This window comes from Luteimonas sp. RIT-PG2_3, from assembly GCF_054902115.1.
Genome location: NZ_JBUBPF010000014.1, coordinates 1 through 57671 on the forward strand (window position 1 = coordinate 1; position 57671 = coordinate 57671).

Below are 57671 nucleotides of genomic sequence, written 5' to 3' on the forward strand. Positions count from 1 at the left end.
TCGCGACGCCGCGCCGGCCCTGCGCCGCCGCGGCCGCCACCGCCCGGATACCGGGACACGGCGCCGCCACGCAACGGACAGGACCCCGAGATGACCCAAGTCGACGAACTCCCCAAGGCCGCCTCGTCGCAGACCACGCGGGCGCTGCTGGAACTGCGCAACCTGATCCTCAATGGCGAGCTGCAGCCCAACGAGCGCCTGTCGGAACTGGCCGTGGTCGAGCGCCTGGGCGTCTCGCGCACGCCGGTCCGCGCGGCCCTGCTGCGGCTGTCCGAGGAAGGCCTGCTCGACGAGATCCCCGGCGGCGGCTTCGCGGTCAAGGAGTTCACCGAGCGCGACGTGCACGATGCGATCGAACTGCGCGGCACGCTCGAAGGCATGGCCGCGCGGTTCGCCGCCGAGCATGGCGCCAGCCCCGGCCTGCTGGCCGAAGCCCGCGAGGTGGTCGCGTCGATCGACGACATCATCGACAACGTCGGCAGCGATCCGGCCGATTTCACCCGCTACGTGCAGTTGAACGAGCGCTTCCACAACCTGCTGATCACGATGTCGGGCAGCGACCTGCTGGCGCGCGAGTTCGAGCGCATGACGCGGCTGCCGTTCGCATCGCCGAACGGATTCGTGCGCGCACAGGCGCTGGCGCCGGAGTCGAAGCTGATCCTGACCATCGCGCAGGAACAGCACCGCGCGGTGCTCGAGGCGATCGAGTTGCGCCAGAGCGGCCGTGCCGAAGGGCTGATGCGCGAGCACGCGCGGCTGGCGCATCGCAACCTGCGCTACGCGCTCGGCAACCGCGATGCCATCCGCCACGTCCAGGGCGGCACGCTGATCCGCAACAAGCGCGATCGCTGACACGCGACGCACTGTGGCGCAGTCACGGCGCCGCAGTGCCTGACCGGTGTGACGGCCTGATGGCCGGGCTGACAGGCCGAACAGTCTTGACGCGCCGGGCGCGCCCTCGCGCTAGGTGCCCGTCGTCGTACCCGCGCCCGCGTCCTTCGGATCCGCCTGGCGGACATCGCGTGGCAGGTCCTGGCGTGCCAGCAGGCTGCCGGCGTACAACGCCGCCAGCATCAGCGTCAGCCCGCCCCAGAACGTCGAATAGAACGCCAGGTGGGTGTTGAACGGGAACACCGTCACCGCCAGCGCCAGCATGGCCGGCCGTGCCTGCTCGCGTGCCTGCGGGCCGGCGAAGCGCCATGCGCGCCAGGCCAGGGCCGCGCCCGCAAGCCACAGCAGCAGGCCGATGCCGCCGGTCTCGCTGGCGATCTCGAGCACGATCTGGTGGGCGTGGAAGGCCGGGCCTTCGCCCCAGGCCGCGACCTGTCCGTCCTGAGCGTCGCAGGCCGGGAAGGCTTCGCGGAAGCCGCGCGCGCCGACGCCGTTGATCGGATGCTCGCGCGCCATGCACGCGGCCGCCGACCAGATGCGGGCGCGCCCGGACAGCGCACTGTCGACGCCCTGTTCGTCGACGGCCAAGGCATGCGAGGTGCGCACGATGCGCTCGCGCACCTCGGGGACCGTGGTCGCCAGCATCGCGATGGCGATGCCGCCGAACGCGAACACCGCCAGCAGTCGCTTCCAGCCGAGCAGGCGCCAGCCCGAGAACAGCAGCACCAGCGCCAGCGTGATCCACGACGCGCGCGAACCGGCGAACAGGATCGCCATGCCGACGGCGGCCGCGGCGATCGCCCAGCCCGCCGCACCGAAGCGACGCGCGGCCGCATACAGCAGGAAGGGCGACAGGCTGGCCAGCACCACGCCGAGCTTGAGGTTGCACGGACCGAGCACGCCACCGACACGGTCGGCGGCGGCGAGTTCGGCGAACGAGCACATCGGGCGTCCGCTGATCGCCTGTTTCGCCTGGTCCAGGCCCCAGAACAGCGGGCTGGTATCGGTCGCGCCTTCGATCAGCGCATCCACGGTCCACACCAGCACGATGATCGCCAGTCCGGCGAAGGTCAGCCGGCGACCGCGCGTGTCGGCGGCCGCCGCCGCGACCAGCCACAGGAACGGCAGGTAGCGCAGGTCCACCAGCGACTCGCGCAGCGCGCGCCCGGTGTCGACCGAATCGATCGACGAGATCAGCTGCGGCAGCCAGTACGCGCAGAACAGCACGCTGGTCAGCGCCCATGCCGGCGCACTCAGCAGTTCGGCGCTGCCCCGGAAGCGTGCCAGCAGCAGGCGCACGATCGCCGCCAGCGCGCCCAGCACCATGATGCCTTCGGCATAGCCCGGTGCCGGCCACAGTGCGACGAACGCGAGTACCCAGTAAGGCGCCCAGCGCCAGCCGACGGGCGCCTGCAGCGTGCGGGAAGGATCAATCGTCGATGAGTTGGTCATAGATCGCGAGCGTGGCCGCCTGCATGCGCGGGAGCGTGTAGGGCATCGTAACGGGAACCGGCGAGGCCTGCGCAAGCAGGCCCTGCGCACTGCGCAGCAGCGCGGCCGCATCGAACGCAGGCACCGCGCCCTGCGGCTGCAGCTCGCGCAGCAGTTCGCCGACCCCGCCATGCGCCCAGCCCAGCACCGGGCGCCCGATCGACAAGGCCTCGATGACGGTGCGGCCGAAGGCCTCGGGCTTGCGCGACAGCTGCAGCACCAGGTCGCTGGCGGCATAGGCCTCGGCGATGGCGGCGGTCGGCGGGGTGATCGCCAGGGCGTCGGCGAATCCGCCGTGCGCAGCGTCGCGTTCCAGGTCGGCGATGTACGCCTCGCGCCCGGACTCGCGCGCGCCCGGCATCCACAGCCGCGCATCGAGGCCGCCGGCGCGCAGGCCGGCGAGCAGCGCCAGCGCATCGGCATGGCCTTTCAGCCGGGTGCCGCGACCGGGCAGCAGCAGCAGCGGCCCGTCGCCACCCAGTTGCGGATGCAGCGCGGCGATGGCGCGACGTGCCTCGCGATCCGGATGGGCGCGGAACGGGAACGCCGACGGGTCGATGCCGCGCGGCACCACGCGCAGGCGCGCGGCATCCGTGTCGGGATAATGGCGCAGCACGTAGTCGCGCACGGTGTCGGAGACGCAGATCACGCGTTCGCCGCGCGCCATGATCGCGCTGTAGCGCGAAGGCGAGTTCAGCCCGTGCACGGTAGTGACGAAGCGCGGGCGGATCGCGTCCGGCATGCCGCGCACGGCAAGCCAGCCGATCCAGGCCGGCAACCGCGAACGCGCATGCACGATGTCGACGCGTTCGCGCGCGAGCAGGCGGCGCAGCGCACGGACGTGGCGGAAGACCCACAGCGACTTGCGGCCGATCGCCATCGCGACATGCTCGCCGCCCTGTGCCTGCAGCGTCGGCAGCAGTCGGCCGCCGGCCGACACCGTGATCGCACGATGGCCGGCGCGGACCAGCGCCTCGGAGATTTCCAGGGTGGATCGTTCGACGCCGCCGGACGCGAGCGCCGGCAGCAGTTGCACCACGGTCAGTCGACGCGCCATGCGCCCATCATCAACGCGGGCGGCCCGACCCACGACAACGGTCAGTCCACAAGAACGAAATGCGCGCCGCAGTAAGGACAGCTCGACTCCCCGCCTTCGTTCTCGATCGGCAGGTAGACGCGCGGATGCGAGTTCCACAACGCCATCGACGGCAGCGGACAGCTCAACGGCAGGTCGTTGCGGGTGACTTCGTAACGTTGCTGGGCGTTGGCTTGCGTCGGGTGGGCGCTGGCGGTCATGGCATCGGGATCGGGCGGAGGCGGCCCGCGCATTCTACCCCGTCGGGCGGCGACTGGCCCGTGGACAACCCTTGCGGCCTGTTGACGCCATGGCGGTGCGTCGCAGCGGATCACGGCGGTCGTGGCGCTGGCGATGCCGCACGCCTGGCAGGCGGCGCGCGGCCCCGCGTGGGCGGCACGTCGACGCAATCTGGACGGCTGGAGAGGTTCCGGGAAGACCGCGTCACGCCCGGAGGCGTGACGGGAGGTCGCGGACGGACCCGCGACGGACGTACTGGGCATGCCGCGCTGGGCTGGCCGCAAGGCGCGGCCAGGCCCGCGGTTACTGGGCGGCAGGCGCGGCGGCGGCGGTTTCGGCCACGACCGCCTCGGTGGTCAGGCGCAGCTGCACCTCGTCGCTGACGTTCGGGGCATAGGCGCCGACGCCGAAATCGCTGCGCTTGATCGTCGCGACCGCATCGAAGCCGGCGGCAGCGCGCTTGGCCATCGGCTGCAGGCCGAAGTTGTTGATCGTCACGTCCAGCACCACCGGCTTGGTGATGTCCTTGATGGTCAGGTCGCCGGTGACCTTGAGCTTGTTGGTGCCGGCCGCTTCGACCAGGGTGCTCTTGAAAGTCGCGTTCGGGAACTTGGCGGCGTCGAAGAAATCGGCGCTGCGCAGGTGCTCGTCGAACTTGGCGACGTGCGAGCTCAGGCCGGCCAGCGGCAGCGTGACCTGCACCGACGACGCACCGACGTTGTCGGCGTCATAGACGATCTGGCCTTCGGCCTGGCCGAAATGCGCGATCGGGTTGGAGAAGCCGAAATGGCTCCACTGGGCGACGACGTCGGTGTGCGACGGATCGATGATGTAGGTGCCCGACACGCCGGCGATCGGCGCAACGGTCTCGGCGGCAGTATCGGTGGCGACCGCGACGGCGGCGGAGGTATCAGCCGCCGCGGCAGCCGGCGCGGCTTCCTGCTTGGCGCAGGCGGACACGGCCAGGGCGATTGCCAACGGCAGCAGCAGGGTCTTGTTGAAGCTCTTCATGGGTGGATCCTCGTTTGGGGGTGGTGCGGACGGTCAGGACAGCGCCAGCAGAACCGCGGGCCTGCGTGTCGCCGGATGAAAAGACGGGGTTCAGGGCGCGGCGTCGGCCTGGGCCTCGGTGGTGATGCGCAGCTTCACTTCGTCGCTGACCGCGGGTGCGCCGCGCCCCAGGCCGAACTCGCTGCGCAGCACGGTGGCGGTGGCATCGAAACCGATGGTCGGCTTGTTGCTGCGCGGGTGCGTGCCGATCTTGTTGAGCGTGACGTCGAGCACGACCGGCTTGGCCACGCCCTTGATCGTCAGCGTGCCGGCCACCTTGAGGCGGCCTTCGCCGGCGGCGTCGACATGCGTGCTCTTGAAGGTCGCGACCGGGAACTGCGCGCTGTCGAAGAAGTCGGCCTTGCGCAGGTGTTCGTCGAACGCGGCTACGTGCGAATTCAGGCCCGACAGCGGAATGCTGACCTCGACCGAGGACGCCCCGACATTGTCCGCGTCATGGACGATGACGCCCGAGACCTGGCCGAAATGCGCGGTCGGGTTGGAGAAGCCGAGGTGGCTCCACTGCGCGATGACATCGGTATGGGTGGGGTCGATCTTGTACGACACCGGCGCGGCGAACGCATGGCCGGCCAGCAGCAGCAGCGAAGCGGGCAGCACCAGACGACGGAAGGAACGGCTCATGGAGGATCTCGCTTGGACGTGGGTGAGAGAACCGGGGACGTGGGTGAGCGAACGAGGCCACCGGAGACGACGGGCGGGCAGCGGGCGGCCGACGCGCGGCCGGCCCGCCGTCACGCTCAATCGATGCGCGCGACCTCGTCGAACGACAGGCGCGGCGAGCGCGGGAAGATGCTGGCCGGATCGCCCTTGCCCAGGTTGACCAGGAAGTTGGACTTGATCGCGGTCCCGGCGAAGAAGGCCTCGTCGACCAGCGCATTGTTGAAGCCCGACATCGGACCCGCGTCCAGGCCCAGCGCGCGTGCGGCCAGGATCAGGTAGGCGCCCTGCAGGCTGCCGTTGCGGAACGCCGGGATCTGGCGGCCGTCGCGCGGACCTTCGAACCAGCTCTTGGCATCGACATGCGGGAACAGCACCGGCAGCTTGTCGTGGAAGTCCAGGTCGTAGGCCACGATCACCGTCACCGGTGCGGCCAGCGTCTTGGCGCGGTTGCCTTCGTCCAGCGCCGGCGCCAGCTTGTCCTTGGCCTCTTTCGACTTGACGAAGACGAAGCGCGCCGGCGACGAGTTGGCCGACGTCGGGCCGAACTTCAGCAGATCGTAGAGCTCGCGCAGGGTGTCGTCGCTGATGTCGCCGGAGAACGCGTTGTAGGTGCGTGCCTGGCGGAACAGCTGGTCGAGGGTGGAACCATTGAGAGCATCGGGCATCGTGTTTCCTTGGGGCGTTGACAGGTCTGGGCCAGCAGGTGGAATGGCGCGCAGCAGGCCGCAGTGTAGAGTTCCACGGCTGGGGCTTGGGGGGTTCTTCCGGAACGGATGGTCACATTGTTAGAACAAACGGTGCAAACCGCCGGCATTGGCAACGAAATCCTGGCCATCAGCGACGGCCGGGCCGGCAATGCACGCCAGGCCCAGGCGTTGGCCGAGGCGGTGGCCCACCAGACCGGCGGCGTGGCGCGCCCGCTGCAACTGCAGCCGCGGGCGCCGTGGCGCTGGCTCAGCCCGCGCCGCCTGCCCGGCAGCGCCTCGGCGTTCGGCCCGGACTTCGCGGCCGCGCTTGCCAGTCCCCCGGCGCTGGCGATCGGCTGTGGCCGGCAGGCCGCGCTGGCGACACGCCTGCTGCGAGAACGAGGCGCGCGCGCGATCCAGATCCTCGATCCGCGTCTGCCGTCGCGGCACTGGGACCTGCTGGTGCTGCCCGAGCACGACGGTCGGGCCGGCGACGACATCCTGCGCGTGCGCGGCAGCCTGCATCCGGTCGACGAACGCTGGTTGGCCGATGCCCGCGCGAGCTTCCCGCACCTCGGCCAATGGCCGTCACCGCGCACGACCCTGCTGGTCGGCGGCGATACCCACCACGCGCGTTTCGATGTCGCCAGGCTCGATGCCCTGCTGGACACGCTCGACCATTGGCGCGCGCGCGATGGCGGCAGCGTGCTGGCAACGACCTCGCGCCGCACCCCGCCCGCGATCCGCGAGCGCCTGCGCGCGCGCTTGCGTGATCTGCCCGGCATGTTGTGGTCCGGCGCCGATGGCGACGGCGAGAACCCCTATCCCGGCCTGCTGGCCTGGGCCGACCGCATCGTCTGCACACCCGATTCGGTCAATATGCTGTCCGAAGCCTGCGCGACGTCCGTGCCGGTCTTCGTCTCCGATCCGGCGACGTTGGGCGGACGGCCACGGCGCTTCGTCGACGGCCTGCTGGCGGATGCGCAGTTGCAGGTCGCGACCGCCGATGCCGTCGCGACCGCGCGCACGCCGCTCGGGGAAACCGCACGCCTTGCGGCGCTGGTCTGCGAACGGCTGGGGCTGACGAGCGGCCGCAGCGCCTGATCAGGCGCCGGGCGCGTTCGCGTCCACCGGCGTGGCGTGCAGGCGCACTTCCACGCGACGGTTGGGGATCAGGCACTCGCGCAACGCCGCCTGCGGCTTGACATTGTCGCATTGCTGCACCTGCTCGGTGTCGCCCTTGAACGTATAGACCAGGGTGTCGGCGACGATGCCGCGTTCCAGCAGCAGCCCACGCACGGTCTGCGCGCGACGTTCGGACAAGGCCTGGTTGTAGTCGTGGCCCCGTCCTTGCAGGCGGTCGGCATGACCGACCAGCTCGACGCTGGCCAGCGCCAGTCCTTCTTCGCGCAGGCGCGCCAGTTCGCGGTCGAGGCTCTGCAGCGAATAGGCGCGGATATCGCCGCGACCGGCACGGTCGAACTCGAACAGCACGTTGACGGTCAGGACATGGGCCGCCGGCACGCTGGCGCCCGGCAACGCGGCACCGCACTGGCGCGACAACGCCTCGGCATCGCTGACCAGGTCCTCGGCCATCTGGATGTAGGGCTTGGCATGGCGCCATTGCTGCTGGTTGAACTCGTTGCCGGCATGCACCAGTTCCACTTCACCGCAGGCCACGGCCTGCTGCGCGCAGGCGAAGCCCGGCGTGCCATGGATGCCGCGCAGACGCTGCCACAGGTCCTCGCGCAGGCGCGCAGCGTTGTTGACCAGCGGGGTATCGGTCGGCAGCGGCGACACACCCTGCTCCATGCCGGCGATCAGCTTTTCCGACTCCGTCAACGCCGCCTGCGGGAAGTCGCTGCGGTCGTTGCGGCTGTACTCGTGGAAGGACACGTCGAGCCAGCACTGCGCCTTGGACAGGTGGTAGTCGCGGACCGGGCGGCCGCCATCGTTGAGCGCCTGGATGCGACCCTGGGTGTGCTCGTAGCCGGACAGGTCGGCATGGATCGCCTCGTCGGTGATCCGCTCCTGCTGTGCGTTGAGGCGGGTCTGCTGGGCATGGGCGCGCACGCCCAGCGAGGCGAGGATGGCGGCGGCGAGAAGGGTGGATTGGAGATGGGTCATGTCGATGGTCCTCAGCGCACCGGATCGCGGTAGCGGGCGTCTTCCCTACGGAAGAGGTCTTCGTCGAACTTGAATCGCAGGCGGATGAAGGCGCCCTGCTGCGTGTACTCGTAACCGGAGAGGTCGTCGTCGCCGCGGAAGCCGGTGGCGTTGTAACCCACCGACAACCACAGGTTCTGCCGCAGCAGGCGGCCGACCTCGACGCCGAGCGCGTACTGGTTGGCGCCGTCCTGGCCACGGAACGTGGAGGCCAGCACGCCGATGTCCCACTGCTCGGTGATGTCGTAGACCACGCGGCCGGACAGCAGCACGGCGTGGAAGTCGTCGTCGACGCGACCGGTGTCGGTGTAGAAGAAGCTGTCGCGCTGCCATTTCGCCGCGACGCGCCCGGTCAGCCACCACGGCCGCGACGGATGCCAGTCGGCATGGGCCGAGACGATGTGCGCGCTGGTGCGGATGTCCTGCCCGGTATCGGAGCCGAAGCCCGAACCATCCATGCCGCTCTCGTCCTTCTCCAGCTTGTACTCGTAGCGGGCCAGCGCGTTGACGCGGTTGGTGTCGGTATCGCGATAGGCCGCGCCGATCTGGAAGCGATCCTGCAGGACGTTGCCGCGCGCCTCGTACTCGGTACGCAATAGGTAGTTGCGCGCCAGCAGGGTCCAGTCGCGGCTGAGCTTGCGCGCCGCCAGGAACTGCAACAGGGTCGTGTTGTAGGCCTCGTTGGTCGGCGTGCCGGCGACGTCGTCGGAGATGCGGTGTTCCAGGCGGATGTTGCCGCGCCACAGCGGATTGGCGCTGTAGTCGAGCGCGACGCCGACGCCGGTGGAATCGCCGACATTGCCCGAGATCACGTTGGTGTGCTCCAGCGACGTATCCAGGCGCAGGCCTTCGCGCAGGTCCCAGCGGTTGCGCAGGCCCGAAGCCGCCTGGACATCGCGGCCGGCGATGGCATCGCGCAAGCGGTACTCCGAGAACAGCTGCGTGTCCTTGAGGAAGCTGGTGTCCACGCCCACGGCCATGGTGTCGGACTCGCGACCGTCCTGGGTCAGTCCGTTGACGCCGCTGATGCCGGTCTGCCGCTCGTAGCGGCCATAGACGCGGCTGCGTTCGCGCAACTGGTAGTCCATGCCCAGCGCGACGCGGTTGCGGTCTTCGCCATGAATGTCCTGCTCCACTTCGCCGCCCAGGCTGAAGCGGTCGCTGGCGCGGTAGCCCAGGCCGATGCGCAGCATGTCCGACGACAGCTCGGTGCCCACGGGCAGGCCGCTGGCGACATCATTGGGATTGCCGTTGCTGATGATCGGCAGGCCGGTCAACGGATCCAGCGGTTGCTGTCCATAGCCCAACGCACCGCCGCCGGCGCCGGTGGCATAGCCGCCCGACAGTCCACCGATGTTGCCGTAGCCGCTGTTGGTGGCCCAGGTGTAATAGGCGCCGACGGTCTCGCGGATCGCGCGATAGCCGAAGTCCAGCGTCAGCTTGTCGGTCGCCTTGATCCGCGTGCCCGCGCTGGCGGCATTGCGCTCGCCACCATCGGGATTGCGATCCTCGCTGCGCAGCGCTTCGGCGTACAGCTCGAGGCGTTCGCCGATCCGGTAGCGCGAGGCGAGGTTGTATTCACCGCGACCGCCGTACAGCGGCGAGGCCGGATTGTTGAAGGCCGGATCGGACTGGCCTGCGAACAGCTTGACGTCCAGGTCCTTTCCAGCGTGGCCGAGCTCGACGCGCCAGGCGTCGCCCTCGACCAGACCGCTCAGGCCCTGCAGTGCCGGCGTGCCGTACTGGTTGACGCTGTTGGTGTTGACCTCGCTGCGCGTGCGCGCGACTTCGGCGACCAGCCAGGTGTTGGCCCCCAGCCGGTAACCGAGGTTGGCACTGCCCATCTCGAACGCGGCGAACGGGTTGCGGTCGTCGACATAGGAACCGCCGATCTCGCCGCGCTCGCCGATGCGCAACTGCGCGTCGCCGCCCAGCACCAGGAAGGTCTCGGTGCCCTGGTCGAGTTCGTAGGTGATGCGCAACGAGACCGGATTGAGGTCGCTGTCGAACGAGGGCAGGAAGCTGTTGAGCAGGATCCGGCCGGAGAACGGCTCGAAGCTGTAGTCGATCAAGCGGCCGAGCGGACGCACCGAGACGATGCGCGACGGTTGGTTGCGGTCGCGGACCACCACTTCGACGCGTTCGCTGCCTTCCAGCACCGCGTTGTTGCGCAGCCCATAGGGACCGCTGCCGGCAGCCGTCAGTTCCTCGATGACCTGCCGCAGCGAGTCCTCGATGGCGAAGACGTTGCCGCGCACGCGCGCGTTCTCGAAGTGCCAGCCCAGTCCGGTCGCGGTGCGGTTGTAAGTGCCCAGCACCCGCGGTGCGCCCTGGCTGGCGACATCGACACCGCTCTGGGTGGCGATGTTGTTGCCGGTCTGGAAATCGCCGTACAGCAGGTAGCTGCGGTCCTTGTCCACGCGTACATACAGGCGCTCGGCCGAGCGTGCATCGAAGCCGCGCAGCGAGGCATCGCCGTAGACGGGATAGAACTCCTCGGGCTGGATGTCGCGCAGCAGGCGCGCACGCACCTCCTTGTCCGAATCGTAGGCCGCGGTCAGCAGGTACTCGCCCTTGACCGTGCCCTTGACGAAGAACGCCGCACGCGCCGCACCATTGGCCTTGCCGTTGTTGAACTGCTTTTCCCACCGCCGGATGTCGCGCTCGAAACCATCGCCGCGCTGGGCGCCGTTGATCAGGCTCTCGCCCCTGCGGCGGAAGTTGATGACGCCTTCGATCAGACCGGTGGCGATCAGCTCGCGCATTTCCGGCACGAAGCCGACCACGCCCTCGGCACTGTGCGCACCCGAGGTCACCCGCAGCAGCACATCCTGCGGATCATGCGGCGCCAGGAGTTCGAATTCGGCCTTGCCGCCATGCACCGCCAGCTGCACGCCGGGCGTGACCTCGTCGGCATCCAGCCGCCCGGGGCCCAGCTCATCGGTGCGCCCGTCTGCCAGCTTGATGCGGCCACCGGAGTGTTCGATGGTGGCGAAGGCATCGCCGGCCATCGGCTTGCCGTCGGCATCGTACAGATGCACGACCACCTTGACCGGCGACTGGCCATCGGCCGGCACGCCATCGCGGTCGACCTCGACCACGACGCGGTCGACGCCGGCATTGACGCTGTAGTCGACATTGCCCGGCTGCGCGTACAACGGCTGCGGCGCGCGGTCGCGGGTTTCCGGGCTCTGCGGATACAGCGCCGTCGCCTGTCCCAGCGCGGGCGTGAAGCGCTGGTCGCCGGACACGGTCTGGGCCGCGGACAACACCGGCACCATCGCCAATGCGAGCGCCAGCGTCAGCGGATGCAGGGGATGACGCGAGGCGCGCATGGGCATGGCTTCCAACATTGGCGACGGGCGGGATGCGGCGCGGTTCATGGCTGCACCTCCGGGCCGGCGTCGGCATCGCGAGCGGTCGGCCTCGGCGCGGTGGGCCGGGGGTCGACGATCGGCCGCTGGTTCGCGGTGTCCGTGCCCTGCTGTGGCGTGCGCGCCGGCTTGCTCTCGAAGCGCAGCGGCTGCTGGCCACGTTCGCTTTCCGGTGCGCGCACCTCACCCTGCGTGCGCCGCGCCTTGACCTGTTCGATGACCAGGTTGGAGCAGCTGCCCTCGATGAAGTCGGCGCGATGCAGCTCACCGTTCTTGAGGTCGATGAACAGGCTGTCGGCATCGCCGAGATTGCGGTTGCTGCTGGTGACCAGGCGCGAGCCGACCGGCAGCGTCGACGGATCCACCTTCAGGGTGTGGCTCTTCGGCGGCAGGCCGCAATAGCTGTACTTGCCTTCCGAATCGCTGATCATCCAGGTGCCATCCTCGAAGTACAGGCGTACGCCGGGGATGCCGAGTTCCTCCCTGTCCTGCACCTGGTTGAGGTTGCAGTCCATGAAGATCTTGCCGAGCACGCAGCCTTCGTCGGCGAACACGCCGCCGCTGATGATCACGCGATACTCGGCCGGGTTGGACGGCACCACGCCACCATTCGGATACGGCGCCAGCGTGTTGGGATCGACGCAGCCGCCGTCGATCGAACAACCGTACGCGCGGGCGCGGTTGATGCCGTCGCCCTGCTGGCTGCCGACACCGACGCGCACGCGGTAGCTCAGCGTCCGTTGCGCACCCACGGCCAGCGAACCGACATCGAACACCAGCAGCGGACCGGGCTTGCCGAGTGGGTTGGCGATGCCGGCGCCATCCACGCGCGCGGTGCCGTCGATGAAGGTGAAGCCATGCGGCAGGCGGTCGATGACGTTGACCGTGGCCATTGCCGCACCCGCGGTCTGGCGGATGCTGATGGTGTAGAGCAGGCTGTCGCCCACTTCCACCGTCTTGCGGTCGCCGGTCTTGGTGATGACCAGGCCCGGCGCGATCTGCGGGTCGAGCGGGATGTGGTTGTGCACCGGCACGGCCACGCCGGAACCCAGCGTCACTTCCAGGTAGTACGTGGTGCCGGTCCCGACCGGCGCCGTCGGCGCGGTCGCATTGGTCTGCACCGGATAGCCGACGCCGGGCGTCGACGGCGGCGACAACGGCGAGGTTTCCGCCGGGATCATCGACGACTCGAACGCATAGCCGGCCGGCGGCGTGACCGCGAGCTGGAAGCGGCACGATGCCGGGGCGTCGGGACCGAGCAGGAACTGGTAGAAGCCTTCCGCACCGACCGTCATCGACACCGATGTGCCCTGGATCGTGTAGCCACCCAGGCTGGCGTTGAGCACGTGCTGTTCCGGCGCGTAACCGGCGCAGGTGCCGACCGGCGTCAGCGTCACCCGCGAACCGGGCACCGGGCTGCGCGTGGTGGCGTCATAGATGACGCCGCCCGGGTTCAGCGGCAGGCTCTGCTGCGGCAGGTTCGCACCCGGCGCCAGCACCACCGAAAGGTGCGTGTTGCCGCCGCCACTGCTGCGGCACGAGCTGGCGCTGCCGTTGGCGATGGCGGTCGTGGCGTCGCAGCTCACCGGCGGACCGGCGGCGGTGTCACCACTGACCGGCAAGCCCCAGACCACGCCGGTCGAGGGATCGCGGAAGCGGATGTCCAGCGGCACGCCGGGAACCTGGTCGGGGATCGAGTACGAACCGTCCGCCGCGGTCGTGGCGGTGCCGACGATCTGGCCGTTGCCGTCGACCACTTCCACCAGCCAGCCCGACAGGCGGCGGTCACCGCCGTCGACGATGCCGAAGTCGCTGCCCTGGTCGAACCACACCGTGCCCGACACCGAGGCCGACAACTGCACCGCGGTCGGCAGGCGGCATGCGTTCTGGGTGATCGCCGGATCGCAGACCGGCAGATCACCGGGATCGCCTTCGAAATCGGCGCGCTCGTCCACGCTCGGCGTGCGGAACTCGTTCTCGCCGCCGCCTTCGACCAGCACGGCATTGTTGACCGGCGAGCCGGTGGCCGCACTGGCATCGACACGGACGCGTGCCACGATCGTGTCCAGCGCGGTGGCGCCGGCCGCGATCGCCGTCGTGCTGGCGCAACGGAAGCGGTTGTCGCCTTCGCTGCCGCTGCAGGTCCAGCCGTTGCCGGTCGGCACGGCCGCCAGGGTCAGGCCGGCCGGCAGGCGGTCCTCGACCACGTACTCGCCGACACTCGGCCGCTGGCCGATATTGCGCACGCGGATGGTGTAGCTGCCGACGTTGTTGACGGTGAACGTCACCGGCGTGGCGGTCTTGCTGACCACCAGGTCGGGCGAATCGCCGACCTCGCCGAAGTTGTTGTCGATCGACTGCCCGCCCGGCGGCAGCACGATGCCGCTGATGGCCGACGGCGTGGTGCTGACCGGCGTCGCGCTGCCGATGCTGCTGCCGTCGATGGTGCCGGCGGTGGTGATGCCGTTGAGGGTCTCGGCCGGCTGCGTCGGTTCGGTCACCGTATAGGTGCCCGGACGCAGGTCGTCGAAGCGGTAGCGGCCTTCGCTGTCGGTGGTCAGCGTGACGCTGATGGTTTCGCCGAGGTCGTTGCTGCCGGTCAGCACCACGCTGACGTTGGCATAGCCGCCTTCGCCGGCATCGATGACGCCATTGTTGTTGCCGTCGTTGTAGACGCGGCCGGAGATCGATCCGGCGGGGATTTCGCCGAAGTTGTTGTCGCCGACCTGCTCGCCGACGCCCAGCGTGATGCCACTGATCACCGATGGCGTGCTGGTCGGCGGCGTCGCAGTGCCGCCACCGCTGCCGGCGACCGTGGTGCCATTGAGCGTGCCGGCCGGCTGTTCGGGTTCGGTGATCGTGTAGGTGCCCGGCGGCAACTCGGTGAAGGCGTAACTGCCGTCCGGCTGCGTGGTGACCTCACGGGTGATGGTGTTGCCGGCCAGGTCGGTGCCGGTCAGGCGCACGACGACGTTGCCGATGCCGGTTTCCGATGCATCGATCAGGCCGTCGTTGTTGGCATCGCTCCAGACCCGGCCGCTGATCGAACTGTTCAGCGGAATCTCGCCGAACAGGTTGTCGACCGAACTGCTGCCCGGCGTCGTCAGGTCGATGCCGGCGATCGCGCTGGGCACGGTCGCGATCGGCGTGGCGCTTCCCGACACGGTACCCCCCACGTTGCCGGCGATAGTCTGGCCATTGCTGGTGCCGGCCGGTTGCGTCGGCTCGGTCACCGTGTAGGTCCCCGGGCGCAGGCCGTCGAAACGGTAGTCGCCGTTGGCGTCGGTGGTGGTGGTCAGCGACACCGTGGCGCCGCTGTCGTCGGTGCCGGTCAGCTGGAGGGTGACGCCCTCGATGCCGGTTTCGGCGGCGCCGGACTGGATGCCGTCGTTGTTGGCGTCGAAGAACACGCGCCCCGACAGCGAGACCGGCAGGGTCTCGCCGAAGTTGTTCTGCACCGAGTCGGCGCCGGCAGGCAGCGCGATGCCCACGACCGCGCTGGGCACGGTCGCGACCGCTGTCGCGGTCCCGCTGCTGGTGCCGCCGATGTTGCCTGCGAGCGTGATGCCGTTGAGCGTGGTCACGCCGCCGACGACCGGCTGCTGCACCTGCTGCGTCACGGTGTAGGTGCCGGCCAGCAGATCATCGAAGCGATAGTCGCCGTTGGCGTCGGTCACCGCCGCGGCCACCGTGTTGCCGAGCGCATCGACCGTGCCCGCAGGCAGGCTCACGCTGACGCCAACGATACCGTTCTCGCCGGCATCGCGCACGCCGTTGTTGTTGGCATCCAGCCACACCTGTCCGGACAGCGACGCGGCCAGTTCGCCGAAGTCGTTGCCGCTGGAGCCGGTCGCCGGCAGGTTGGTGATCGTGACGGTGTTGCTGCCGTTCTGCTGACCGTCGGCCAGACCAGTCGGTTGCGTCTCGACGATGCGGTAGTTCTGCCCGGCGATCGCGCCGCCATAGCTGTAGTCGCCGTTGGCGTCTGTGGTTAGCCTGACCGGTGGCAGATCGTCCGCAGTGCCGAAGATGCCATCGGGGCCTGCACCTTCGATGACCACGGTGACGCCCGGAATGCCGGGCTCGCCGCTGTCGCGGCCGCCATTGTCGTTGCGGTCCAGGTAGACCGTGCCGCTGATGACAGCGTTGGCCAGCTCACCGAACAGGTAGCCGGTGGCCTCCTGCCCTTCTCCGATCACGATGCCGTCGATGACGTTCGGCGTGGTGGCGTTGCCGCTCGTGGTCGCGTTGCCGGGCGTGTGCTTGCCGTCGATATAGCCGGCAGGCTGGGTCTGGGTGATCGTGTACGTGCTGCCGGCCTGTGGCGGCAGCAGGTCGGCGAAGACATACGCGCCGTCCGCACCGGTCTGCACGCTGATGTTGACGGTATTGCCGAGCACGTCGATGCCGGTCAGGACCAGGGTGACGTTGGCGATCGGGTTCTCGCCGGTATCGAAGCTGCCGTTGTTGTTGTTGGCGGCCGTCGTCGAGAAATCCTCGAACACCGCGCCGGCCAGCGAGCCCAGGCGCTCGCCGAAGTCGTGCCCGGCCGAACCCGCAGCGGGCAGGCTGGCGATCTCGATGACGTTGCCGGGGTTCTCGATACCGTTGGCATAGCCATCGGGTTGGGTCTGGGTCACGCGGTAGTTCTGGCCGACCACGAGGTCGGTGAACTGGTAGGCGCCAGTGTCACTGGTCTGCACGATGACCGGGGCGGGATCGTCGCCGTTGCCGAAGATACCGTCGGCGCCGGCGCCGGTCAGGGTGATCGTCACACCCTCCAGACCACCATTGGGAAGCGAGTTGCGCTCGCCCGCGTCGCCGTCGTCGAAGTTGCCGTTACCGTTGCGATCCAGGTAGACGCTGCCGGAAATCCCGGCAATGGCGTCCTCGCCAAAGTTGAACAGCGTGCCGTCGGTACCGGCCGACAGGTCGATCGCACTGATGCGGTCGGTGGTCGCGGCGTCACCGGACAGGCCGGTCCCCGGCGTGCAGCCGCTGCTGCAGGGCAAGCCACCGATCTGGCCGGGGTTCACCGCCGTCGGGCGGTTGCGGTAGGTGCCGGTCGGCAGCACCTGGCGCAGCGTGTATTCAACGAACGGATCCAGGTCGCTGAAGGTATACGCGCCAGCACTGTTGGTCTGCGCCGTGGTGATCACCGCGCCGGTGGCCGCGTTCAACAGTTCGACCGTGGCATCGGCGATCGCGGCATCGCTGCCGTCGCGCACGTTGTTGAAGTTGCCGTCGATGTAGACGAAACCCGACAGCGACGGACGCCGCACTTCCGGGAAGTTGTAGCGTAGGCCTGCCTCGCTGGCGCCCACGGCGATGGCGCTGATCGAAGAGTTCGGCGAACCGGCGGCGTAGTTACCGCCCAGCGAGGGTTCGCTGCCACCGCTGGTCGGCAGAGCGACCGGGCCGTTGACGAAGCCGGCCGGCTGGGTCTGCGTCAGTGTGTAGCCGCTGGCATCGGCCGGCGACAGGTCGCTGAAGCTGTAGCTGCCATCGGCGGCGGTGACGGTGGCGAGCTCCACCGCGTTGCCATAGGCATCGGTGCCGGTCAGCGTGATGGTCACACCCTGGATGCCCGGTTCGCTGCCGACGCCCTGGTGCGTGCCGCCATTGGCGCCTGCACGGTCGCGATCCTGGAACACCACGCCGGCCAGCGACGAGCGCGTGACCAGGATGTCTTCGGTGCTGGTGTTGTTGCCCTGGTTGCCGTCCACCTGCTCGGTGGTGATGCTGGCGGTGTTGATCTGCGCAGCCGCGCCGGGATAGGTCGTCCAACGCACCGGGATGATGACGCGCACCTTGCCGGACACGGTGACGTCGCCCAGTTGGCAGGTCAGCACCAGCGCCGCCGCGGCGCAGGTGCCGGTTCCGTTGGGCACCTCATCGCCACCCGGCGATGGGCCCTTCTTCTGCCAGCTGGCGGACCCAAAGATCTCCAGGCCGGCAGGCAAGGTATCGGTGATGACCGTGCCGGTCCCGTTGAGCGGACTGTCGCCGGCGCGGTCGCGCGACAGACTCGCGCCCGGACCATTGTTGACGCCCTCGATGACCCAGTAGAACGGCTGGCGCAGTGCCACCGATGTCGCCGGGGCAGCGGGCAACGCAGCATCCGGATCGCTGTCCGGCAGCGTGGTGAAGACATGCTTGCTGACGCCGACGTCGGCGCGCACGCGGATCGAGGTCTGCTCGACCACGCTGTTGTCGGCGGGGTTCGGGTCGGTCTCGGCGTGCAGGACTTCGACGTAGTTGCGGGCGGTGTCGCCACTGGCGCCAGGCGGCGATTCGTAGCGGTACTGGATGAACACGTAGCTGGTCGCGTTGACGCCGAGGATGCCGGTCGCGTCGCTGCTGCCGAAGCCTGCGCCGGGTACGTCGCATTCGATGCTCAGGCCGTTGTCGGTGGGCGTGATGCCTGTACCGATGAACGGATTGGCGCTGGTCACCGTGCAGCCCACGGTGCTGAATGCCGCCGTGGCACCGCCGACGTCCCCCCGCGCAATGCCCATGAAGCGGACTTCCCGCCCGGCAGGCACGCGATAGGTGTCGTGGATGCGCACGCTGCTGGCCACCGAAGGGCCGATGTTGCGCACGGAGATCCGGTACGTGATCAGGTTGGCCGCCGGATTGAGGGCGTCGTAACCCAGCGGGTCCACGCCACCGGTGAATCCCAGGTCGGTCTTGTTGACGATCAGGTCGGCCTCGCCCTGCTGGAACGTCAGCGAGGCGCTCTTTGTGTCGTCGGCGTCACTGATGTCGGTGTTGTAGTTGAACGGACCGTCGGCATCGCTGCCGGTCGCGCCGCCGTTGATGACGAAGCTGGCGACGTTGTCGAACTGGCGACCCGCAGGATTGTTGCCGCTGTTGACGTTCGGGCGGATGGTCACCCGCAGGTCTTCGCTCTGCCGGTGCGCCATCGCCAGCGCCGGGCATGCGATGACCAGTGGCAGCGCGCCGCCGGTCGGGTTGGCATAGGACATGCCACCGGCCGTCGTCGTGGAGGTGATGCCCGCGGAGGGCGTTGCGGTGCAGGCCACGTTGCCGGGCGTACGCACCGCCGAGACCAGTACGAACCCGTCGTCGTTGGCGGGTAGCATGAACGTGTCGCGGAAGACCACGCCGGGCACCGCCGATGCACCCTCATTGAGGTAGGACATCACGTACAGGCTGTTGACGCCCGCCCGACCGACGTTGCCGGTGGTGATGTTCTTGGCCGTGGTACGGATGTTGGCCCGGCGCTCGATGCGCACCCAGTCGCTGGCCTGGTTGTTGGTGCCGTTGATCTCGCCGACCGAATCGGGCACCGACGGATCCACTGCCACGCCGGCGGTGTTGCAGAACGCGCCGCTGGCGGGCGCACCGACACCGCAGATGCCGGGGCTCTGGCCGATGCTGTCGAACAGCGGACCGCTGACGGTGATGACAATGTCGACGGACTGGCCGGGATCCAGCGGCGTGGTCCCGGACCGGCAGACCACCGACGCGCCATTGACGGGGCAGCTCCAGCCGGTCGGCTCGGCGACGACAATGGTGGTGCCCGGCAGGCCTGCCGATGCCGGCACATAGCCGGGAATGGTGTCGTCGACGACGATGCCGGTCGCCGCGACCGCATCGGTGATCGGCAGGTTGGTGACGCGCAGCGTATAGGTGAAGCTGTTGGCGCTCAGGGCAATCGTGTTGTCCGCTGCGGCCGGCGTATTGGTCCACTTCTCGATCTGCAGGTCGACGCGATCGTTGGTGGTGCGCGTGCCGTCGCCCGCGCAGTCGTTGAGGGTGTTGCGGTCCTCATCGATGTTGCCGGTGAGCGGTTCCAGCGAGCCGCCCGAACCACCGGTACAGGCATTGTTGGTCAGCGCCAGGTCGGCCGAGCGTGCGCGGGTGATGATGCGCAGCTCGGGCGCGGACGTGTCCCTGGCCAAGGGATAGCGGCCTGGGTCCAGGTCGCAGGTGACCACCTGCGTCGGCCCGGCCACGTTCCATGTCGGCGGTGCCACCGAGCAGGACCAGTCGCCTGCATTGCCGCCGCTGACGAACTCCTCGCCCGGCGCCAGCGTGTCCACCACGCGGACATTGCCCGTGGCGGCGCGCGGCCCGTAGTTGTGGACCGAGATGGTGGAGGTCATCCGGCTGTCGGCGTCGTCGCCACTGCCCGGCCAGATCGCGACCAGCGCGGGTGTCTTGCGCTTGGCAAGCCCCAGGTCGGCACCGTCGGGGATCACGCTGAACGTGGCGCTGGAACTGTTGTTCGACGGAACGGCATCGGGGGTCTGCGATGTCACCGTCGCGGTGTTGGTGACGTCGCCACTGCTGTTGGGGCCGTTCGAAGGCACCATTGCCTGGATGGTGAAATTGACGATGGCGCCCACGGCCAGGTCGCCCGCAAGCGAACAGCCGCGCGTCGCGTCGCCGTTGCTGGTCGTGCAGGTCCAGCCCGCGGGCTGGTTGCCGCCGGTGACGGTAAAGCCCTGCGGCAGTGCGTCGGTCCAAGAAGGATTGGTCGCCGCACTGGGCCCCAGGTTGCGGACCTGCACATTGAACGTGACCGGCTCGCCAGCGATGGCGGGCGACGGGTTGGCACTCTTGCTGATCGTCAGGTCCGCACCCGGCGTGACCGGCGTGGTCACGTCGGCGGTGTTGTTGCCGACGTTCGGGTCGGGCGTGGCGCCTGCATTGACCACGGCGGAATTGGTGATGTTGCCGCTGCCGACATTCACCTTTCCGCGGAAGCTGAAGGACGCGCTTGCGCCATTGGCCAGCGTGCCGGCATGGGTCGCGGTCATCGCGCCCGTATTGAAGCTCCAGCCTGCACCGGCAAAACTGTCCGGAACAAAACTGATGCCGGCAGGCAGCGTGTCGACGACGTTGAAGCCCGCCGACGCATTGGGACCGTCGTTGAAGACCTCCAGCGTGTAGGTGACCTCGTCGCCGCCGATCACAGGCGACGGCGACGCCGACTTGACCAGGCGCAGGTCGCCCGACTGGATCAGCGTGGTGCCCTGGCTCAGGTGATTGTTGTCGGTATCGCTGTCGCCGGCGTAGAACGGATGTGCGGGCGGCAATGCGTTCAGCGCTTCCGCCGCAGCCGGCAGATTGCCGGCGAATCCGACCGCGCCGTGGACCTGCACGGTGCCCGCGGCCATGCCAACGGTGTTCATCTCGATGTCGAAGGCGACTGCCGAGGCGTCCTGCGTCAGCGTCGGTATGTCGCAACGGATCCGCACCGGCGCGCCGCCCTGGCTTGTGCAGAACGCAGGCAGGGTGCCCGCGGTGGCGCCGGTCGGCAGGTCGAACAAGGCAACGGCGTTGGACACGGTATCGGTGTCGCCGTTTTCAACGACGACGCGATAGACCACCGTGCCGCCGACCGGGGTCGGGTCGTAACCGGTATCGGAGAGATTGCTGATCTGGAGGTCGGCCGCCCAGGCTGCCGGCGAGATCGCGCACAACAGCGCGAAGGCCCAGCGCTTGAACGGTGTCGCCCCGGTCCGTGCAGGGTCCGGCGGCCGGAGCCTGGAGTGTCGAAGGTCGGGCGCACGCTGTTCGAGACGAACGCGTGCAATGGCTTCGCCGAAGGCGATCCGGTCAGATTGATGAGTCACGCACTTTCCCCTGAAACCCGGCCCGCCAGAAACCGGCAAACCTTCTTCTCTCGAGCGGACGCACACGACTGCTCCCTGTGCAGGCATGCGCGAAGATGCCTGGACGGAGAACACACCCGCGCGATCCGGCAGGTGCACGCCCTGTCCAAGCACCGCGCAATGTAGAAGAGGCTCCAGGATGCCTCGCTATCGCTACATCACCTCAGAACGGTCCATGACTTCAATAAATTGATATGTAACGCAATAAATGGATATGAAATGCGATACGCATGAATATTTCGTCATGCTGTGCATATCCGATTTGCGCGCATCTGCAGCGTCACAGCGTGCAGCCAAGTGTCGGAGGCGACGACCTCCCCTCCTGCAACATGGGGCAATGTCTCAGGCATGCGCACGACGCGCTCGCTGGGAACGACGAAAGAGTACGGAGAGGGGATGGAGATTCCAGATGCTCTGGCACACATCGCCACGTCGCATCACGCGCCGCGCAGGCCCGATCATTCGCGAACGTATGCGCGACGGCGGGCAAGCGATCCGCGATCGCGCGGGTCGAGGCGACCGGACTAGCTGGCCGGCTTCGCGGAAGTATCCAACCTGAGCATGTAGCCGACCTTGCGTACGACCGTCAGTGGCAGCTCTGCGCCGGACCTTGACGAGACCTTGCGGCGCAGGCGGTAGACCAGCATCTCCAGCCGGCAGGGATCGAAGTCGCTTTCGGCCTCGATCAGGGCCGTGACCAGCGTTTCCCTCGCGACCGGCGCATGCGGGGAGGCTTCCAGTCGCGTCACCAGCACGCGCTCGAGCCCGGTCAGCGCGACGGCCTGCCCGGCCGGCGACAGCAGCCGCCAGCCATCGGCTTCGACGCGCCAGCCATCCCGCGCGTCCGCCAACGCCGGGATCGTCGGCCCAGGCGGTGCAGCTGCGCCCTCGTTGCCGACGGCGGTGCTGGACAGGCGTCGCGACAGGCTGCGCAGGCTGGCCGCCAGCACATCGACCGCGATCGGTTTGGTCAGGTACAGGTCGGCGCCTTCGTTGAATCCGCGCACACGGTCGGAATTGCCGCCGCGACCGGTCAGCATCACGATGCCGGCGCCGGTGGTCTCGCGCAGGCGCCGGGCCGCCAGGAAGCCGTCCTCGTCGGGAAGACCGACGTCGAGGACGATCAGGCGATAGCGGTTGCTCAGCAGTTCGCGATACATCTCGAAGGCGCTGGCGACGCCCTGCACGTCGAAGCCGGCGATCCGCAGTCCCGGGACCAGCACGCCTTCGCGGAGTTCGTCGTCGTCTTCGACGACCAGGACGCTGGGCAATGTGGACATCATCGGGAATTCCTGGATCGCGGTACCGGGCGTGCGCAACGCGTCCCCACGCCCGGGCGGGCAAGGATACGGGGGGCATGCCATGCGCAGCGGTCACCGTCACTCATCGTTCGAACGCAAGTATGCGCGACGCGCCTGTTTTCAAGTCCTGCGCCCGCACGAACCCACGAGACTAACCAAACTAACCAATCTTTCATGCAGACACGTACCCGCAGTTGCGTGGCCTCGGCCTGTTCCGTGCAGACGCGTGCAGCTCGGTCATAATCGCCCCCGCACGACCGCCACCGCGTCCCCGGCGCGCGGGTTCCAGCGAACCAGGAACCACCGCGACCGCGTTCCGGACGCGCCCCGGGGATGGCAGCCACCGATCACCACGCGAACGCACTCCTCCATGACGACCCGCCCGCGCGTGACCGCGTCCCGACCGGGATGCCACTGCTGCTGGACATTGTGTGCACTGCTGGTGCTGATGCTGATCGGATCGCCGGCCATGGCCGCGATACCCGCGCCTGCACAGGCCGGCCCCAGCGACGCGCCGATCCTGAAGCACTACGGCGTCTCCGAGGGCCTGCCGCAATCCGGAGTCAATGCGCTGGTGCAGACCCGCGACGGCTATCTGTGGGTCGGCACCTACGGCGGCCTGGCGCGCTTCGACGGTTCCCAGTTCACGCTGTTCCCGGCGCGGCGTGGCGATCGCGGGGCCCACGACGCCGGTCGCCGTCGCCCGCCCGCCGGACCGATCCGCGCCGGCTCCCTCGAAGAGGAGATCGGCGGCCCCTCCAGCGACCGCATCGTGTCGCTGCACCAGGACGATGCAGGGCGGCTGTGGGTCGGCACGCAGGATGGCGGACTCAGCGTCCTCGACCAGGGACGCTTCATCGCGTTGCCGATCTGCGAGCAGCAATGCCTGGTATCGGCCATCGCGCAGGATGCACAGGGCACGATCTGGGCCGCGACCGATACCGGCATTTTCCGGATCAATCCGGCGACGCGCGCCACCAGCCTGCTCCGGCACAGTCTCGACGGCGCCTACCGCAAGCTGGCCCGGACCGACGATGGTCAGCTGTATGCCGCAGGCCATCAGACGCTTGCGACGATCAGCAACGGCGCGCTGGCCGCGATCGTGCTGCCGGACACTCCGGCGCGGATCCACGACATCGCCGCGGCGGGACCGGACCTGCTGGTCGCCACCGCGACGGGACTGCTGCGCCGCGCCAGCGGGCGCGGGACATGGTCGCGCGTGGGTGGCCAGCAGGCGCTGCGCGGGATCCACGTGTCCGCAGACGGGGCCACGTGGCTGTTCGCCGGCAACGGCGATCTCTGGATGCAACGCGGCACGGCCGCATGGGAACGGGTGCCGCTGCCACCGCCGATCAAGGCCACCACGCTGGCGTCGGACCGCGAAGGCAATCTGTGGGTGGGCACCCACAACCGCGGCGTCCTCCGGTTGACGCGGCCGTGGATCGGACTGATGTCCGATCCGGCCCTCGACATGCAGGCCCCGGGACGCGCGGTCGTCGACGATGGCGCGGGCGGCCTGTGGTTCGGCATGGGCTGTGGTGGCCTGCGCCATTGGCAGGCTGACGGCCGCCTGCAGCAGATCGCAATGGATCGCGGCCTGTTCGACGACGACTGCATCAGCAGCCTGTTGCTGGACCGCGCCCCGCCGGCGCATGACGGGCACGATCGCGACGTGGGTGATCCCCGCACGCACGATCGCGGCACGGCACTGTGGATCGGCATGGCCAACGGCAAGCTCGGACACTGGCGCGACGGCAGGCAGTCCGTGGTGGCGACCTTCCCGGGCAATGGTTCCGTCGGCATCTGGCAGGCCGCGGACGGGCAACGCTACGCGGCAGCGGGCACGCAGACTTTCAAGCTGCACGTCCCGGCGTCGCCTGCACGCGCGTCGATCGAACCGGTGCCGGCATTGACGGGCATGCGGACGGCCCTGATGACTGACGCCCGTGCCGGCGGCACCTGGTTCGTCGGCAACCGCGGCGCGATCCGGATGCAGCACGACCGCATCGCCGAACAGTGGATTTCCGGACAACATCCGGCGATGCGTTACGCCCGGTCGCTGTACGAGGACGAGGACGGCGTGCTGTGGATCGGCACCTATGGCGGCGGGCTCAACCGCATCCAGGGAGGCCAGCTGCTCAACTATCAGCAGCAGGACGGCCTGTTCGACAACACCGTCTCCTGCATCCTGGCCGATGCCGAGGGACGCCTGTGGCTGGGCGGCAACCGCGGCATTTCGATGCTTACCCGCGAGCAGCGCCGCTCGGGCGCCGCCAGCCTCAGGACCGCCGGCTTCACCGAAGTCGACGGCCTGGTGCCTGCCGAGGTCAATGGCGGCACCCAGTCGGCATGCCACCGCGATGCCTCGGGCAAGCTGTGGTTCGCGCTGGTGGAAGGCTTTGCCGTCATCGATCCACGCAAGGTCGCGACCCCGGCGCGGCGCGACCTTCCCGTCCACATCGAGCGCGTCTCGGTCAACGGCCAGCCGCTGGCGGTCGCCGAACGCCTGACACTGGGTGCCAACAGCGACACGCTCGAGATCGCCTTCACCGCCATCAATCTGACGACACCGCAGCAGACGCAGTTCCGGCTGCGAATGTCGGGATCGGGGACCGGCGACGACTGGATCGACTCCGGCCACGTCCGCAACGTGTTGTATCCGCATGTGCCCTGGGGCGACCACCTCTTCGAGGTGCAGGCGCGCAACGAAGGCGATCCCTGGCCGAAGGCCAGCACCCGGCTCTGGATCAGCCGGCCGATGCCATGGCACCAGCGGCCGTGGATCTGGCTGCTGTCGACGTTCCTGGGCCTGGTCGTGCTGTTTGCGGGTTATCGCAAACAGGACGAGGGCGACGCCCGGCATCGCGCCCGGCTTGCGCGCCTGCGTGTACGCATCTCGTCGTCAGACGTCGACGGCCGGCGCTGACGGCGCCGCTGCGGGCAGCAGGATCTCCAGGCCGGTCCCCATCCCGGGTACGCTCTGCACCGTGATGTCGCCGCCGGCCTCGATGATCGTGCGCTCCACCACCGCCAGGCCGATGCCGGTGCCCGATGCACTGGACTTGGTGGTGAAGAACGGTTCGAAGATGCGCTGGGCGACGTCCTCGCTCATGCCGCAACCGTTGTCGACAAACACGATGCGGATGCCGCGCGCGACCGCATCCGCGCAGATCCGGAACGTGCCGCCGTCGGGCATCGCATCGCGCGCGTTGCTGGCGATGTTCAGCACCGCCAGTTCGAATTCCGCGCGATCCAGTTCGACCCACAACGGCGTGGCCGGCAGTTCCAGTTCGGTCTCGATGTCGGCGCCGAACAACTGCGCCAGCAATGGCCAGGTGTCCTGCAGCGACGCGGCCGCATCGAACACGCTGGTGTTGCGGTCATCGCTGCGCGACAGCGTCAGCAGGCGGCGGGTCAGGGCCTCGCCACGCTTGGCGGCCAGCTCGATGCCGACCAGGCTGCGCAACGCATCGTTGCCATCGCCGGTCATCCGCGGCACCGAGGCATAGCCGACGATGATGGCGAGGATGTTGTTGAAGTCGTGGGCGACGCCACTGGCCAGACGCCCCACGGTCTCGATCCGCTGCGCATGCAGCAATTGCGCATGCGTGCGCGCGTTCTCCTCGATCTCGTCCTCGAGCTGGTCGCAGACCATGTCCAGCTTCAGGCTGCGCAGACGCGCCCGCTGCGAGGCCGCGATCAGGCGATCGAGGATCGCCGCCACGACCAGGAAGCTCAGGATCGACACGGTCAGGTTCGACACCACGTCGCCCTGCAGCGTGGCCTGCCACGATGCCGGCCACGCGCCCTGCCAGGCCGCCTGCCACCCTGCCTGCTCCTGACCGCTGCCCAGATCCACCCAGGCCCCCAGCGACATCGCCAGCAGCATCAGCGCCATCGTCGCCCAGACCGCGAACCGGCCCAGCAGCAGCCCCGCGAACAACAGCGGCACCAGGTGGGTCACCTGCAGACCGGATTGCGCACGCAGCCCGTATTCCAGGTAACTGTGGCCGATCAGCGCCAGCGCACCCAGCAGGGTCAGGTAGGCCGTGAGCCGGAAATAGCCCTGGCGGACCGCGAAGATGCCGAGCCATACCGCGACCGCGGCCAGCAGGCTGGGCCAGTGTTGCCGGACCGGCACGCCGCGCATGAGGGCTTCCCAGGCGACCATCGCCGGCACCAGCACACCGATCGCCAACAGGATCATCTGCAGCGCGGAGCCATTGTGGCGGTCGATCTCTACCCCCGGCGGTGGCGCCCACCATCCACTGAGCGCGCGGCGCCAGCGCGGACCGCTCGCGGCCCCGGGTCCGGCGCTCGCATTCGATTGCTGCGGAAACTCCGTCACCAGGGAAGCACCTCTTTCCGCGCACGCCGCGCCGGCGCAAGTATGGCGCGCGCGACGGCCGGCATACAGCGCGCTCACGGCAAGCGACCATGGCGCGCGACCACGGCACATGCCGCATCGGCCAGTCCGTGCGTCTTCACGGCATCGTTGCGTCGCCGTGCGCGCGAGCGGCTATGCTGGCGCCCGCTGCCCCCGGGAGTGCTCGTGCTGCGGATGTTGTTCCACTGGCTGCGTCGCCACCAGGTCGTCGATCCGGTCGACCGCCGCAACGCGCCGATGCTGCAGGCGCTGCTGCTGATCCTTGCCGTGGCGCCCCCGGCGTTCTGGGCCTACCGCATCTTCGCGATGGACCTGCCGTGGCGCGAGGGCGAGACCATCAGCCTCGTTGGCGGCATGCTGGTCAGCGCGATCGCCGTGCTGTGCTTCCTGCTGATCCGTCGCGGGCATTTCCAGTGGGCCTTGCGCCTGCTGCTCGGCGTGGTTGCCGTGGCGATGCTGGCCGCCTACGCCACGCATGGCCTGTCGGCGCAGCTGTACGAAGAACCACTGCACGTGATGTGGCTGTTCGTCGCCGGCATGATGATCGGGCGACGTGCGCTCTGGACCATCTACCTGGTGCTGCTGGTCGCGATCTTCATCGGCGCGAGCGTGGACCTGCGCACCGATCCCGACCTGCATGGCCCGTACGGCTACGCCGATGCCGCGATCCGCTCGGTGATGTTCCTGATGATCGCGCTGGTCGTCGACCGGACCACGCTGGCGCTGCGCAACAGCCTGGCCGACGCGCGCGACCATGCGCGCCAGCTCGCCGCCGGCAACCGGCGGCTGCAGGCGGAAATGGAAGCGCGCGCCAGGACGCAGGAACAACTGATCCATTCGCGGAAGATCGACGCCGTCGGCAAGCTGGTCGGCGGCGTCAGCCACGACTTCAACCATCTGCTGACATTGATCCTGGGCTACGCCGAACGCGCACGCCATGCGCGCGATGCCGACGAACTGGGCACCAGCCTGGATGGCATCACCGCGGCCGGCCGGCGCGCGGCCGGCCTCAGTGACAAGCTGCTGCAATTCAGCCGGCCAGAGGCCACCACGATCCAGACCTTCGACCTGCGTGCGCTCGTGGAAGACAGCAGGCCGATGCTGCAGCAGGCGCTGGGCGGACGGATCGTGCTGTCGATCGTGCTGCCGCAGAGGCCCTGCCCGGTGGCCTTCGACCGCGAGCAGTGCCTGCTGATCCTGCTCAACATCGCCGTCAACGCCGCGCATGCGATGCCCGACGGCGGCAGGTTCGAGATCCGGATCGACGCGGATGACGAGTCGCGCCACGTGGATGCCTGGCTGCGCGACACCGGCACCGGCATGTCGGCCGAGATCCTGGCGCAGATCTTCGATCCGTTCTTCACCACCAAGCCGGCGGGCCTCGGCATCGGGCTGGGCCTGCCGATGGCCAGGGACCTGATCAACGGCCACGGCGGCAGCCTCGAGGTCAGCAGCCGCCCGGGGCACGGCAGCTGCTTCCACCTGCGGCTGCCGATGGCCATCGCATCACACGGCAGCGGTTCTCTTGACGCGCATGTCGACGCACATGTCGACGCGTACCCCGCCCCCCATGCAGACGCGACGGACGATGCGCGCGATGCGGGCGCGGCGCACTACCAGGACAGGACGTAGCCGATTCCGCGGACCGCCCGCAACGGCAAGGGCGTCGAGGTGCTTTCCGCGCATTTCCTGCGCAGGCGATAGACCAGCATGTCGAGCCTGTGCGCATCCATGCCCTGTTCGTCGCCGCCCAGTCCGGCGACCAGGCTGTCGCGCGTGACCGGCCGCCCGGCCGATGCGGCCAGCAGGCCCAGGAACTGCCATTCCGGCAGCGTCAGCACGATCGACGTGCCGTCCGGCGCGACCAGGGTCCATTGGGTCTCGCCCAGGCGCCACCGGCCCGCCATCGACGCCACCTCGCGCGTGGTCCGCAGTCGCTGCAGCAGGCCGTGCAGCGATGCCGTCACGACCTCCATCTCGACCGGCTTCTCCAGGTAGACGTCGGCCCCGGCCTGCAGGCCACGGACCTTGTCGCTGCTGCGGCGATGACCACTGAGTACGATGATGCCGGTGTCCGGCGATGCCAGACGCAGGTGCGAGGCCACCGACAGCCCGCTCTCGTCGGGCAGGCCGATATCCAGCAGTACCAGATCGAAACGCCGGACCGTCATCGCGCGGTACAGCGCGCGCGCATCGGGCATGCCCTCGGCGTCGAATCCGGAGCGCCGCAGGATCGGCAGCAACACGCCTTCGCGCAGCTCATCGTCGTCCTCGACCACGGCCAGCGCAGGCAGCGGGGCATCCTCCATGCGCGGCAGCATCGTGATCAGCGACATCCATCCTCCGGTCGGCAACTGCGCTGCGCATGGCGGTCCGGTACATCGCGAGGCCCGCGCGTGCCGATGGTAGCACCCGTGCCGGCTGGCCCCTGCCATGCGCGGGCGCAGGCGCAGGCGCAGTCGGCATCATGCTCGTACAAGCGTTCGTGGACTGCGCGACCCGACGCGCTCTTAGAGGGGATACTCGAAGCGTTACTCGATGGGCGCCGCCACGATCAGCTTGTCGGTGGGATAGCCCTTGGCCGCAGCGGCGGCCACCAGCTGGTCGTAGCGCGCGCGTGGCATCGTCGGCGAGCGCGACAGGATCCACAGGTACTTGCGGCTGGGACCGCCGACGACCGCCCACTGGTAATCCGCGTCCAGTGCGACGACCCAGTAGTCGGCCCAGACGCCGGGCACCCAGGACAGCCAGGCCGGCGCGAAGCGCACCTTCAGTTCGCCCGGCTTGCCGGAAACGCCACGGGCGACGCCGACCGACTCGTCGCGGCTGCCATCGCGCTTGCGGCAGGCGTTGCGCACCTCGATGTCGCCACCGGGGAGTTTGGTATAGGTCGCGGTGATGTTGTCGACGCACTGCCGCTGGAAGAACATCGGCAGATGCGCAATCTCGTGCCAGGTACCGGCGTAGCGGTCCAGGTCGAGCGCGGCGACGGAGGTGTTGGCGTCGGCGGCAACGGCGCTACCGGCCGCCGAGGCCAGCGCGATGGTCGCCAGGGTCGTTGCCATCATCGAACGCAGGCGCATGGAAGCTCTCCGATCCGGGAACATTGCAGGAGCGCCCATCTTCCATGGACCGGATGATGGCGGCGCGAAGCCGCCGGAACGATCAAGCGTCAGCCGACCGCGCTGGTCGCTGCGTGGATCAGCTGGGTGGACAGCTCGCCGCGATTGCGCCCCTTGATCTTGGCCGCGTACAGCGCGCGGTCGGCCATCTGCACCAGGCAGGTCGGATCAGCGGGGTGGTCGGGAAACGCCGACACACCGAACGACAGCGTCGCGCGCATCGAAACGCCGTCGTACTCCACGCGCAATCGCTCGAAGGCCGTGCGCAGTTCGTCGGCGATGTCGTAGGCCTGCGCCATCGAGGTCTCCGACAGCAGCAGCAGGAATTCCTCGCCGCCGTACCGGCAGACCAGGTCGCGCGGACGCGCACTGAGCAGCAGCAGCCGCGCCATCGCCTTGATCATCTCGTCACCGGCCAGGTGGCCATAGGTGTCGTTGATGTCCTTGAAGTCGTCGATGTCGATCAGCACCAGCGCCAGCGGCAGGTGGCGCTCATGCGAGCGCGCCAGCTTGCGCGCCAGCACCTGGTCGAGGTGGCGCCGGTTGGACAGGCCGGTCAGCGGGTCGCGCACCGCCTGGTCCTGCAACTGCGCCTGCAACGAGGTGATCTCGGCCAGTTGCGTGCGCAGCTGCTTGCGGCTCTTGCGCAGGTTGACGCCGCGCTGGTGGGCGCCATACGCGAGGATCAGCAGGTAGGTCGAGAACACCAGCATGCACAGCACCGTGGTGAGCATGCTGGTGGCGGGGCGGAACGCCGGCCCGACGATCAGCATCGCCAGCACCACGCCGAACGTCATCGACGCGGCCGCGTCGCGCAGCCCGGCCAGTCCGCGATAGATCATCAGGTTCATGCAGGCAGCGGCGAACAGCATGAAGCTGACCCACAGCGGGAAGCCCCAGACCCCGACCCAGGCCCCGAACAGCACCCCGTCGATCAGCAGGTTGCGCATCTCCGCGCGCACCTGTTCGCGCGAGCGGCGGGCGACCCAGTAGGCCAGTTGCGGCGACACCAGCATGTGCAGCGCCAGCAGGCCCCACATCAGCGGGCCGGCCTGCAGGAACAGCAGGTGGGTACCGAGCACGCAGAACAGCAGGACGAACGAAACCGACCGGTTGCGCCAGTTGAGTCGGACGACCCAATGCTCGTGCTTTCGGACCACCAGTACCCCTGCGCGGATGCGTGCCGGCTCGCGTCTGGCTGGAGGGGCCCAGACACCGGAATGGTCGGCAAGGATAGCCCATGACCCGACGGCTGGGACGCCCACGGGAGCGAAGTCTCGCCCGCGGGCCGCATCCTGCCCAGGATGTCCAGCGGTGCCATCGGAACCGGGGCACCGGGGCCGTCCCGCCGCGCCCTGCCCGGCCCCTGAACGCGGATCGCTGGCCGCGACGGCGGCCCGGGTGGGCCTTACGGCGAGGCCGGGAAGATCCCGTCGACGCCCTTGCCCAGCACCGGCAGCCGCAGCACCGAGCCGTCGTTGCCACCGACATGGACGCCCAGCCGGGGCGTCTGTGCCTGCTCCGGGGTCACGGTATTGCCACGGTCGGCGCCGGAGATCGTCAGCCGCAGGCGCTCGCCCGGCCTGACGATGCGGCCGATGGCCAGCATCGCGAACTCCAGCGTGACCGGCGTCGACGACAGCGGCGCCGCCGCCAGCACGTCCGCCGACGCCGAGGTCGGGAACGGCAGGCCGAAGTTGTCGTAGGGCGCCTTGCCCAGCGTACGGTGCGACGCACGCAGGATGCCTTCGGTCAGCAGCCGCGAACTGCCGTCGGGCTGGACCACGCTGAGGTAGGCATAGACGTCGGCATCGCGGGCGTTGTCCGACGACAGCTGCAGCTTCACCACCGGCACGCCGGCCAGGTGCAGGTCGCGCTGCAGCGGCGGCGAAGTATAGGTCAGCGACTTCATGTCGTTGCTGGCCATCTCCACTTCATAGACGCGGCGCAGCAGCCAACGCGTGCCGACATCGCCGGTGGTCGTGCTGTAGTCGACGATCCAGGGCTGGCGCGTCGGCGTGGCATCGGCCTGGAGCGCCAGCGAGCCGTCGTTCTGCGATTGCACACTGCCGGCACTGCGCGCGGACAGCGGGAAGTCGCGATAACCGGTATCGCGCGGCGGCCAGGTCGATGCGGTGAACCAGTCGGTGCGCTCGGGCGTGCGCTGCAGTCCGTAGTGCACGGCCGGACGGTCCTCGGCACCGTTGCGCTTGCCCAGCAGCCAGCGGTCGAACCAGCGCAGGGTTTCGCGCGCGATGATGTTGCGCTGCTCGATGTCGCGCGGATCGTTCGGCATCGGCCCGTGGCTGCCATGCGCATACGGCCCGAAGATCAGCTTGCGCGGCGTGGTCAGGTTGGCGAACCAGTACAGCATGTCGTTGGGATAGATGTCGTGCCAGCCGCCGAACAGCATCGCCGGCACCCGGCTGCGGTTGACGCGGTCGACGATCGTCAGCAGGTTGTTCTCGCCGGTGGCCTGGTAGGCATCGATGAACGCAATGCGGTCGCGCAGCACGCCCAGCGTCCGGAACTCCTCCATGCGGCTGCTGTAACCGGTGCTGTCGCCACCGAGCTTGTGCTCCTCGATCGCGCGCCGCAGGTCGACCTGCTGCGGATCGGCATCGACCTGGGCGATGTTCGTGATCGGTCCGTCGAGCGCAGTGGTGCGGTTGTCGCCGGCCGCCACGCGCGTGCTCCAGCCGTTGATCCAGCCGTCGCGGTAGACGCCGCCCATCGCGTAGCCGCCATTGGGACCATCGAAGAACGCGACGTTCATCGACAGCGCCTTCAGTGCCTTCGGCCGTTCGGCGGCGACGCGCGGCTGCACTTCGGCCAAATAGGAGCCGCCGATCATGCCGACGGTGCCGTCGCTCCAGGGTTGCCGCGCGATCCAGCCGATCGCGTCGAAGCCATCGCGGCCTTCGACATCGTCGCCTTCGCCGTGCGAGGGCCCGAACGAGGCGCCGGAGCCACGCATGTCGATCACCGCGACCGCATAGCCGTAGGCCAGCAGCAGCAGCGGACCGGTCGGCTTCGCCGGCACCTGCAGCACGCCGCGGGCATCGGCCGGCGCATCCGGCCAGCGCACGGTGCCGCCATCGGGCAGCGGCTTGGCGCGGCCGTAGCGCGTGTACTCGATGACGGTCGGGAAGCGGCCGCTGGCCGGCTTGCCATCGACGACCGGCAGGTAGACATCGACCGCCAGCCGCACGCCGTCGCGCATCGGGATGTAGACCGAGCGGCGGACCGCCTGCCGGAACACATGCGGTTCGTCGATCCGGTACTGGCCCAGTCCGGCGTCAGCGGTGGACTGGCCGGCAGGCACCTGCGCCAGTGCGCTGCCGCCTGTCGCCAGTGCCAGTGCCAGTGCGAGCGCCCACAGCCACTGCATGCCTGCCCTGCTTGCCATGTCGATCACGCCTCCACGTCGGTCCATTGCCCAGTCTGTTCGCTGCGATAGATCGCGAGCAAGGTCTTGACGGCCTGGATGCCGGTGGCGGCCCCGACCGGTGACGGCTCGGAGGCACGCAACGCGGCGATGAAACTGGCGAGCTGGGCGCCGAAATGATCCGGCGCGGCGCCTTCGGGCACGGCGATCTCGCGCACGCCGCCGGGTTCGCACAAGAACAGCTTGTTGGGGTAATGGAAGATGCGCAGCGCGCCGCGCGTGCCATGCACGCGGATCGAACCGGCGGCCGGCGTCCACTCGCCGGTATCGCCGGCGAAGCCCTGCCCGTCCTTCCAACTGCGGCCCATGCTGAAGACCGCTTCCCAGGGCATGTCCGAACCGACCGTGCCTTCCTCGTAGATCAGCGAGCCGATCGCGCCGTTGGCGAGTTCGACGAGCGCGAACTCGGTGCGCATCGGGCCGCCGGTGCGATTGCCGCGACCGATCGCGCGGGTGATCGGGCTGCCGGTCAGCAACGGGAAGATGTCGAGCAGGTGTACGCCATGGTCGACCAGTCCCATGCCACCGCCGCCCGGCGTGCCTTCGGGATAGTGCGCGCTGGACATCGGCTTGAATGCCGCGGCACCGGCGCCGGTGACCACGCGCTCCTCCAGCAGCAGGACATCGCCGATCGCGCCCTCGGCGATCATCCTGCGCGCCAGCTGCACTGCCGGCAGGAACCGGTACGACGAGCCGTACATGTATTCGACGCCGTTGCGGCGACAGGCCTCGGCCATCGCCAGCGCGTCGTCCAGGCTGGTGGTCATCGGCTTCTCGCACAGCACGTGCACGCCGGCATTGGCGAGTTGTTCGGTGATCGGGCGATGCGAGGCGACAGTCGACAGTACGCAGCCGATGTCGGGCTTGATCTGCTCGAGCATCTCGGCGCAGGTCAGGAACCCCGGCGCCGACAGTCGCGCGGCGACCTCGGCGGTACGCTCGGGCCGGGGATCGACGACGGCGACGATCTCGACCTCGGGAAGGGCCAGGTAGGCGGCGATGTGGGCCTCGGCGACAGCGCCCAGGCCGATGATGGCAACGCGGACAGGTGTAGGTGTGTTCATGCCGCGAGTGTCCTGCGGCCCCGAGTAAGCAGGCATCCGCCGCCGGGTAAGGCGGGCGCCGGGGCCGCTCAGAGCGGCCCGTTCTCCATGCCGCAGTCGCGGACCAGGGCCTGGAACGTCGGATCCTCGCGCAGCGAGCGCAGCACCGGCAGCGCCGGGGCGTACATCGCCCAGGCGGCGTTCTGCGCCGTGGCGACGCGGAACCAGCCGACCGCGCGCTTGGTCTGCCCCAGCGCCGCCGCCACCAGCATCGCGGCCTCGGCATAGGACGGCGTGGTCGCCGCGCGCGCCTCGAACGCATGCAGCTGCTGCTGGGCGCGATCGTGCTCGCCGATGCAGGCCAGGATGCTGCCCAGCGCGCCCTGGAAGAACGGCACGTTGGGCAGCAGCTCCACCGCGCGCTTGCCGTAGTCGTAGGCACGCGGATCGCGGAAGTGGATCGCCAGGTTCAGCCCCAGGAAGCAGTGCGTCACCGCCTCGGAGGGATTGATCGTCAGCGTGCGTTCCAGCTGGACCTGCGCCTCCTCGTAGGCGCCGCCCATGTGCAGCAGCTGGCCCAGCTGGCCGTTGACGACCGGCGAGGTCGGCGCGCGCGAGACCGCCATGTGCGCGATCTGGATCGCTTCGTCGAGGCGGCCCTGGGTCGAGAGGAAGTCGGCATACCACTGCAGCGCGATCGCGCTGGATTCGTCGAGCTCGATCGCCTTCAGGAACGAACTCTCGGCACTGGCGAAGCGCAGTTGCGACAGGTGGATGAAGCCGCGCGTGGAATACGCCGTGGCCAGGCCGTCGTTCAAGGCCAGCGCGCGATCGACATAGGTCATCGCCTTCTGGGTCGCGGTGCCGGCGTCGGCGCCGTCGTAGAACACGCTGAGAATCTCGCAGTCGGCCATGCCGACCAGCGCCGGCGCACAGGCCGGGTCCTGGTTCAACGCGTGCAGGAAGCTCTGGCGCGCTTCGGCAAGCCCCGACGGGCTGCGCACCGACACCAGGCGCTGGCCGTTGGTCAACGCCATGAAGCCCGACGACTGCCGGTACTGCGTCCAGGTCTGGCGGCCGGAGTAACCGCTGGTGGCCAGCATCAGCTCGCGGCGCAGGGTATCGCACAGCCGCTGTTCGATCGCGAAGGCATTGGAGATGTCGCCCTGCTCGCTGGCGGCCCAGCAGATCTTGGCGTCGGCCGGCGTCACGCAGCGCAGGCTCAGCACCAGGTCGCGCTTGATGACCCGGACCGAGGACTGCAGCACCAGGGTGCAGCCGGCGGGCACGTCGGCATCGCCGTCGCGGGCGCTGACTTCCAGTCCCGATTCGCTGCCCAGCGCATTGAGCAGGGTGTCGCGCCAGCAGGCGCCCAGCTTGACCGTGGTCGCGCCATCGGACAGCAGCGCCGGCGGCATCACCGAGATCAGCATGCGGCCACGGGCCTGGCCGACGATGCAGGCCAGTGCCGACGGCCGCGCGATCTGTTCGTAGGCCACCGCCAGCGCATAGCCGACGCCGGGCACGGTCTGGATCGGATCCTGGCCGTCGAAATACTTGGCCAGGTGGCGGCGGGTTTCGACGACCAGCATCGACAGCGCCTTGTCGCTGACGTCGCGGTCGGGCCACAGTTCCTGCAGCAGCACTTCGCGGCGCACCGGCTGGTTGCCGGCATGGCCCAGACGCACCAGCAGCTCGACGCCCTTGCGACCGATCCCGAGATAGACCATGTCGTGCAGGATCGCGTGTTTGCCTTCATCTACCAGCAGCGGACCGAGCCTGGCTTTCACGGACACCTCTTCTGATGGCCTGCCCAAGCCAAGCAGGCGTGGGCAAGCGTATGCCAAGGCGTTCCCTGCCGATGGTCTGTACCCGCCGCGTCCCTCCCGGACCGCGGCCGCCACAGACCCGGACCCGCTGCTCAGAACCTGTTCAAAGTCTGTCGCGAGCGCAGCCAGCTGGCGCGTGGTGGAGCGCGGAAAGCGCAGTGTACGTGGAGGTACATGGGCATTTCGAGCGCCGCACGCGCGCCAGATGGCAAGCGCAGCAAGACTTTGAACTGGTTCTCAGGTCCAGACCGCTCCGCAGATCCGCAGGTGGTTGCCGCCGAGGATGTCGCGGATGGCGGGCTCACCATAGCCGTGCGCCAGCATCATCGCAACGAGGTCGACGACCTGCTCCGGCCCGGCATAGCGGAAGCCCGGCCATTCAGGGTCGCGGACCATCGGCCATTCGTCCGGACGCGCCCGCACCCAGGCCGACAGCGGATCGGGATCGAACACCACGTCGAAGCCGAGGCCGACGTGCTGGGCGCCCAGCAACTGCACGTAGTGGTCGAGATGGCGGAACAGGGTCTCGCTGCTGCAGCTGATGTCGCCCAGGTATTCGCTGGACCCCGAGATGCCGACCAGGCCACCGGTGCGCGCACAGGCGCGCGCCATGTCGTCGTCGATGTTGCGGAAGTTGGGATGCACGGCGCTGGCGTTGGAGTGGCTGAACACCATCGGCTTGGCGGCGATCTCCAGCGCGTCCAGCGAGGTCCTGCGGCCGACGTGGCTGAGGTCGATCAGCATGCCCACGCGCTCGGCCTCGCGCACGAAGCGCTTGCCGTACGAGGTCAGCCCGCCATCGACATCGTCGGCGCAACCGCCGCCGGCGCAGTTGGCATTGTTGAACGCCAGCAGCGTCTGACGCACGCCAAGCGCATAGAAGGCATCGACCAGGTTGAGGTCGCGCTCGAAGCAGCGGGTACCTTCGAACTGCAGCACCACCGCGATCTTGCCGGCACGGCGCGCCGCGACGACGTCCTCGACCTTGTCGACCACGACCGCACCGCGCGTGCGCAGTTCGCTGCGCGCCCAGGCGACCAGCCGCAACGCCTCGGAGGCATTGTGGTTGTCGCCGGCCAGGGTCAGGCCAACCGCGCCGACGCCGGCGGCGATGAACTGGTCCAGCCGGTCCCAGGTGTTGCCGACCGATTCGTTGCCGGGCAGGTCGATCGGCCAGACGTTGTCCCAGACCACCGCGTCGGCGAGCAATGTCCGTGCTCGATCAGCGATCTCTCGCTGGCTGACGTCGTGTTGCGTGTGGGCGTTAGCGGAGTGTGCTTGCTGCTGCATGTTTCGAATCCTTGGTCTTGAAAATTCTTGTCCTGAGCGTCCACGCAAGGCCGGCGATGACGGCCGAGACCACGGTGATCGCCAGTTCCGGCGCGCTCCAGCCGCCCTCGTCGACCGCGGCGTACAGGACATACACGCACATGAAGGCCGCCACCACCGCGCCCAGTGCCGCACGCACGCGCGGGCCGGTCGCATCCGCATGCCGGCACGCGGCCACGCACATGAACAGGTACACCAGCGCCATGCACAGCGAGGCCACGTTGACGATCGGGATCAACGCCGCGCGACCGGCCAGCGAGCCCAGGATCGACACCGCGGCGATGACCACCGTGATCGGTCCCACGCGCAGCACCGGACGACCGTTGTCGTCGACGGCATCCTTGCGCACGCGCTCCGGATCGAGCTGGCGCCACAGCAGGTTGACGACGCGACTGGCGGCGGTGAAACAGGCGATGCCGGTCGAGATGATCCCCAGCAGGCCGGCGATCAGCACCAGGTTCGCCATCAGGTTGCTCGACAGGCCTTCGCGGAACGCGCTGGCGGCCGGAAGCGGCGCCGACAGCAGGCTCTGCCACGGCACCACGTAGGCCGCGGCCAGCACGATGCAGATGTAGAACACGCACGCGGCCATGATCGACAGGTGCATCGTCCAGCCGACCGCGCGCGCACTGACCTGGGTCTGCCGCTCGCCGGCCAGCTGCGCGACGACATTGAAGCCGGCGAACCACAGCGGCATCGTCGTCGCCATCGCCAGGATGCCGCCGATCGTCGACCGCTCCGGCGTCGAGGCCACCAGCAGCGGCATCAGGTTCTGCACGTCGCCCTTGAGCACGCTGGCCGCGCAGAACACCACGGTAATCGCGATCTTGACCAGCACGACGACGTTCTGCGCCTGCGCGGTATGCCCGACCGGGCGCAAATTCAGTACCGCGAACGCCAGCGTGACCAGCACCGCGATGACCACGGTGCCCGAATGCACTTCGCGCCCGAAGGCGTGGTAGATGACCTCGCCCTCCAGCGACGGGAACAGGGTCACCAGGATCCATCCGGCCGAGACCGCCTCGAAGGCGACCACGCTGATGCACGACAGCGCCAGCGCCGAGCTGACCACGAAGCCGGGTCCCGGGCCGAGCAGGTTCTGCACCGCATCGACCTCGCCACCCGAATCCAGCCGGCGGGCATTGGCCAGGTAGGCATAGCTGCTGGCGACCAGCAGCATCGCCAGCGCGCCCAGCACCAGTGCGATGACGCTGCCGCCGGGACCGGCGAGCAGGAACCACTGCCCCAGCACGGTGATCCAGCCGACGCCGACGATGCCGCCGAAACTCATCAGGAACAGTTGGTTGGCGGTCAGACCTTGCTTCATGGCGCTGGGTACCGTGCTGTGTCGCGGGCGGTGTGCGGACGGTGCGATGGCGGGACCGGCCGGAAGGGAATCGCGTGGGCATCCTGCCGGGCAGTGTGACCATCCTGTCGACGCTGCGCATCCGCCGGGGTTGCAGATCCGGCTACGTACCTGCCGGATCGCTGAAACAACCCGGGCCTCACGTGTTCAGAACCTGTCTCGGTCCGTCGCGAGCAACGACAGGTTGCGCGCGGCGTACATACCGGGGAAAAGCAGGCAGAAAGCGCAGTGTATGTGCCTATCAATAAACACCTTCATGAGCATTTGTGGCCACCCTCCGTGGTGGCCACCCTCCGGGCCATCGCTGGCACGATGTCAAGAACCGCTCCTTGCGGTTCTTTCGAGCACCCTACGCGCGCAGGATGCCGAGCACAGCAGAATCATGGGCAGGTTCTCAGAAGTCCACCGCCACCCGTGCATAGACAAAGCGGCCGCGCAGATCGTTCTCGAAGCGGTTGTAGCCGTTGATCAGCTTGACGAACGGAACATCGCGGTCGAACAGGTTCTCGACGCCGAGCGAGAAGCGCATCGCATCCACCGGCAGCCACGACGGCGACGCGCCGCGCTTGCCACCCAGCGAGTAGCTCGCCTGCAGGTCGGTGGTGACGTACGAGCCGATGTGGCTGCCCGTGGCCACACCGTCGTAGTCCATTTCGTCGTAGCCGCCCATGTAGTTGATCTGGGTCGTGGCGCCCCAGGGGCCATTGTTCCAGGACGCGCCGAACAGGCCGCGCGTCTTCGGCAGGGCGCCTGCGGAGAAGAACGAATCCGACGCGATGTCGTAGCCACCGGCGAGGTCGATCTTCGACGGCGCGCCGAGGCGCTGGACTTCGAACTTCGCCAGCCGCGACAGCGACAGGTCCAGCTTGATGTCGCCGAAAGAGGTCTTGGGCAGGCGGTAGTTCATGGAGAAGTCGTAACCCTCCATGTTGCGCTCGCCGAGGTTGTAAGCGTACGCCTCGACGATCAGGTCCTCGCCGGCCGGACCGATGCCGTCGCCGCGCGTCACCCGCCCCGGAGTGTCGCCGTTGAGCACCGACTGGGCATCGGTGCCGGGGATCAGGTCGTTCTGGCGGATGCGGTAGTAGTCCAGCGAGACGGTCAGGCCGGGGATCGCCTTCGGCGTCAGGATCAGGCCGAAGTTGCGGGTCGTCGAAGTCTCGGGCTTGATGTCGGCGGTACCGACGGTATAGACCTGCGCGTCGATCGCGGTGTTGGTCAGCGGATCGAGCAGCGTCTCGGTGTAGGGATAACGGTACAGCGGCGACGCGTATTCCAGGTACGGCGCCAGGTACGCCGTCGCCCACGAGGCACGCAGCGTCAGCTGGTCGTCCCAGGTCGAATAGCGCAGCGTGGCCAGCGGATTCGAGGTCGAACCGAAGTCGCTGTAGTCCTCGTAACGCGCGGCCAGCGACAGTTCCAGCGGGCTCTCGTACTCGCCTTCGCGGGTGGCCATCAGCGGGATGCGCACTTCGGCGAACACCGACGAGATGTCGCGCTCCAGATCGTACGGCGTGAAGCCCGACGAACCCACGAAGCCTCCCGACTCGGTCAACGGATCGGTGTAGACCTTGACCTGCTCGCGGCGATGCTCGGCGCCGGCGGCGGCCTGCACGGTGCCGGTCGGCAGTTCGAACAGCGGGCCGCTGGCGCGCACGTCGACCAGGTCCGACTCGAAGCGGATGTTGAACGCACTGGTGCCCAGCACCCCGGCGAACTGCTCGGCGGTGTTGCACTGGTTGCAGAACGGGTTGAACGCGTTCGGACCGCTGCGGTTGATCGCCTGCTGGAGGCCCGAACGGATGATGCCGTTGCTGCCGAACTGGTCGGAGCCGCTGCGATACCAGGACGCACCGGTTTCCAGCTGCCACTCGCCGATCTGGCCGCGCAGGCCACCGCTGAGGCGATGCGTGAAGGCATCGACGCGATACGGGCGCGCGCCCAGCTCGACGGGACGGTAGGTCACGTCGGTCAGGTCCTGGCCGAACGGGTTGTAGGGATTGCTGGCCGGGATCGGGCCGATGCCGGCATCGGCGAACGAGATCGCAGGCGACGCACCGTACGACATGTCCTCGGCCATGTCCCAGTACAGCGCGTTGGCGAAGAAGGTCGCGCGGCCGTCGAAGAAGTCCTGCTCGAAGTTGGCGACCACCGACAGGCGCGTCGGCGCGCTGAGCACATAGGGATTGACCTCGGCGCGGGTATCGAACAGATCCGTGGCCGGATCATAGGCGCGGTAGTCGGCGGGATTGAGCGAATAGCTGCCGCGCGGGATCTTGGTGGCATCGGCGATCAATGCGCCCGAACCGGTCACGCCGCCGATCCTGGCCGGGTTGCCGATGCCGCTGCGCGCATCGTAGCCGCCGTAGGGGCGCTTGTCGTCGGACGCGGTGATCGCGCGATCGGCCGACCGCACGCCTTCGCGGGTCATGCGGTTGATCAGGAAGAAGAAGCGCGAATCCTCGGACTCGACGCCGCCGTACAGATTGATGTCGGTGGTCTGGCCACCGCCCCGGGTCGTCTGCCCGTGGGTGACGTTGGCATGCAGGCCATTGGTCCTGGACTTCAGGATCACGTTGACCACGCCGGCCACCGCGTCCGATCCGTACAGCGCCGAAGCGCCGGAGCGCAGCACTTCCACGCGCTCGATCGCGTCCGCCGGGATCGCCAGGGTGTTGGCCGGATCGTTGGCGGACAGGCGACGGCCGTTGAGCAGTACCAGCGTGTACTGCGTGCCGAGGCCGCGCAGGTTGACGAAGCCGCGGCCACCGCTACCCTGCTCGGCGGCGGCGCCACCGACGATCGACGGCACGTTGGCCAGCACTTCGGCCAGCGTGTTGGCGCCGGTTTCCTGGATGTCCTGCGCGGTGATGACCTCGACCGGCGCGCCCTGCTTCTCGGCGGCCAGCGTGGTCTGGATGTTGGAACCGGTGACCGTGACCGCCTGCAACTCCTGGACAGGCGCTTGGTCTGCGGGATTCTGCGCGGCCGCGCTGGTGGCCAGTGCGGACGCGATGGCACACATCAACAGGGAGAGACGACGGTTCTGGTGGCTCACGGGACGATACTCCGGATCGGTGGCTGGTGGGCAGGAGCGGCACCGTCATCGCGGATGCGGATGCGGGCGCAACAGGCGGTGACTGCCGACGGTACTGGCTTCGACCATGAAGCTAGTGCAGGCCGGGTAAGCCGGCATCCGCCCCCCGGTAAGCGTTCTGCAACAAACCGCCGGCACATGCCTGCGACCACGCCCGCAACGCCTCCGGCATGCCTCCCATATGCCTCCTTCAGGCCTCCTGGTCCGGAGACGCGCCCGGCCCGCAGGCGGATGCAGGCGCGTGTCGTCCATCGCATCCATCACGTCGGCCTGTCCGGCCTGCGGCGCCGGCACCTGTGGCCGCGCGGCGTCGCCTATTTCCGGCGCATCGCACGCGGCTCTGTCCATGCCGTCCATGCCGTCCATGCCGCCAAGGCCGCCAAGGCCGCCACGGCGGCACCGGTTTATGATGGCCCCTTCGAATGCAGTCCCGAGGTTTGCGTGAATACCATCATGGCGCCGGTATCGATCGGTGAACTGGCCGACAAGATCACGATCCTGGAGATCAAGTCCGACCGCATCACCGATCCGCACAAGCGCGACAACGTGCGCGTGGAGCTCGATGGCCTGACCCCGCTCTGGGAACGGCTGGTGGCGTCGCATCCCGACATCGCCGCCCTGAAGGTGCAGCTGCGTGCGGTCAACGAGCGCATGTGGGACGTCCAGGACAGCCTGCGCGACAAGGAAGCCCGGCAGCAGTTCGACGCGGCCTTCGTCCAGCTCGCGCGCGCCGTCGGCAGCCACAATGGCGAGCGTGTCGGCCTGAAGAACGACATCAACCGGCTGGCGGGCTCGCAGTTCGTCGAAGAGAAGCAGTACAAGTAAGCGGCACGGACAGGCGCGGCGCCCGCGTCCCTCTGCGCACGCGATGCACACGCCCGCGTGGGAGCTGCGTCCTCAGGCCTTGCGCGGATCGCGCGCAGCCTTGCGGAACAGTACGGCCGACAGCAGCCACAGCAGCACGAACCCCAGCGTCAGGACCCAGACATGGCCCCAGCCGGCCAGCGCCGCGACGACCGCGGCCAGGGCCTGCGCAAGCGCAGTGGCGACCAGCGCGCGTGCCATGCCGCGCGGGCGCAGGCGCGCGATGACCGCGCCCACGGCGAGCACCGCGATGACGCCGGCGAAGATCCGGTTGGCGGGATTGTCCTCGCTGCCGATCAGGCCGACCGCGAGATTCATCCAGACCTGCACGAAGGCCGTGGCCAGCGCGACCGCGATCGCGATCAGATAGACCGGCCCCGACGACCACCGCATCGAGCGCCGGATCGCCAGCTCGAAACTGGCACAGACCACCAGCAGCATCGCGCCGAACAGCGCGAAATCGGCGCGGTCCCAGGCCACCTCGCCGGTGAACTGCATCGCCACCCATGGCAACAGCAGCAAGGCCGCAGCGCCGCCCCAGACCAGCGCACGCCAGACCTTGCCGGCACCCGCACCCGCATGATGTATCGATGATGGCGTCATGCGCCTGTCTCCTTGACCCGCCACGATGAGAGGACGATCAGGGCAGCGGGACGCCGGCCTCGGACGGCCCACCCCTTGCCCGGATCGACGCCAGTCTCGCGTGCCCAGGTGAAGCCAGCATGGGCTGCAGGTGAAGCCGGCAGCCGCGACCTGCTAGACCTGCCCGGCCGGCAGGACCACCGTGACCTTCGAGCCCGCGCCCAGCTGCGAATCGATGGCGACGCTGGCAGCGAGCACATCCGCGGTCTGGCGCACGATCCACAAGCCGACCCCGAGGCCTTCCGACGCCGGCTCGGCCTGGGTGAACGCCCCGAAGTAAGCCTCGACCCGCGACGGCTCCATACCGATGCCGGTATCGGAGACCTCGATGCGCACGTCTTCGACGCCCGTCGCGCAGGCGATACGCACCCGCCCGCCACGCGGCGTGTATTTGATGGCGTTGCCGGCCAGGTTGCCGAGCAGGGTCTCCAGCAACGACGCATTGCTGCGCGCGACCGCATCGGTGGCCTCGACCTCGAGCACGATGCCCTTGCGCTCGGCGGCACGGTGCCAGGCGCGCGCCAGGGCATCGAAGACCGGCTGGATCGGCGTATCGGACAGTTGCGGCGGCGTCACCCCGGCCATGCCGGTCGCCGCTCCCATCAACTCGCCGAACTTCTGTTCGATCAGGCTCAGCTCGGCCTGCGCGGCGTCCAGCCGTGGCCGCTGTGCCTCGATGTCGTCGGCACGCAGCTTGGTCAAGGCGTACATGGCCGCGCGCAACGGCGATTTCAGGTCGTGCCCGACCGTGGCCATGACGCGTGCGCGGTGCCGGTTCAGCGCTTCCGAGGAGGCCAGCATCCTGCGCAGTTCGAGCTGCGCCATGACCTGCCGCGCCAGCGCCCGCAAGGTCTCGACCTGGCTCAGCGTCAGCGCGCGCGGCGTGGTATCGAGCACGCAGACCGTGCCCAGCGGCTGGCCGTCGGGCGTCTTCAGCAGCGCGCCGGCATAGAAGCGCAGGCGCGGCTCGCCGGTCACCAGCGGATTGTGCGCAAAGCGCGGATCCTGCGTGGTGTCGGGGACTTCCAGATAGTCGTGTTCGAGGATGGCATGCGCGCAGATCGACGTCGCCAGCGGCGTCTCGCGCACACCCAGGCCGATCTCGGACTTGAACCACTGGCGCTCCGCATCGATCAGGTTGACGACCGCGATCGGCACCTCGCAGATCGCCGAGGCGATCCGCGTGATGTCGTCGAACACCGCCTCGCGTGGCGTATCCAGGATGCCGTAGGCATGCAGCGAAGCGACCCGTTGCGTCTCGGCCTGTTGCGGGAGTGTCGGAGCAGGCTGGTGCATGTTGGCATCCGTTGGGGGGCGCCATCGTCGCACGCTCGGCGCCATCGGGCACGCGGTGTCGCCCCCTGTCAGGCGAGGCGAAATCCTGAATGCGCGAATCGTGCCCGGGCGCTGCATGCCGGCGCAGGCGCGCCTGCTTGTCGCCTGCTTGCTGCCCGCCCGCGCTCGCAGTCGGCTAGGGCGCCGCGCCTGGCGTCAGCATCCGCAGGCCACCCGGCGTCGACGCGACCTCCAGGTAGGCTGCGGTCTCGGCGTCGGGTTCGCCGCTGATGTCGGTGGGCCGGTATTTCATCTGGAACGTGCTGATGACATCGCGCGTGGCGTCGTCGAACGCGCCGGTCTGCGGCGTGCGATAGCCGACGCTGGCCAGGCGCTGCTGGAACCACTGCGCGTCGGGCAGGGCCGCGCTGCGATGGAACGCCAGCCGCTCCGCGACCTGCGCCGCATCCGGCCACGGCACGATGCCGGCGTCGGCCAACTGCTTCCACGGGAACAGCGGGCCGGGATCCTGCTTGCGGCCCGGCGCGATGTCGGCGTGTCCGAGCACGTGCGCGGGTGCGATGTCGTGGCGCGCCACGATCTCCTTGACCAGTTGCACCACCGCATCGATCTGCGCCTGCGGGTAGGGCGAATAGACGCGGCCTTCGGGCGTATCGACATAACCGGGGTTGACGATCTCGATGCCGACCGAAGAGGCATTGAGCATGGTCATGCCCGACCACTCGCTTTCGCCGGCATGGCGCGCCAGCCGACTCTCGTCGACTAGCCGGTAGATCGTCACCGGATCGTCGCGGACCAGGTAATGCGACGACACCCGTCCCTGGCGCGCAAGGATATCCAGCGAATCGTCGAAATCGGCCACCGTGTAATGCAGGATCAGGAACTGCACGCGGCTGGCCTGCACCACTGACGCATGCCGGGTATCGATGCGCAGCGAAGAAGAACTGGCGCAGGCACCCAGTAGCAAGGTCAGCGCGAGTGTGGTCGCGAGGGCGGACAGGCGGGTGTACATCATCGGCATCGACAGGCTGTTCGAGTGGTTCGAAGGGTACCCCATCGATGCGCGCGGCGTGACCGGCGCAGGCCCGTAGCCCGTGGCCCGTGATGCGAGGGCTGCTGTCCTGTTGGCGTGCCTGCAAGTGCGTGCACGCACAGCGCGCATACGTGCCCCGACCGACGCGCCGGCGGCCGGGACGCGCAACGTGTCGCGAGGGATCTTGTTGTTGCGAGGGCTCCTGCGGGCGTGCCGTCAGAGCTTGCCTTCGGACCCCGTGTACGCTGCGCCCTGCACATGCCCGGCCTCGTCGGACAGGCACGACCACGGCGCATCGGCGCCGGGCACCTGCACGGTGACGCCGACACCGGCCTGCGCCCACAGCACTTCGGTCGCGACCAGCGTGTCCTTTGCCACGCCTGCCTTCTCGGCGACCGCGGCCAGGCAGGCATCGCGAGCGACCGGATAGTCGGCCCCCACCTCGACGGCCGGCGTCACGGTAGGCGCAGGTGCAGGTACGGGTACAGCTTCGGCAGCAGCGGGCGCGGGCGCGGCCGCATCCGGCGCGGGAGTCTGTGCCTGCTGGCATGCGGACAGCAACAGCGCCGCGGCAACGCAGGTACCGGCCCAGGCAAGGCGGGTCGTCTTGTTCATCACGGATCTCCAGTCGAAAGAGAATGGCCACCGGAAGTCTGCACCGCCTGCGCCATCGATGCGTTCACACGCCTGTGACAGACCGGCTATGAACGACCTGCGCTGACTCGCCTGCTGCGGCACCCCTGTTCTGCCGCGCCTGCGACGTCCGTCGCGCCATCACGACAGCACATGCCCGGCATGACGCCGGCACTTTCTGTACATTCGCAGGGCGCACGATCGCTGTCGTCGGCGCGGGGACCCCATCGCATCGCCCGACAGCCTGCACACCACGACAGGATCACGATGAGCAACTCCGGCCCACCACCGGCGACACATCACGGCCTGCTGCGCGCCGTCGGGCGCTGGCAGATCCTCGGACTGTCGATCAACAGCGTCGTCGGCAGCGGCATCTACCTGCTGCCGGCCACGGCCTTCGCACTGCTCGGCGGCTTCAGCGTCTGGGGCGTGCTGCTGGCCGGACTGACCGTCAGCCTGCTGGTGCTGTGCTACGCCAAGGTCGCCGGCTACTTCGACCAGCAGGGCGGCAGCGCCCTCTATGCACGCGTCGCGTTCGGCCCGTTCGCCGGCTTCCAGATCGCCTGGACGACCTGGCTGACCCGCGTCGCCACCGCCGCCTCGCTGGGCAACGGACTGGCCGATGCGCTCGCACGTTTCTGGCCATCGCTCGGTGCCGGTTGCGGACGCGTGACCGTCATCGCCGGCTCATTGCTGGTGCTGACCGCGATCAACATCATCGGCGTGCGCGGCGCCGCGCGCGTCTCCGTGGTGCTGGTCATCGGCAAGCTGCTGCCGCTGCTGATGTTCGTCTTCATCGGCCTGTTCCATGTCGACTGGGGCCTGGCGTTCGGCGGACCCGCGCCCGGCGCACTCGGCTACCGCCAGCTCGGCGAAGCAGCATTGCTGTTGCTGTTCGCCTACGCCGGCTTCGAGAACCTGTCGGTGGCCGCCGGCGAATACCAGAACCCGCAACGCAACGTGCCGTTCGCCCTGCTCGCGATGATCCTGCTGGTCACCGCCCTCTATGCCGGGGTGCAGCTGGTGGCCCAGGGCACCCTGCCCGGCCTGGCCGGTTCGAGCACGCCACTGGCCGATGCCGCCGCCTCGTTCGGTGGCGAAGGCCTGGCGATGGTGCTGACCGCCGGTGCGATGCTGTCGATCCTCGGCACCAGCCACGGCACGATGCTGCTGGGTCCACGCTTTCTGCACACCCTCGCCGAAGACGGCTACGGGCCGCGTTTCCTCGCACAGGTGCATCCACGCTTCCGCACGCCGGCCGCGGCGATCGCGGTACAGGGCGTGCTGGCCCTGCTGCTGGCGTTGACCGGTTCGTTCGTGCAGCTAGCGCTGCTGTCGATGGTGACGCGCCTGATTGGCTACATCACCACGACGGCAGGGTTGCTGGTGCTGCAACGCCGCCTCGGCGATCCGCCGGGCACGTTGCGCTTGCCCGGCGGCCCGTTGATTCCCCTGGCGGCCCTGCTGCTGTCGGTGGCCCTGCTGCTCAGTGCCAGCATCGCCAACCTGGTCGCGGTCGGCATCGCCGTGCTGGTCGGCAGCCTGATCTACCTGTTCCCGCGCCAGCGTTCCTGAGGGTCGCCTTCCCGCTTCCGCACTTCCACCATTCCCCGCACGCCCATCGCATGCTGCCCACGTCCACCGCACTCGAACACACCGCATCGCGCCTGCGCCGCAGGCTGCGCGCGCCCGCCGTCGGGATCGGCAGCATCGAAGGCGACGCCGCCCGGCCATCGCCGTGTCGGGACTGCACGCACGTGGGCATCCCGACACGGTGCAGCCCGACGATCGCTGGCATATCGGCTCGATCACCAAATCGATGACGGCCCTGCTGCTCGCCTCGTATGTGGCTGACGCGAGCTGTGGATTCGAGACCGAACTGGGCGCCCTGGCCGCCTTGCCGATGCATCCCGCGCTCGCACGCTGCCGCCTGCGCGAGCTGCTGGCCCATCGCAGCGGCCTGCGCGGCAATCCGTCACGCGCGCAATGCTTCCCGCCCGGCGTGCAGGACCATGACGCCCCCGAAGGCGCGGCACGCGACGCGATGCTGGCCCCGGCCTTGCTGCAGGCGCCCGGCCGCCGCGCCTTCGCCTACTCCAACCTCGGCTACATGCTGGCCGGACATCTCGCCGAGCAGCTCGGCGGCGCACCGTGGAAAACCCTGCTGCAGCGTCGCATCGCGGCCCCACTCGGGCTCGACAGCCTTGGCTTCGGCCCGCCCGCCGGCGACGCGCCACAGGGACACATGGCCTGGCTGACCGCAATCGGCCGCCGCAGCCTGCAGCCGCGTCCCGGCCGCGCGGTCGCACGCGATGCCGTCGGCGCGGATCTGTCGGTGGCGATGGGCCCGGCCGGACTCGTGCACATGAGCCTGCCGGACCTGCTGCGCTACGGCATCGCCATCGCCGGCATGGCACGCGGCGACGACGGCATCGTGCCGGCCGCGGTGTTCCGCGCCCTGATCACCGGCGAACGCTATGCCGGTGGCTGGGTGCTCGCCCCGGACACGCTGTGGCACAACGGCTCGAACGGCCTGTGGTTCGCCGAACTGCGCATCCAGCCCGCGCAATGGCGCGCAAGCGCCTTCGTCACCAACACCGGCGCCTTGCCGGCGATGCTCGCCGCCAGCCGCATCACCTCGCAGCTTGCGAAGCGGATGGGCGCGATGCGGCCGCGCTGAGTGCGCACTCCGACTCCATCGGCCGCACGGTCTCGTGCGCCTGTTCCGCGAGCGAACGCGCAAGCACCATCTCGTAGAGCTGCAGACGCAATCGCGAACGTGCGCCAAGGAAGGCTCCCAGCCAGGTGATCGCAAGAAACAGGCAGGCAGCCACCAACCACGTCGGCACCCGCATGATCTTGTCGAGCCCACCCGCGTTATGGATCGCCACCACCAGCGATACGCCCACGGGCAGCAACCCCAGACGTTCGATGCCGCCAGCGAGTAGCGATACTTTGCCGGCCAGCCGCGTCTGCGCGTCTCGCGCGAACGCAAGATGCCGCTGCAGGACCGCTTGCGGATGCGCCGCCAGCCATCGCATCAGGCTCTCAAACACCACGAGGTCATAGTCGAGCTGGCGATTGAACTCATCCTGCCAGCGGACAACACCCCTGCCCACCACGATGCAGCCACGCACGATTCCGGGTGTCCAGCACAGCACGGTCAGCACCAGCCCGGTCCTCGCCAGATCGACCATCCACATGCCCGGCGTCATCAATCGAACCAGCAGGGAAGGCAATAGCGCCAGCACCGCCCCCAGCGTACCTGCAAGGTTGAGGACAAAAATCCATGTGGGCGTGTTGTAGACCGAGACAGGCCCGTCCGGCAGCGCGCGGATACGTCTCTCAAGCTCGGTGAAACTGAGTCCGGATTCCACCCTCTCGTTCATGTCTGCGTCCACCGCAACCTCCCTGTCTCATCCATGTCCGTGTTCCCTGCAGACATCCAGCACACCCTAGCTCATGTCCAGACTTACTTCTTCAGCAGATCCAGCGCCGCCAGCGTCATCGCCTCGACGCCGGCCTTGATCGAGGGCTCGGGTTCGATCTTGAACAGCGGCGAATGATGGTCGGCGAACTTCCCCGACGCGATGGCTTCCGGCGACGTCCCGCCGACCTCGAAATAGACGCTGGGGATCGGCGGTGACACACCGACCAGGTCCGGGAAGTCCTCGGCGCCCATGTCGGTCTGCTGCCACTTCGCGAAGGCATCGTCCCCCATGCCGGCGCGGATCGCCGCGCGGACCCGCTGCGCCAATGCCGCATCGTTGGTCGTCGTCGGCGCACCATCGCTGGCGACGATGACCTCGGGCAGCAGGTTCTCGGGCACGCCGGCCGCGCGCGCGGTATTGATCGCAACGCGCTCGATGCTCTTGAGCAGCTTGGCGCGCGTGACCTCGTCGTTGGCACGCACGGTGACGTCGAGCCGGGCATTGTCGGAGATCACGTTCGGCGCGGTGCCGGCATGGAATGCGCCGACCGTGATCAGCGCGGGCTCGATCGGCGAGACCTCGCGGGTCACGATGTTCTGCAGCGCCAACACGATCTGGCTGCCGATGACCACAGGATCATTGCCCAGGTGCGGGGATGCGCCATGCGCGGCGACCGTGCGCACGTTGATGCGGACGGTATCTGCGCTGGAATACATCAGTCCGTCGCTGAAGGCGATCTTGCCGGCCGGGTACTTCGCGATCACGTGCAGGGCGAGCGCATGATCAGGGCGTCCGACGCGGCCATAGAGATCGTCGGCGACCATGCCGCGCGCGCCGCCCAGCGATTCTTCGGCGGGCTGGCCGAGCAGCAGCAGCGTGCCGCGCCACTGGTCCTTCAATGCCACCATGCGCCGCGCCACCCCGACCAGGGTGGTGATGTGCATGTCATGCCCGCAGGCATGCATGACCGGCATCTCCACACCTTCCAGGTTGACCTGCCGCTTGCTCGACGCGTACGCGAGGCCCGTCTTCTCCTGCACCGGCAGTGCGTCCATGTCGGCGCGGATCAACAGCACCGGGCCATCGCCATTGCGCAGCGTCCCGACCAGGCCGGTCTTGCCGATGTTGCGCGTCACCGAATACCCGAGCTGATCCAGCTCGGTGGCCAAGCGGTTGGCGGTCTCGGTCTCCTGCATCGACAGTTCAGGATTCGCATGCAGATGCTTGAACAGCGCATCCAGGTACGGATAGTCGGCATCGACCGCATCGGCCAGCGCATCCGCACGCGCGGGACCAGAACACAGCAGCAGCGCCGCGATCGCGGAAGGCAACAGGGCAAGCACTCGCATGGTCGTTCCCTTCGATCAGCCGCTCCGTCGCAGGCCTGCGCGGAGTCGTCGCACAACGGTCAGGAGCCCACGGTATGCCGAGACGGCACGCATCCCACCCGACGCTCCCCGACACGCGGCAGGACACCGGCCCGGGCCGCCCCCTTTCCCCCGACCGCCGCCGAATAGTGCCCCCGCCCTCTCCGCCTTTGCAACAGTAGGGCGGGTCTCGCCCCGCCACCTCCTCACCCCAAAAAGAAGAGGCGAGCCCCAAGGCCCGCCTTCCGCTTTCCAACCTCACCCAGCCTCACTCCGGAACCTCCACGCCGCTCCGTTTCAGCCGTTCTGGAGGCCACTCACCCGCATTTCGAATAACCACAATTGAGACAGGTCGCGCAGCCATCCATCAGGACCAGCGCCTTGGTGCTGCATTTGTGGCACATGGTCGCCGACGGCGGGAACGACGCGCCGTCGCCGGTGATGGCGATGTCTTCGGGATGCGCATCCGCCGCGACGGTGCTGTTGCGCGCAGTGGCGTTCGCACCTATGGCGTCACTGTTTTTTTTTGAGCGGTCTTCGTACTGCTTGCGCTTCTCGGCGATCAGCGCGCGACGCTCTGGGCTCATCTCCGGGTCGTGCAGCATGCCGATCGACTTCAGGTGCTCTTCGATGACGCTGCCCAGCTCGGCGACCAGCGAGGGCATGTAGACGCCGCCCCCCTTGAAATAGCCGCCCTTGGGGTCGAACACGGCCTTCATCTCCTCGACCAGGAAGGTCACGTCGCCGCCCTTGCGGAACACCGCGGACATGATCCGGGTCAGCGCGACGATCCACTGGAAGTGCTCCATCGACTTGGAGTTGATGAAGACCTCGAAGGGACGCCTCAACTCATGCTCGGTGCCGGCGTTGAGCACGATGTCGTTGATGGTCACGTACATCGCATGCTCCACCAAGGGCGACTTGATCTTGTAGGTGGCGCCGATCAACACCTCCGGGCGCTCGATCCGCTCGTGCATCTGGATCACGTTGTCCGGTGGCGATGCTTCGACCGCGCCAACTTCGGCCGCGACAACATCGCGTGCGACGGCACTGGCGGCGGCCGGCGGCGCGGCCTCGCGCACCTTGTCCTCCGGCGTGACGACAGCGTAACCCTTGATCTTCTGGTCGATCCTGACAGCCATGGCACGATTCCCGGCGTGGTGTACGGATGGAGCGTCACGGATGACGCATGACGGGCGGGCAGTTCCCGGCGCCGCCGACCTCCTCCCGCGGACGGGAGGAGGCATCGAACCACCGCAGGACTTGCCTGCGGCCTGGCAACAGGCTTACTTGGCGGCCTTGCGAACGGCCTTTTTCGCGGTCTTCTTGACGGCCACCTTCTTGGCGGCGGCCTTGCGCGGCGCAGCCTTCTTGGTGACGGTCTTGCGGGTCGCGGCCTTCTTGCCGACAACCTTCTTCGGCGCAGCCTTCTTGACTGCCTTCTTCACGACCTTGGCCGCCTTGGTGGCCTTCTTGGCGACCTTGCGCTTGGCAGCGGCGACATCGCGCTTGACGGTGCCCTTGACCTTGGCGACGTCCTTCTTGGCCGTGCGGCGGGCCGCGCTGACCTTCTTGGCCGCCTTCTTCTTGGCGGTGGTCGCGCTGCGCTTCACGGCAGCGGCCTGCTGGGTGGTCGCCTTCTTGGCGGCCGTTGCCTTCTTGGCGACCTTCTTCTTGGTCGCGGCGGCCTTGCGCTTCAGCGTGGCGGCTTCCGCCTTGGCGCTGGCGCTGGCGCCGGTCAGGCTCTTCTTGGCGGCAGCAACGCGCTTGCTGACAGCCTTCTTGGCCTTGGTCGCGGTGGTGGAAATGGCCTTCTCGGCCTTCTTCACGCGCGTGGTGGCGGTCTTCTTTGCCTTCTTTGCCGAGGCGGCGATCGCCTTCTCTGCCTTCTGCACGGACTGCTTGGCGGTCTTGACTGCCTTGCTGGCCCGCTTCTTGACTGATTCGCCGATGTCCTTGGCCGTATCGGCGACAACTTCGGCGGCGTGGGTAAGGGTTTCTGCAACCCCGTTGCCGTTACTCATGTGGGTGTCCTCGTCAGTATTTTTTCACGGGCTGGTCGCCCGCGTGCGAAATGTAACGCGAAGTGCGGCGCATGTATGCACAAAACAACTGGCAAGGATGCCGGCGCGCGTCCAGGCGAACCTGTGGCACGACGCCATTCCCCCTGTCCCGCCCCACGCGCATGGGCAGGGCATCCGATCAGAACTTGCCGTAGTAGCCTTCTTTCAGCGCATCGAACAGGTTGGCGGCGCTATGGAGTTCGCCGTCGTATTCGATCTGTTCGTTGCCCTTGACCTCGACCACGCTGCCGTCTTCGAGTTCGAAGCGATAGGTGGTGTTCTCCAGGTCCGCCTCCTTGACCAGCACGCCCTGGAACGCGGCGGGGTTGAAGCGGAACGTGGTGCAGCCCTTGAGCCCCTGCTGGTGGGCGTAGCGGTAGATGTCCTTGAAATCCTCGTAGGGATAGTCGGTCGGCACGTTGGCGGTCTTGGAGATCGAGCTGTCAATCCACTTCTGTGCCGCGGCCTGGACGTCGACGTGCTCGCGCGGGCTGATGTCGTCGGCGGAGATGAAATAGTCCGGCAACTGCGCCGCACCCTCGCTGGCGAACGGCATCGCGTCGGGGTTGACCAGCTCGCGGTAGGCCAGCAGCTCGAACGACCAGACGTCGACCTTCTCCTTGGACTTCTTGCCCTCGCGGATCACGTTGCGGCTGTAGTGGTGCGCGAACGAGGGCTCGATGCCGTTGGAGGCGTTGTTGGCCAGGCTCAGCGAGATCGTGCCGGTCGGGGCGATCGACGAGTGATGGGTGAAGCGCGCGCCACTCTCGGCCAGTTGCTCGACCAGCTCCGGGGCTACGCTGGCGATCTGCTGCATGTAGCGCGAATAACGCGCATGCAGGACCTTGCCGGGGATCTGCTGGCCCAGCCGCCAGCCGTCGGCCGCCATCTCCGGGCGCAGGCGCAGCATCGCCGCGTCGACCGTGAAGCGCTCCTCCATGATCGGGGCCGGGCCCTTTTCCTGCGCCAGCGTCAGCGCCACTTCCCAGCCGGCGACCGCCATCTCGCGCGACACGCGTTCGGTGAACGCGCAGGACTCGGCGCTGCCGTACTTCATCCGCAGCAGCGTCACCGTGCTGCCCAGACCCAGGAAGCCCATGCCGTGGCGGCGCTTGCGCATGATCTCGTCGCGCTGGCGCTGCAGCGGCAGGCCGTTGACCTCGACCACGTTGTCGAGCATGCGCGTGAACACCCGCACCACTTCCTTGTACTCCTCCCAGTCGAACGTCGCCTCGGCGGTGAACGGGCGATGCACGAACTTGGTCAGGTTGACCGAGCCCAGCAGGCAGGCGCCATACGGCGGCAGCGGCTGCTCGCCGCAAGGATTGGTGGCGCGGATGTTCTCGCACCACCAGTTGTTGTTCATCTCGTTGACGCGGTCGATCAGGATGAAGCCCGGCTCGGCGTAGTCGTACGTCGAGACCATGATCATGTCCCACAGGTGGCGGGCGCGGATCTGCCCGTAGACCTTGCAGGCGACCAGGCCGTCGTCGCGGGTGATGTAGCCGGCATGTTGCGGCCAGTCGCGCCAGACCACCTGCGCGCCATCGTCGAGGTTGATGCCTTCGGCATCCTTGTCGCCCAGCGGGAATACCAGCGGCCAGTCGGCGTCGGCATCGACGGCCTGCATGAAGCCGTCGGTGATCAGCAGGCTCAGGTTGAACTGGCGCAGACGGCCGTCCTCGCGCTTGGCGCGGATGAAGTCGCGGACGTCGGGATGGCTGACATCGAAGGTGCCCATCTGCGCGCCGCGGCGACCGCCGGCGCTGGAGACGGTGAAACACATCTTGTCGTAGATATCCATGAAGGACATCGGGCCCGAGGTGTACGCGCCGGCGCCGGCGACGAAGGCGCCCTTGGGCCGCAGCGTGCTGAACTCGTAGCCGATGCCGCAACCGGCCTTCAGCGTCAGCCCGGCTTCGTGGACCTTGTCGAGGATGCCGTCCATCGAGTCGACGATGGTGCCCGAGACCGTGCAGTTGATGGTGCTGGTCGCGGGCTTGTGTTCCAGCGCGCCGGCATTGGAGGTGATGCGGCCGGCCGGGATCGCGCCACGGCGCAGCGCCCACAGGAAGCGCTCGTGCCAATAGCTGCGCAGTTCGTCGGTGGACTCGGCGTCGGCCAGCGCGCGTGCAACGCGCTGGTAGGTGCCGTCGATGTCGGGGTCGATGGCCTCTCCCTGCTTGCTCTTGAGCCGGTACTTCTTGTCCCAGATGTCCTGCGACGCAGGCTGCATCGGGACTTCGCGTTCGTCGTGCGCGCGCCCGTCACGCATGCGCACCGCTTCCAGTCGAACCGTACTCATGTGATCTGTCGTCTCCATCTGCAGCGAGGCTACGCGCCAGCGCCTGTCGTTGCTGTGATCCATCGCCACGACCCGCCGGCCCCGTCATCCACCGACGCTCTTTCCCCTGTCCCGCACCCGGCCTCCGCCGATCCGGAGACGGCAACGGACAGCATCGCCATCCGCCATCGCAAACCACCACAATTTGGTTTCCACCTTACGCAGAACCCCAACATGTTGTGGCCGAGCCGAAGCAACGCTACGCCCCGGTTTTGTTGAAGTCAACCGCGCTGACACCCGCGGGCGCCAAGCGATCGCAGGCTTGTGACGTCGCGCCGCAAATACGCTCGCAGCGATCCCGGCGCGCCCCCGGCACGGATGCTCCCGGATGACCTGCGCGCCTGCGTCAGCGCGCGTCGAGGCCGGCACCCGCGCACACCGGCAACGCGGGCCAATGCGCTGCGAATCAGAACGCAGGCTGTCTGCGGGTCCCTGCCGACGCCTGTCGCACGCGCGCATGGGCGGTTTGCGGGATGCGTGGACGGGCGGCTTGCGTCAACATGTCCAGCCGCGACGTCCGCCCCGTGACACGGGAATGGGCACCGTCGCGCGGACGCCGCCGCGAGGTGCGCGCCCGTCCATCCGCAACAGTCCTCCGCAACAGTCACCCCACAGGATCGGTTTCCGATGCGCCCCATCCCCACCTTGCTCGCCCTGTCCCTGGCCGCCGCCTTCGGCGGATTCGCCGCCACCGCGATCCGCGACAGCCTGCACCAGCCCGCCGATGCCGCCCCCGGCTCGCCGCCGGTCGCGATCCCCGCGATGAGCGCACTGCCCACCGCGATCGACGGCCAGGCCGTGCCGTCGCTGGCGCCGATGCTCAAGCAGGTGATGCCCTCGGTGGTCAGCGTGCAGACCCGGCAGATCCAGCAGGTCAGTCCGTTCGGTGGCGATCCGTTCTTCCGCCGCATGTTCCCGGAGCTGTCACAGGAGCGCATCGCGCAGTCGCTGGGTTCCGGCGTCATCGTCGACGCCGCCAAGGGCTACGTGCTGACCAATCACCACGTCATCGAAGGCGCCGACGAGGTCACCGTGACGCTGGCCGACGGGCGCACGCTGCAGGCCGAGTTCGTCGGCTCCGACGCCGACACCGACGTCGCGCTGATGAAGATCCCGGCCGAGAACCTCACCGCGATCCCGCTGGCCAACGACAGCGCGCTGCAGGTCGGCGATTTCGTCGTCGCGGTCGGCAATCCGTTCGGCGTCGGCCAGACGGTGACCTCGGGCATCGTCTCGGCGGTCGGCCGCAGCAACGTGCCGGGCGTGGGCTTCCAGAACTTCATCCAGACCGACGCCTCGATCAATCCGGGCAATTCCGGCGGCGCGCTGGTCAACCTGCGCGGCGAACTGGTCGGCATCAACACCGCCAGCTTCAACCCGCGCGGCAGCGCCGCCGGCAACATCGGCCTGGGCTTCGCGATTCCGGTCAGCCTGGCCAGCAACGTGATGCGCCAGCTCGAGACCACCGGCGAAGTGCGCCGCGGCACGCTCGGCATCGACACCCAGACCGTGGATGCGCGGATCGCGCAGGGCCTGGGCCTTGATGTGCCGCGCGGCGCGGTGGTCACGCGCGTGCACGGCAACTCCGGCGCCGCGGCCGCCGGCCTGCGCACCAGCGACGTCATCGTGGCCGCCAATGGCCAGCGCATCGACAACAGCGACGCGCTGCGCAACTTCCAGGGCCTGCAACCGGTGGATTCGACGGTCACGCTGGACATCCTGCGCGACGGCAAGCCGTTGCAGGTGCGCGCAGCCTTGCGCGTCTTGCCGCGCGA

The 57671-nt window shown here is 68.5% G+C and carries 37 protein-coding genes (1 of these 37 running past the window's edge); 8 read left to right on the plus strand and 29 right to left on the minus strand.

Features of this window, described 5'->3' with window-relative positions; all coding sequences use genetic code 11:
- Nucleotides 1–90: 90 nt before the first annotated feature.
- A complete protein-coding gene (locus ACYX7E_RS16845) occupies nucleotides 91–852 on the plus strand; it encodes a GntR family transcriptional regulator (protein WP_462081759.1) in 762 nt (253 codons plus the stop codon).
- A 111-nt stretch (nucleotides 853–963) separates the two neighbouring features.
- On the opposite strand, the gene ACYX7E_RS16850 is transcribed toward ACYX7E_RS16845, so the two are convergent.
- The 6 genes from ACYX7E_RS16850 to ACYX7E_RS16875 all read right to left on the minus strand — a co-directional run bounded on the left by ACYX7E_RS16850 (nucleotide 964) and on the right by ACYX7E_RS16875 (nucleotide 6093).
- On the minus strand, nucleotides 964–2343 hold the full coding sequence (locus tag ACYX7E_RS16850) for an O-antigen ligase family protein (protein ID WP_462081760.1): 1380 nt from the start codon (nucleotides 2341–2343) through the stop codon (nucleotides 964–966).
- Nucleotides 2321–3439 (minus strand): glycosyltransferase, encoded by a 1119-nt coding sequence (locus tag ACYX7E_RS16855; RefSeq protein ID WP_462081761.1) that lies wholly within the window; start codon nucleotides 3437–3439, stop codon nucleotides 2321–2323. Before ACYX7E_RS16855 ends, ACYX7E_RS16850 begins: the two co-directional genes overlap by 23 nt.
- Before the next feature lie 41 nt (nucleotides 3440–3480).
- Nucleotides 3481–3678: a zinc-finger domain-containing protein gene (locus ACYX7E_RS16860; protein WP_462081762.1), complete on the minus strand. Its 198-nt coding sequence runs from the start codon at nucleotides 3676–3678 to the stop codon at nucleotides 3481–3483.
- 322 nt (nucleotides 3679–4000) lie between these two features.
- Complete coding sequence (locus ACYX7E_RS16865) at nucleotides 4001–4708, minus strand: YceI family protein (protein WP_462081763.1); 708 nt, start codon at nucleotides 4706–4708, stop codon at nucleotides 4001–4003.
- A gap of 90 nt (nucleotides 4709–4798) precedes the next feature.
- Complete coding sequence (locus ACYX7E_RS16870; protein WP_462081764.1) at nucleotides 4799–5389, minus strand: YceI family protein; 591 nt, start codon at nucleotides 5387–5389, stop codon at nucleotides 4799–4801.
- A 116-nt stretch (nucleotides 5390–5505) separates the two neighbouring features.
- The gene (locus tag ACYX7E_RS16875; protein WP_462081765.1) at nucleotides 5506–6093 is read right to left on the minus strand and encodes a malonic semialdehyde reductase; all 588 of its coding nucleotides are present in this window, start codon (nucleotides 6091–6093) and stop codon (nucleotides 5506–5508) included.
- A 108-nt stretch (nucleotides 6094–6201) separates the two neighbouring features.
- Here ACYX7E_RS16875 and ACYX7E_RS16880 point away from each other — a divergent pair, with 108 nt between their 5' ends.
- Entirely contained in the window at nucleotides 6202–7218 is a 1017-nt protein-coding gene (locus ACYX7E_RS16880) for a mitochondrial fission ELM1 family protein (RefSeq protein ID WP_462081766.1), read from the plus strand.
- On the opposite strand, the gene ACYX7E_RS16885 is transcribed toward ACYX7E_RS16880, so the two are convergent.
- The 4 genes from ACYX7E_RS16885 to ACYX7E_RS16900 form a co-directional block, all read right to left on the minus strand.
- A complete protein-coding gene (locus ACYX7E_RS16885; RefSeq protein WP_462081767.1) occupies nucleotides 7219–8241 on the minus strand; it encodes an OmpA family protein in 1023 nt (340 codons plus the stop codon).
- An 11-nt stretch (nucleotides 8242–8252) separates the two neighbouring features.
- On the minus strand, nucleotides 8253–11615 hold the full coding sequence (locus ACYX7E_RS16890) for an Ig-like domain-containing protein (RefSeq protein WP_462081768.1): 3363 nt from the start codon (nucleotides 11613–11615) through the stop codon (nucleotides 8253–8255).
- Between the two features lie 44 nt (nucleotides 11616–11659).
- Entirely contained in the window at nucleotides 11660–21262 is a 9603-nt protein-coding gene (locus tag ACYX7E_RS16895) for an SdrD B-like domain-containing protein (RefSeq protein ID WP_462081769.1), read from the minus strand.
- Between the two features lie 563 nt (nucleotides 21263–21825).
- Nucleotides 21826–22581, minus strand: coding sequence for a response regulator transcription factor (locus ACYX7E_RS16900; protein WP_462081770.1), 756 nt, complete (start codon nucleotides 22579–22581; stop codon nucleotides 21826–21828).
- 490 nt (nucleotides 22582–23071) lie between these two features.
- On the opposite strand from ACYX7E_RS16900, the gene ACYX7E_RS16905 reads away from it, so the two are divergent.
- The gene (locus ACYX7E_RS16905) at nucleotides 23072–25528 is read left to right on the plus strand and encodes a ligand-binding sensor domain-containing protein (RefSeq protein WP_462081771.1); all 2457 of its coding nucleotides are present in this window, start codon (nucleotides 23072–23074) and stop codon (nucleotides 25526–25528) included.
- On the opposite strand, the gene ACYX7E_RS16910 is transcribed toward ACYX7E_RS16905, so the two are convergent.
- Nucleotides 25505–26809, minus strand: coding sequence for a sensor histidine kinase (locus ACYX7E_RS16910; protein ID WP_462081772.1), 1305 nt, complete (start codon nucleotides 26807–26809; stop codon nucleotides 25505–25507). The two genes, ACYX7E_RS16905 and ACYX7E_RS16910, sit on opposite strands and share 24 nt — an antisense overlap.
- A gap of 354 nt (nucleotides 26810–27163) precedes the next feature.
- Between ACYX7E_RS16910 and ACYX7E_RS16915 the strand changes: the two genes are divergently transcribed.
- Nucleotides 27164–28621, plus strand: coding sequence for a sensor histidine kinase (locus ACYX7E_RS16915; RefSeq protein ID WP_462081812.1), 1458 nt, complete (start codon nucleotides 27164–27166; stop codon nucleotides 28619–28621).
- Here the strand turns inward: ACYX7E_RS16915 and ACYX7E_RS16920 are convergent.
- The 9 genes from ACYX7E_RS16920 to ACYX7E_RS16960 form a co-directional block, all read right to left on the minus strand.
- Nucleotides 28603–29325, minus strand: coding sequence for a response regulator transcription factor (locus ACYX7E_RS16920; protein ID WP_462081773.1), 723 nt, complete (start codon nucleotides 29323–29325; stop codon nucleotides 28603–28605). The two genes, ACYX7E_RS16915 and ACYX7E_RS16920, sit on opposite strands and share 19 nt — an antisense overlap.
- A gap of 195 nt (nucleotides 29326–29520) precedes the next feature.
- Nucleotides 29521–30072, minus strand: coding sequence for a lipocalin family protein (locus ACYX7E_RS16925; protein WP_462081774.1), 552 nt, complete (start codon nucleotides 30070–30072; stop codon nucleotides 29521–29523).
- Between the two features lie 89 nt (nucleotides 30073–30161).
- On the minus strand, nucleotides 30162–31271 hold the full coding sequence (locus ACYX7E_RS16930; RefSeq protein ID WP_462081775.1) for a sensor domain-containing diguanylate cyclase: 1110 nt from the start codon (nucleotides 31269–31271) through the stop codon (nucleotides 30162–30164).
- 248 nt (nucleotides 31272–31519) lie between these two features.
- A complete protein-coding gene (locus tag ACYX7E_RS16935; RefSeq protein WP_462081776.1) occupies nucleotides 31520–33520 on the minus strand; it encodes a CocE/NonD family hydrolase in 2001 nt (666 codons plus the stop codon).
- A 5-nt stretch (nucleotides 33521–33525) separates the two neighbouring features.
- On the minus strand, nucleotides 33526–34623 hold the full coding sequence (locus ACYX7E_RS16940; RefSeq protein ID WP_462081777.1) for a Gfo/Idh/MocA family protein: 1098 nt from the start codon (nucleotides 34621–34623) through the stop codon (nucleotides 33526–33528).
- A gap of 68 nt (nucleotides 34624–34691) precedes the next feature.
- On the minus strand, nucleotides 34692–36392 hold the full coding sequence (locus ACYX7E_RS16945) for a tetratricopeptide repeat protein (protein WP_462081778.1): 1701 nt from the start codon (nucleotides 36390–36392) through the stop codon (nucleotides 34692–34694).
- A 276-nt stretch (nucleotides 36393–36668) separates the two neighbouring features.
- Nucleotides 36669–37721 (minus strand): dipeptidase, encoded by a 1053-nt coding sequence (locus ACYX7E_RS16950; protein WP_462081779.1) that lies wholly within the window; start codon nucleotides 37719–37721, stop codon nucleotides 36669–36671.
- Nucleotides 37696–39087, minus strand: a complete 1392-nt coding sequence (locus tag ACYX7E_RS16955) for an APC family permease (protein WP_462081780.1) — start codon at nucleotides 39085–39087, stop codon at nucleotides 37696–37698. The genes ACYX7E_RS16950 and ACYX7E_RS16955 overlap by 26 nt, the downstream gene beginning before the upstream one ends.
- Nucleotides 39088–39520: 433 nt before the next feature.
- Entirely contained in the window at nucleotides 39521–42184 is a 2664-nt protein-coding gene (locus ACYX7E_RS16960; protein WP_462081781.1) for a TonB-dependent receptor plug domain-containing protein, read from the minus strand.
- Between the two features lie 492 nt (nucleotides 42185–42676).
- Between ACYX7E_RS16960 and ACYX7E_RS16965 the strand changes: the two genes are divergently transcribed.
- The gene (locus ACYX7E_RS16965) at nucleotides 42677–43048 is read left to right on the plus strand and encodes a DUF6165 family protein (RefSeq protein ID WP_462081813.1); all 372 of its coding nucleotides are present in this window, start codon (nucleotides 42677–42679) and stop codon (nucleotides 43046–43048) included.
- Nucleotides 43049–43120: 72 nt separating this feature from the next.
- Here the strand turns inward: ACYX7E_RS16965 and ACYX7E_RS16970 are convergent, their stop codons facing one another.
- The 4 genes from ACYX7E_RS16970 to ACYX7E_RS16985 all read right to left on the minus strand — a co-directional run bounded on the left by ACYX7E_RS16970 (nucleotide 43121) and on the right by ACYX7E_RS16985 (nucleotide 46673).
- The gene (locus ACYX7E_RS16970) at nucleotides 43121–43690 is read right to left on the minus strand and encodes a hypothetical protein (protein ID WP_462081782.1); all 570 of its coding nucleotides are present in this window, start codon (nucleotides 43688–43690) and stop codon (nucleotides 43121–43123) included.
- A 153-nt stretch (nucleotides 43691–43843) separates the two neighbouring features.
- Entirely contained in the window at nucleotides 43844–45025 is a 1182-nt protein-coding gene (locus tag ACYX7E_RS16975; RefSeq protein WP_462081783.1) for a GAF domain-containing sensor histidine kinase, read from the minus strand.
- A 175-nt stretch (nucleotides 45026–45200) separates the two neighbouring features.
- Entirely contained in the window at nucleotides 45201–46082 is an 882-nt protein-coding gene (locus ACYX7E_RS16980) for an N-acetylmuramoyl-L-alanine amidase (RefSeq protein WP_462081784.1), read from the minus strand.
- A 192-nt stretch (nucleotides 46083–46274) separates the two neighbouring features.
- Nucleotides 46275–46673: a hypothetical protein gene (locus tag ACYX7E_RS16985; protein ID WP_462081785.1), complete on the minus strand. Its 399-nt coding sequence runs from the start codon at nucleotides 46671–46673 to the stop codon at nucleotides 46275–46277.
- A 285-nt stretch (nucleotides 46674–46958) separates the two neighbouring features.
- Between ACYX7E_RS16985 and ACYX7E_RS16990 the strand changes: the two genes are divergently transcribed.
- Both ACYX7E_RS16990 and ACYX7E_RS16995 read left to right on the plus strand, forming a co-directional pair.
- On the plus strand, nucleotides 46959–48266 hold the full coding sequence (locus ACYX7E_RS16990) for an APC family permease (protein ID WP_462081786.1): 1308 nt from the start codon (nucleotides 46959–46961) through the stop codon (nucleotides 48264–48266).
- A gap of 163 nt (nucleotides 48267–48429) precedes the next feature.
- Nucleotides 48430–49371: a serine hydrolase domain-containing protein gene (locus tag ACYX7E_RS16995; protein ID WP_462081787.1), complete on the plus strand. Its 942-nt coding sequence runs from the start codon at nucleotides 48430–48432 to the stop codon at nucleotides 49369–49371.
- On the opposite strand, the gene ACYX7E_RS17000 is transcribed toward ACYX7E_RS16995, so the two are convergent.
- The 5 genes from ACYX7E_RS17000 to ACYX7E_RS17020 all read right to left on the minus strand — a co-directional run bounded on the left by ACYX7E_RS17000 (nucleotide 49325) and on the right by ACYX7E_RS17020 (nucleotide 55857).
- Nucleotides 49325–50080: a hypothetical protein gene (locus ACYX7E_RS17000; RefSeq protein ID WP_462081788.1), complete on the minus strand. Its 756-nt coding sequence runs from the start codon at nucleotides 50078–50080 to the stop codon at nucleotides 49325–49327. The genes ACYX7E_RS16995 and ACYX7E_RS17000 overlap by 47 nt on opposite strands.
- Nucleotides 50081–50163: 83 nt before the next feature.
- Nucleotides 50164–51471, minus strand: a complete 1308-nt coding sequence (locus tag ACYX7E_RS17005; RefSeq protein ID WP_462081789.1) for an amidohydrolase — start codon at nucleotides 51469–51471, stop codon at nucleotides 50164–50166.
- Between the two features lie 335 nt (nucleotides 51472–51806).
- Complete coding sequence (locus ACYX7E_RS17010; RefSeq protein WP_462081790.1) at nucleotides 51807–52631, minus strand: TSCPD domain-containing protein; 825 nt, start codon at nucleotides 52629–52631, stop codon at nucleotides 51807–51809.
- Between the two features lie 144 nt (nucleotides 52632–52775).
- Nucleotides 52776–53513 (minus strand): hypothetical protein, encoded by a 738-nt coding sequence (locus tag ACYX7E_RS17015; RefSeq protein ID WP_462081791.1) that lies wholly within the window; start codon nucleotides 53511–53513, stop codon nucleotides 52776–52778.
- A 178-nt stretch (nucleotides 53514–53691) separates the two neighbouring features.
- Nucleotides 53692–55857 carry an adenosylcobalamin-dependent ribonucleoside-diphosphate reductase gene (locus tag ACYX7E_RS17020; RefSeq protein ID WP_462081792.1) on the minus strand — a complete coding sequence of 722 codons (2166 nt, stop codon included), beginning with the start codon at nucleotides 55855–55857 and terminating at the stop codon, nucleotides 53692–53694.
- Nucleotides 55858–56523: 666 nt separating this feature from the next.
- Here ACYX7E_RS17020 and ACYX7E_RS17025 point away from each other — a divergent pair.
- A protein-coding gene (locus ACYX7E_RS17025; RefSeq protein ID WP_462081793.1) for a Do family serine endopeptidase crosses the window boundary here: on the plus strand, nucleotides 56524–57671 show its 5' portion. It continues 283 nt past the right edge of the window; the window shows 1148 of its 1431 coding nt (coding positions 1–1148); its start codon is at nucleotides 56524–56526; the stop codon falls past the right edge of the window.

Excerpts from the sequence above, each read along its gene's own strand:
- ACYX7E_RS16860 (WP_462081762.1), bottom strand. The coding sequence starts at position 3,678 with ATGACCGCCAGCGCCCACCCGACGCAAGCCAACGCCCAGCAACGTTAC.
- ACYX7E_RS16875 (WP_462081765.1), bottom strand. The coding sequence starts at position 6,093 with ATGCCCGATGCTCTCAATGGTTCCACCCTCGACCAGCTGTTCCGCCAG.
- ACYX7E_RS16845 (WP_462081759.1), top strand. The coding sequence starts at position 91 with ATGACCCAAGTCGACGAACTCCCCAAGGCCGCCTCGTCGCAGACCACG.
- ACYX7E_RS17005 (WP_462081789.1), bottom strand. The coding sequence starts at position 51,471 with ATGCGAGTGCTTGCCCTGTTGCCTTCCGCGATCGCGGCGCTGCTGCTG.
- ACYX7E_RS16870 (WP_462081764.1), bottom strand. The coding sequence starts at position 5,389 with ATGAGCCGTTCCTTCCGTCGTCTGGTGCTGCCCGCTTCGCTGCTGCTG.
- ACYX7E_RS16925 (WP_462081774.1), bottom strand. The coding sequence starts at position 30,072 with ATGCGCCTGCGTTCGATGATGGCAACGACCCTGGCGACCATCGCGCTG.
- ACYX7E_RS16890 (WP_462081768.1), bottom strand. The coding sequence starts at position 11,615 with ATGCGCGCCTCGCGTCATCCCCTGCATCCGCTGACGCTGGCGCTCGCA.
- ACYX7E_RS16970 (WP_462081782.1), bottom strand. The coding sequence starts at position 43,690 with ATGACGCCATCATCGATACATCATGCGGGTGCGGGTGCCGGCAAGGTC.
- ACYX7E_RS16900 (WP_462081770.1), bottom strand. The coding sequence starts at position 22,581 with ATGTCCACATTGCCCAGCGTCCTGGTCGTCGAAGACGACGACGAACTC.
- ACYX7E_RS16880 (WP_462081766.1), top strand. The coding sequence starts at position 6,202 with ATGGTCACATTGTTAGAACAAACGGTGCAAACCGCCGGCATTGGCAAC.
- ACYX7E_RS16850 (WP_462081760.1), bottom strand. The coding sequence starts at position 2,343 with ATGACCAACTCATCGACGATTGATCCTTCCCGCACGCTGCAGGCGCCC.
- ACYX7E_RS16885 (WP_462081767.1), bottom strand. The coding sequence starts at position 8,241 with ATGACCCATCTCCAATCCACCCTTCTCGCCGCCGCCATCCTCGCCTCG.
- ACYX7E_RS16865 (WP_462081763.1), bottom strand. The coding sequence starts at position 4,708 with ATGAAGAGCTTCAACAAGACCCTGCTGCTGCCGTTGGCAATCGCCCTG.
- ACYX7E_RS16985 (WP_462081785.1), bottom strand. The coding sequence starts at position 46,673 with ATGAACAAGACGACCCGCCTTGCCTGGGCCGGTACCTGCGTTGCCGCG.
- ACYX7E_RS16950 (WP_462081779.1), bottom strand. The coding sequence starts at position 37,721 with ATGCAGCAGCAAGCACACTCCGCTAACGCCCACACGCAACACGACGTC.
- ACYX7E_RS16935 (WP_462081776.1), bottom strand. The coding sequence starts at position 33,520 with ATGGCAAGCAGGGCAGGCATGCAGTGGCTGTGGGCGCTCGCACTGGCA.
- ACYX7E_RS16910 (WP_462081772.1), bottom strand. The coding sequence starts at position 26,809 with ATGATCCTGTTGGCGATCGGTGTGCTGGTGCCGGCGATGGTCGCCTGG.
- ACYX7E_RS16855 (WP_462081761.1), bottom strand. The coding sequence starts at position 3,439 with ATGGCGCGTCGACTGACCGTGGTGCAACTGCTGCCGGCGCTCGCGTCC.
- ACYX7E_RS17020 (WP_462081792.1), bottom strand. The coding sequence starts at position 55,857 with ATGAGTACGGTTCGACTGGAAGCGGTGCGCATGCGTGACGGGCGCGCG.
- ACYX7E_RS17010 (WP_462081790.1), bottom strand. The coding sequence starts at position 52,631 with ATGGCTGTCAGGATCGACCAGAAGATCAAGGGTTACGCTGTCGTCACG.
- ACYX7E_RS16965 (WP_462081813.1), top strand. The coding sequence starts at position 42,677 with ATGGCGCCGGTATCGATCGGTGAACTGGCCGACAAGATCACGATCCTG.
- ACYX7E_RS16975 (WP_462081783.1), bottom strand. The coding sequence starts at position 45,025 with ATGCACCAGCCTGCTCCGACACTCCCGCAACAGGCCGAGACGCAACGG.
- ACYX7E_RS17000 (WP_462081788.1), bottom strand. The coding sequence starts at position 50,080 with ATGAACGAGAGGGTGGAATCCGGACTCAGTTTCACCGAGCTTGAGAGA.
- ACYX7E_RS16990 (WP_462081786.1), top strand. The coding sequence starts at position 46,959 with ATGAGCAACTCCGGCCCACCACCGGCGACACATCACGGCCTGCTGCGC.
- ACYX7E_RS16915 (WP_462081812.1), top strand. The coding sequence starts at position 27,164 with ATGTTGTTCCACTGGCTGCGTCGCCACCAGGTCGTCGATCCGGTCGAC.
- ACYX7E_RS17015 (WP_462081791.1), bottom strand. The coding sequence starts at position 53,513 with ATGAGTAACGGCAACGGGGTTGCAGAAACCCTTACCCACGCCGCCGAA.
- ACYX7E_RS16920 (WP_462081773.1), bottom strand. The coding sequence starts at position 29,325 with ATGTCGCTGATCACGATGCTGCCGCGCATGGAGGATGCCCCGCTGCCT.
- ACYX7E_RS16905 (WP_462081771.1), top strand. The coding sequence starts at position 23,072 with ATGGCCGCGATACCCGCGCCTGCACAGGCCGGCCCCAGCGACGCGCCG.
- ACYX7E_RS16940 (WP_462081777.1), bottom strand. The coding sequence starts at position 34,623 with ATGAACACACCTACACCTGTCCGCGTTGCCATCATCGGCCTGGGCGCT.
- ACYX7E_RS16955 (WP_462081780.1), bottom strand. The coding sequence starts at position 39,087 with ATGAAGCAAGGTCTGACCGCCAACCAACTGTTCCTGATGAGTTTCGGC.
- ACYX7E_RS16980 (WP_462081784.1), bottom strand. The coding sequence starts at position 46,082 with ATGGGGTACCCTTCGAACCACTCGAACAGCCTGTCGATGCCGATGATG.